The sequence below is a fragment of the Altererythrobacter xiamenensis genome, assembly GCF_900177715.1.
GTDB lineage: Bacteria > Pseudomonadota > Alphaproteobacteria > Sphingomonadales > Sphingomonadaceae > Erythrobacter > Erythrobacter xiamenensis.
The window spans coordinates 1,009,200-1,066,507 of the sequence record NZ_FXWG01000002.1 but is presented as its reverse complement, the minus strand read 5'-3'; the positions used below and the strand labels follow the sequence as shown (position 1 = coordinate 1,066,507).

The window sequence follows — 57,308 nt, the reverse complement described above, 5'->3', positions numbered from 1 at the left end:
CGGTCGGGAATTATGATCTGGTCCGCTTCTCCGGAGGCCTGGGCGGACCGCTTGCCGAAGGATTGCACGCGCGGATCGCCATGCAGGCAGAGGAGCGCGATGGCTACGCCACTCTTATCCGGCCAGACGATTCCACCCAGGACGCCGACGATGCCGGCAATATTGCAGCACGCCTGACGATAGAGGCGGATATCGGCAGCAGCGCCATGCTCACGCTGACAGGCGACTATTTCGAAGCCGACGATCGGGCCAATACCTTCTATTTCGCTAGCGCCGGTTATGGCGAGGAGGTTCCGAACTGGTATCAGAGCCGCGAAGGCCAGCAGACGCTGCCCTATTTCGCGATCAAGAATGCCGGCCGCGTCACCGCGCGCAAATCGCGCGACCTGTATGCCGATGTTCCCTATTTCAACGAGGTCGAAGTCTGGGGCGTCACCGGCCAGATGGACTGGGATATCGGCGATTATGCACTCCAGTTGCTGAGTTCCTATCGCGAAACCACGACCAGCTCGCAGAACGAGTTCGATCTGTCCGACACCTTCAATACCCGGGTCGGAAGGGCGGAAGACCACTGGCAATTCACCGCCGATGCGCAGATTACTTCGCCGGCCAGTGACGCATTTTCCTGGATCGCAGGCGTCAGCTATTTCCGCGAAGACAATCTCATCGACAATGATGTCTTTGGCGATTTCTGGGAGCCGATCCTGATTCAGGGGCTGACCGACCTGCAGGCGGCCGGGGTCCTGCCGCCCTTTCCCGTCGTGATCCCGCAGACGACGGCCTGCTGCAACATCCAGTTGAGCGGCCAGCAGGAAACCGAAGCGATCGCTGTCTTCGCCGATGCGCAGCTGGCGCTCTCGGACAGCCTGACTCTTCGCGCAGGCGGCCGATATTCCTGGGAGGAGCGCGATGGCGCGCAGCGGTTCGAACTGCTGATCGAACCCGACATCCGCTTTGCGCCCGAAGTGGCCTTCTTCCCCAACGCCGTTACCGACCAGCGCGGCCAGGCCGTGCCCGATCCGTTCGGTTTCGTGGTCGCCCCCGTCAACGGCCCCACCACCTTCGAGGCATTCACTCCGAAAATCGGCCTCGATTTCACGCCGAGCGATGACCTGCTCGTCTATGCGACGATCCAGCGCGGTTTCAAAAGCGGCGGCTACAATATCGGATCGAGCCAGCTCGACCCGTTCGAACCCGAAAAGATCTGGTCTTACGAGCTGGGTCTCAAGGGATCGTTGCTGGAGGGCGCGCTCGATTTCTCATCAGCTGTCTTCTTCTACGATTACACCAACCTTCAGGCGCAAGACAGCGTCGCCAACCAGCCGATCATCCGAAATGTCGGTGCGGCGGAAATCCTCGGGTTCGAGTTCGAGTCCGTAGCCCGGCTTGGCGCAGGATTTCGCGTGGAGGCGAACGCCACCTATCTCCACGCGACATTTACCGAAGGCGAATTGACCGAACCTTTGCGACCCGCGCCTGCAAACCAGCCGCCAGGCTCGCTCTTGCGGGATCTCGACGGGCTGCGGCTGCCGCGGGCACCCGAATGGAAGCTCGGCGGCGCCATTCAATGGGACGGCGAAACGGGCAATGGTGGCGAGCTGCTCGCGCGCCTCTCCTACGTCTGGCAGAGCGAGATCTACTTCACCATTTTCAACATCGAAGCAGCTTCGGAACCTTCCTATGGCGTGCTCGATGCGCGCCTGGGATACACCACGCCCAATGGTCGCTGGTCGTTCGCCGCCTTCGGCAAGAACCTCACCGACGAGACCTATTTCACCAACCAGATCCTGACCGGGACTGTCTACGGCGCCGAGTTCGTCGGCCCCCTCGGGCCGCCTCGCACCTATGGCGTCGAGATCGGGTTCAACTTCTGACCTACCGGACAAGGAGAAAGATCGTGACACCGAAACAGATCACCGAAGAAGTCTTCACTGCTTTTGGCGAAGGCGATGTGGACCGGATCATGCGCGCTCTGCACGAGAAGGTCCGGATCGAGTTCTACGGCCCGGAGGTCATTCCCTATGCGGGATATTATGACGGACAGGCGCAATGCCGCGGCTTCTTCGAGACAGTGCTTTCCTCGGTCGATATCCACCAGTTCGATCCGGAGGATTTCATCTGCGAGGGCGACAAGGTGGTGGTGACGGGCCATCTCAATCTCACCGCGCGCAGCACCGGACGCACAATCGATTCCGATTTCGTCCACGTCATCACCGTCGCTGACGAGAAATGGCTCCTGTTCCGGGACTTCATGAACACGTCCAATGCCGAGGCGGCTTTCCGATGATGAAGGAGGCTCCGCCTCGTTGGGCCGCCGTGTTCAGGCAGGCCAACATCGCCGACCTTGTAATTCTGGCGCCCTTCGCAGTGCCTTTCGTCGCAGACCATTATCTTGGTCTGTGGCGCATGATCAGCGAAGCGATCTCGCCAGAACGCGCCCTTGGAGCTTTTGGAACGGACGCGACCCTCTTCGTCAACCTGGCCGGAGCTTTCGCAGTACTTGCGGTGCTGTTGAGAATGAAGCTGGCTTGTGCTCAGGCGGCCTTTATGACTGGCATCCTCAAGTTCTGCGCTGCTGCGATTTTTGCTGTTGCGCTGCTGCGCGGCGCGTCGTCGGTTTTTGCGGTGCCAATGATCGCTGATCTTGCGCTTGCCATTTTGCTGATCGGCACCTCGCGCAAGCATTGACCATTGGGGGCTTGTTCTGGACCGGTAGCGATCACACTCCGAGCTGGGAGAAGCTACGCTCGATCAACTCTCTTCCATGCGTCTGACCGAAAGGGAACGAACGGAAGAACACCTCGGCATTGAGATCCGGATCGCTTTTCCTTGCGGTGGCCAGCCAGGATTGTGCGTCTTTTTCTCTTCCGGCTAGTTGTGCAGTCAGCGCTGCGATCAATACAATGTGCTTGTGCGCACCAGGCATCAGCGCGGCCCGCGCGCCCAGATCGGCCGCTTTCTCGAAGTCATCGAGCTGGACCTGGATCAGCGCGCGGCTTGAGACCATCGCATAGGCAAGCGGGTCGAGCGGGCTTAGTTCGAGTGCAAGCGCCAGATCGGCGTCGGCGTGTTCCACATTACCGACCATCGTCCCTACCAGTCCGCGATTGTAGACCCCTTGCGCAAAGTTCGGGCTGAGGCTCGTCGCCCGGTCGAACCAACCGATCGAGTCCTCGAGTTGCCCCTCCAGCCAGAGGCTTCTGCCGACATTGAAATGGGCGAATGCATCGATCCGGTCGGCTTCGACCGCACGATGAGCGAGAACCCGTGCGGCCTCGATCTCTGCCTGCTGGTCATTTCCGTGATGCAGGAAAGCGTTCTGGAAATGAGTGAAGGAGAGCCCCCCAAGCGCCCGGGAGAAATACGGATCGCACGCAAGGGACCGCTCGAACAATTGCGCAGCAGCGGCATTATCGGCCTGGTTGAAGCGATACATGTGGTCCAGCCCCAGATGGAAACTGGCCCAGGCGTCGAGCTCGCTGGCAGGACGACCGCGTGCCAACCGAACCTCATTGCGCGGGATATGAACTTCGAGTGCCGCAATTATCTTGCTTTCAATCTCGGAGCGCATCTCCTGCAATTTTCGCAGCTCACATTCGTAGGTTTCAGCCCAGATCGTTTCGCTATCGAGCGTGCCTACCAGCGCGGCACTTACCGTTACTGCGTTGTCAGCGAGTTCGACGGTCCCCGTCAGGCAATATCGCACGGACAGTTCGCGCCCCACCTGCAGGGGATCGACCTCGTCCCCTCGGAAGCGAAAACTTGAGCCTCGAGCGATGACGAACAGCCAGGGGAAACGGGAAAGATCCACGATTATGTCGGCAGGAAGTGCATCGGCCACAATGTCATGCGGCCCTCGGTTCCCGCGCAGAGTAAAAGGAAGCACCGCAATCGAAGGACGGCCATCGTGCAGGGTCTTCGGCAGCAAACCTGGCTCAGTCGCCGCTTCAAGTTGATCGATCGCGACGACCGTTGAGCTCGCTCCTCTCGTTTCTCCGACGAACCGGAACCCTTTGCCGTGGACCGTGCGGATCAGCCGCTGCTGAGCGCCGTCATCGTCGATCGCTTTGCGCGCTGCCTTGATCCGGGCAGAGATCGCGGACTCCGAGACGATCCGGCCATCCCAGATCTCGTCGATAATCTCGTCCTTGCTGACCATCCGGTCGGCATTCGAAGCGAGCAAGAGTAACAAGGAAAGCACCTGCGGTTCGACGTGGACCCGCGCGCCATCCCGCCGCAATTCAAAACGGGCAGCATCCAGTTCGAAATCCTCGAACGCCAAGACGCGCGGGCCGATTCCGGTCAAGCGGGCCCCCCTTTCTGCAAATCTTCACGCAAAGGTCAGGCATCTTCACGCCGCCGTCAAGCATCGGCAGCCAGAATCGGTATCTCCGGGTCATCGGGCACAACCGTCCCGAAACAAAACTGCAAAGGAGAATTGAAATGCCACTCGTAACGATCGACGTAATCAAGAACGTCTTCACCGAAGATCAGAAGCACGAGCTGATCGAGAACGTTACCGAAGCCATGGTCGCCGTAGAAGGCGAAGCAATGCGCCCGGTGACCTGGGTTCGTATCATGGAGGTCGAACAAGGCGACTGGGCCATCGGGGGCCAGCGACTTGGTGCGGCAGATGTGCATGCGATGTCAGGCAAGAAAGCTGCCTGACCCTCGCTCAAATCAACAAAGAGAGGGCCGTGCATCAGCGCGGCCCTCTTTCTGCCTGGACAGCCTTGGCCCTGTCTTATCCGACAACGCCTTGACCTTGATGAGCTAGATCAAGCCGGACTTCTTCTTCTCGGCGAGGTCTTCCTGATCCCAGCCGAGAATCTCACCGAACACCTCGGCATTGTGCTGGCCCGGTGTCACCGGAGCCGGTCGACGGATGCCTGACTGCGATTTCGAGAAGCGCGGGAAGGCATTCTGCATCTTGAGCTTGCCGTGCCCTTCTGTCTCGACCTCGACAATCGCCTCGCGCGCCTTGAAGTGCGGGTCTTCCAGCATGTCTTTCGCGGTGTAGACCCGCCCTGCCGGGATCGAGTGCTCGATCATCAATGCGTCGACCTCGTCAATCGTAAGCGTGCCGGTCCATGCATTGATCAACTCGTCGAGCTCGGTCTGGTTTTCACCGCGGGCAAGATGGGTTCTGTAGCGCGGGTCTTCGGCCAGTTCCGGCCTGCCCATCGCCTCGGCAAGCCGCGCAAAGATCGCGTCCTTGTTGGCTCCGATCATGAACGGGCCATCCTTGCACGAATAGACGTTGCTCGGCGCGATACCGGGAAGGATCGAACCGGAGCGCTCGCGGATGAAGCCGTTGTAGTCGTATTCGGGCACAAGTCCTTCCATCACCTGCAGCACGGATTCGTAGAGCGCAGTGTCGATGACCTGCCCCTCCCCGGTCTTCTCGCGGTGATGGAGCGCAGCGAGAACGCCCATCGTGCCGTAGGTCGCACAGAGCGTGTCACCGATCGAAATGCCCATGCGAGCCGGCGGCCTATCGGGTTCGCCGACGATATAGCGCCAGCCGCCCATCGCCTCTCCGATACCGCCGAAGCCCGCCCGCGTGGAATAGGGCCCCGTCTGGCCGTAGCCCGACATGCGCGCGATGATCAGCCCCGGATTGATCGAGTGAAGCTTATCGGGCGACAGGTTCCATTTTTCGAGCGTGCCCGGCTTGAAGTTCTCGATCAGTACGTCGGCGCTCGCGATCAGTTGGCGAGCAATCTCCTGTCCTTCCGGAACACGCAGATTGCACGTGACCGAACGCTTGTTACGGGCGATCACTTCCCATTGGACTTTCTCGTCGCCCTGCCCCCATTCACGCATCGGATCGCCCGTGCCGGGCGGTTCGATCTTGATGACGTCAGCGCCCATGTCGCCGAGCAACTGGCCGCAGAAGGGGCCGGCCAGAAGCTGACCCATTTCGACCACGCGCAACCCCTTGAGGGCGCCGGTGTTGGCAGGCTCGGTCACTCCGCAGCCTCGGCAGTCTGCTGCTCATGCCATACCGGCTGGGTCGGTGCGGGAAGCCCGGTTTCCTCTTCGCAGGCCGAGCGCAGGGCCTCGATCCCCGGACCATAATCGAACAGCGGCAAATCGCCGCGCTTTCCCTTGATGTCGGAGCGCAAGGCTTCGGTCGCGCCGGTATCGACTGTATGGTCTTCATTTATGACCACGCCATATTCGCGCGCGCCGTCGATCGTCACCAGACCCTGCCGCACTTCGAGCGCGACAAGCTCCGGATCGCGTTCGAGCGGGTCGCCCCAACCGCCGCCGCCCCAGGTTATGAAGTGCAACTGCTCGCCTGCCTTCACCTCGACATCCTCGACCTTGTTGCCGACGATTTCCGTGGTCCCGTCGAGCCGTTCGAGCACCTTGGTCGCGCGCTTGCCGGGATGACCGCCGTTGACGCCCCACGGCGGGACGAACCAACGATCATCGTGGATAGCCACGGCCCCGTCGGCGAGGAAGCGGTAGGTCATGTGAATACCGTTGCCGCCGCGATGCAGTCCGGCACCGCCGCTGTCCGGCTCGGTTTCATAGCGCTCGATCCGCAAGGGGAAGTAGCGTTCGAGAAACTCGTTGGGCACATTGGTGAAGCCGGGCCAAAGCGAGTGCCCGTCCGGCCCGTCGCCCAGCGGCCTGCCGGGTATCCCGCCGAAACCGATCTGGAAAAGCTGGAACCAGTCGTTCTTCTTTCCCTCGCGCATATCCCACCCCGAATAGAAGAGGTGGGGCGAGGATGAGAAACCGGCGGCATTGAGGAACTCGGGCGTACCCTGACCCAGCAACCCGCCGAGAATGTCGAAAATCCGTCCCAGCGCGTGGGTGCGACCCGACAGGGCGGCGGGGAACTGCGGTTTCAACAAGGAGCCTTCGGGAATGCGGACCTCGATCAGATCGTAGAACCCGTCATTGAACAGGATCTGCGGGTCGAAGACCATGATCATGTAGATGCCGAAGAACATCTTGAACATGTTCTCGTTGAGGTAGAAATTGATCGAGGCGGCGGACTGCGGGTCGGTCCCGTCGAAGTCGAGAATGACCTTGTCGCCTTCGCGCCACATCGTGCACTTGATCTTGTAGGGGCCATAGCCCTTGCCATCGTCGCAGATGTAATCCTCGAAACTCGCCTTGTCGGTCGGGATCGCCTGACCGATCAGCGCCTTCATCGCGCGGTGGTTGCGCGCCAGGAGCTCCTGCGTCGCGGAGTAGTACACATCGTCCCCGAACCGGTCCGCCATCTCGATGATGCGATTGGCCGCGACCCGGCAACTGGCGATGAGCGCGTTGAGATCGGCCTGGCACCAGTCGGGCTTGCGCGTCTGGTGCATGACCAGCTTCATCAGGTCTTCGTTATATTCGCCCTTCCTCCAGATCTTCACCGGGGGAATGCGCACGCCTTCCTGAAAGATCGAAGTCGCTTCGATCGGCATCGAGCCGGGCACCATGCCTCCGATATCGGACTGATGGCCGAACATTGCGGTATAGGCGACCAGCCGCCCGTCCTTGAACACCGGCAGCATGACAAGCCAGTCGTTCGAGTGGCTGATCGCACCTTCGCAGGAATAGGGATCGGAGAGGAAGATCATGTCTCCATCCTCGATCGTCCCGTCGAATCCCTTGAGAAAGCCGTCGATGAAGCTGCCGAACTGACCGACGATCATCTTGCCGGCGGGGTCGGCGATCAGCGGGAACGCGTCCCCCTGTTCGCGAATGCCGGGCGACATGGCGGTGCGCACAAGCGTCGCGTCCATCTCGATGCGGGCATTGCGCAAGGCGTTTTCGATGATGTCGAGCGTGACCGGATCGAGATCGAGTTTTTTGAAAGGCTGCGCGTTGGTTTCAACGATTTCTGCTGGCATCGTTCAGCCCTCCTGCTTTGGATTGATGAGAATATTCCCGACCGCGTCGATGGTCGCGGTGCAATCGTGTTCGACGAGCGTCGTCGAATCCATCTCGGTGATGATGGCCGGCCCGGCTATGACGTCGCCCTGCAGCAGTTTGGACCGGTCATAGATGACCGCCGCCTGCTCGCGTCCGTCCATCCACAAGGTGTGGTCGCGGATCTTTGCTCGGGCGGGATCGTCGTCGCCTTTTTCGAGCTCGGCAGCATCGAGCTCCAGCGCTTCCCCCAGCGCCACTGCGCGCAGGTTCACGATTTCATGCGGCGTATCCATGTTGAAGGTGAAGAGCCGGTGGTGCTCCTCGTCGAAGCGGGCGAGAATGCCTTCGATACCCCTGTCCCGCAGCGTCGCCTGGTCGATCGTCAGCGGCACTTCGAATGCCTGCCCGGCATAGCGGACATCGACCTCGAACTCGCTGGTGATGCTGTCCGCCGGAATGCCGTCAGCTTCGAGTTCGGCGCGCGTTTGCGCGGCCATTTCATCGAGCAGCGAGACCAACTCGTTCACATCGGTTTCGCTTGCAAGGCGGCTGAAACTGCGCGCAGTTTCGGTACGCATGCGGGTCGTCGCATCGCCCAGCGCACACAGGACCCCGGGCGAAACCGGGCTGACTGCGGGCCAGCTTCCCATCAGCTTGGCGACGGCGTTCACATGCAGCGGCCCGGCTCCGCCGAAACCCATCAGCGCGAAATGGCGCGGATCATAGCCCTGCTGCACGCTGATCATGCGCAGCGCGCCGAACATGTTCTCATTGACGATATCGATGATCCCGCGTGCGGCCTCCATCAGGCCGACGCCCAACGCATCGGCGATGGTCTGGACAGCTTTTTTGGCGCCGTCCCGGTCGAGCTGGAACGAGCCGCCGAGAAGGTCTTCGGGCAGATAGCCGAGCACCACATTGGCGTCGGTCACCGTCGGCAACTCGCCGCCCTTGCCATAGGCGACGGGGCCCGGAACGGCTCCGGCGCTTTCGGGCCCGACCCGCAGCGCGCCCGTCAGTTCGGGAACGTGCGCGATCGATCCGCCGCCTGCGCCAACGGTCTTCACATCGAGCGAGGATGCGCGAACCGAAAGGTGACCAACGTCAGTCGTGCGAACCCGGCGGGGTTCGAGATTTTCTATCAGGGCGACGTCGGTGGACGTCCCGCCGACATCGAGCGTCAGGATATTCTTGAGCTCCGCGTTTTTTGCGACCCAAAGGGCTCCGGTCACGCCTCCTGCAGGCCCGGACATGAGGATATTGACCGGATGTTCTTCGGCTTTCTGGCTACTCATGAGGCCGCCGTCCGAACGCAGCAGCGAGAGCTTGCCCTTGACCCCAACATCTTCGAGCTTGCTGCGCAGCTTGGAAACGTAGTTGCCGACCACCGGCCGCACCGCCGCGTTGGCGACGGTCGACAAGGTCCGCTCGTATTCCTGCATTTCCGGCAGGACTTCGTGGCTCAGCGAGACCGGGACATCGCCGAAAACTTCGTTCGCGATCTCGCCAATGCGCTTCTCATGTGCGCCGTTCACATAGGCGTTGATGAGGCTGACCGTGATCGCCTCGACGCCCTGCGCCTTGAGCTGTTCGCAAACCTCACGCACCTGCGCCTCGTCGATCGGGCGTACTTCCTCGCCGTCGGCACCCATCCGGCCCTTGACCGTCAGCGTATCTTCGAGTGCGGCGAGCGGCTGCGGCTTGGGCCAGACGATCCAGGCGGCAAGCCCGCCCGGCACGAAGCTGCGCGCGATCTGCATGATGTCGCGATAGCCCTCCGTCGTGATCAGCCCGACGCGCGCACCCTTCCCTTCGAGAACGGCATTGGTCGCGACGGTGGTGCCATGCAGGAAGAACTCGATGTCGCCGGGATCGACGCCAGCTTCCGCCGTGATTGCGTTGACGCCGTTCAGGATCCCTTCGGAACTGTCATGCGGCGTGGACGGCGTCTTGTGCCGCCAGAATGCCCCCGTATCGTTGTCGAACAACAGCAAGTCGGTGAATGTCCCGCCGACATCCACTCCCAAACGATAGCGCATCAGGCGATTTCCTCTTCTTGTTTTTCGGGGGCAGGAAACCCGCCCGATTTGGCCACCATCGCCGGCAATTCCTTGCCCATGACCGAGCTCAGCCAATGATTGGTTTCGATGAGCGACGCGAGGTCGATGCCGGTTTCGATCCCTGCCCGCTCAAGCATGTAGGCGACGTCTTCGGTCGCGACATTGCCCGCCGCCCCGGGAGCGAACGGGCATCCTCCGAGCCCGCCGATCGACGCATCGACCGTGACGGCACCAGCCCCGATCGCCGCCCAGACATTCGCGAGGCCCGTGCCGCGGGTATTGTGGAAATGGACGCGCACCGGAATCTCTCCGATCGCCTCCTTGACCCTGGTGACGAGACTGCTGACATGGGCCGGATTGCCAACGCCGATCGTGTCGGCGAGCGCGATCTCGACCGGGGCAGCTTCGGCAAGAGAGGCGGCCATTGCGATGACACGCTCCTCGGCGACTTCACCTTCGAACGGGCAACCGAAACTGGCCGCAATGGTGGCCTGTGCGGTCTTGCCCGCGCTTCTGGCCGCCTCGATAATGGCCTTGGCCGCTTCGACCGAGCCTTCCGACGTCTGACCCTGATTGGCCATGGCGAACCGATCGGTCGCGACACAGACTGCACCGAGCTGGTCGATCCGCCCCGTCGCCAGCGCACGATCTGCTCCGCGCTGGTTCATGACGAGCCCAATGTAGGTCACGTCCTCGCGGTCGGGCAGGCCGGCGCATACCTCTTCGGCATCCGCCATTTGCGGGACTGCCCGGGGATTGACGAAGCTCGTGACTTCAATCCGCCGAAAACCGGCTTCGATAGCGCGCTCGATCAGCCTGATCTTGTCCGAGGTGCTGATCTGGGTCTTCTCGTTCTGGAGGCCGTCACGCGGACTGACCTCGACCATTTCAATCATATTTGTATACATTTTATCGGTCACGCCGCGCCCCTTTCGAGAGCCCGCATGCCCTTGTGCGCATCCGAATAGGCATGGAATGCGCGCCGGATATGCCCGGCCATGATCGTCTCCGCCCAGGCTCCGTCACCCCGCTCGAAGGCCGAGAGCAAATCGGCATGCTCGCTATGCGATCGCTGGAACGCTTCGGGGCTGTAATGATGCGCGGTCCGCCACACGACCGGCTGTTCGATCAGGGCGGTCAGCAGGTTCGTGAGGCGGCGAGAGCCCGCTGCCTCGAGCACCATTGCATGGAACTCGCGGTTGCGGTCGAGAAAGGTTGCAACATCGGGCTTGGCCTTAGTAGTGGCAGCCGAAATCGCGCGGTTACAGGCGTGCATCCGACCGAGTATCTCCTCCGTCATCCTTTCCGCTGCCCGTCTCGCGGCATACCCCTCGAGCATCGCCCTCATCTCGAATGCATCTTCAACATCGTCGATCGACCAGTCCGCCACGAAGCTGCGCTGGGAGTCGGTCTTGCGAATCATCAGATCGGTCTCCAGCCGCCGCAAGGCCTCCCTGACAGGAGTACGTGAGACGCCGCATCGCTCGGCCAGGGCCTCTTCGCCAAGCGGGTCGCCGGCCGATAATTCGCCTGAGAGAATCATCCCTCTGATCGTTTCGTATGCGCGGTCCGACGCTTTCGTCATGACTGTGGCCTCTACCCATCGGAGTGAATGCATGTGGATGCTTGACTTCGCCTAATTGTATACAATACACGTTTGTGAACGCAAGGCGCTGATTCAGCGATCTTGCAAGGGGCGCTGTAATGGCCGCGGGATGTAGCAAGGCTACTGATTGCGGCCTCGAGGGAAGCAAAAATCAGATCGCCCGACGTGATCGCGCGATCGCTCAAGGGGAAATTTGATGCGTCATACTCGACTATTGGCCGCGGCATCATACATCGGACTGATCAGCGCGGCATCGCCTGCACTCGCACAGACCGCCCCTTCGGAACCGGTCGAAGCCGAAGAAAGCGATAACGCGATCATCGTGACCGCACGTCGCCAGAACGAACGGCTTCAGGATGTGCCAGCGTCGGTCTCTGTCCTCACCGCCGACGCTCTGGAAAAGACGGGCGCGGAGAATGCCGAGGATTTCGCCCAGCTCACCCCTGGCGTCACGATCGTCACCGGCACGGCCGAGGCGGGTGACACCCAGATCAACATTCGCGGCATCAATGGCGCACGTGACGCGGAAAGCTCCGTCGCTCTCGTCGTCGACGGCATTCTGAAAACGAACACCGCACAGCTCAACCAGAACCAGGGCACGCTACGGCAGGTCGAAATCCTCAAGGGTCCGCAAGGCGCGCTCTACGGTCGCAACGCGGCGGCAGGCGCAATTATCCTGCAGACCAAGAAGCCCGGCGATTTCTTCGAAGGCGCGGTCAGAGCGTCCTATGCCAATGAGAATACCGCGGAAGGGACGGCCTATGTCTCCGGTCCGCTGGGCGACAATCTCGGTTTCGTCCTCTCCGGATATTACCGGACGACCGATGGCTTCTTCCGCAACGAGTTCCTCGATCGAAAGGTCGTGGACGATCAGGAGGTCTGGTCGGTCGATGGCCGTGTCGTCGCAGACCTGGGCGATGCGACCGAGGTGGATATCAAGGCTCGTTATTCGCAGTTGCGCGGTGCCTCGATCAACTTCAACTCCTCCTTCCACATCCCTGCTTTCGGAGGGGTCAATCCCGCCTTCTTCGAGGACGTCAACGAGCATCCTTTCGGCTATTACGGGAATATCCGCCCAACAAACGAGCAGGACAGCTTCGACATCTCGGCCAAGATCGAGCATGATTTCGGCGGCCTCACGCTCACCGCATGGGCGCTCTACTCCGATGTCGATCAGGCTCTTACGGCGGACGGCACTTCGGCAGATTTCGCGCGCTTCATTGCCGCAGCCGATCCGGCAGCGAACAACGTCGTCAACAGTTGCTTCGCGACCACGGTAGGCCTCACGGGCTTCCCGTTGAATCAGCCCGGTTTCGTCGGCCAGATCCCCGTGCCGTTCATCTTCGCCCCCGCCAATGGTTCGACCTTCGGGGCCTACAGCCCGACGACTTGCGATGGTACGCAGCTGCAGATCCGCGAGCAGTCGGACATCAGCGGCGAAATCCGCCTCGCCTCGTCAGGAGGCGGTGCGCTGAGCTGGCAGATCGGTGCCTATTTCCTCAAGATTGATCGCGAAACCGGCGTGAGTATCGGCGGCGATACCGGCGCAGGCGTGAGCGAGGAGCTGTTCAATCCGCCGGGCAGTGCCAACCCGACCTCGCTGCTGCTTGCCGACAAATTCGATACCACCGTTTACGCCGCTTTCGGCAACGTCGAATACGAGATCGGCGACCTCACCGCCGGTCTTGCCCTGCGCTACGATATCGAGGACCGCTCGTCGGAATCGCAAGTCCCGGCAACGGCGCTCGACCCGTTCACCGGCGGCCCGATCAATCCGGGTCTTGCTTTCGGCGCTCTTTCGCCGGTTGATGCGACCTTCAAGCAGCTGCAGCCGAAAGTCAGCCTGAGCTACCAGCCCAATCCCGATCTCAATTTCTATGCCAACTGGGGCATCGGCTTCAAATCGGGGGGGTTCAACAACCAGGGCTCGTCGGCAATCATCGATGCGAACTTCGTCCAGTTCATCGGTGCCGACGTGTCGATCGAAGACCAGTATGACAAGGAGGTCTCGTCTGCCTTTGAGCTGGGTGTGAAAGGCGAGATCGCCAACGGCCGGGTGACATTCGATCTTGCCGGCTACTACACCGAAATCGACGATATGCAGTTCTTCGAGTTCTTCGTCGGGCCCTTCGGACTGTTGCGCGTGGTCTCCAATATCGACGAGGTCGAAGTCTATGGCGTCGAGTTCAACACCTCGGCCGAGGTGGTCGAGGGTTGGAAGTTCTTCGGCTCGGTCAATGTCACCGAATCCGAGATCAAGGCGAACAGCTCGCGTCCCTCGACCGTGGGTAACAAGTCGCCCTACACCGCCGATTACACGATCAACCTCGGAACCGAGATCGATACTCCGCTGACAGACAACGTCGATCTGATCATGCGGGCCGATTACCGTATCACCGGGCCGACCTGGTTCCATTCCTTCCAGGACCAGACTGCGCCGACGCTGTTCTCCGGCCTCCTGCCGATTTCGGCTCTCGCGCTGCCCGCATTCGTCGGCGATGCCGATTACAGCGTGGCAAGGCGTGATGCATTCGGTGTTCTCAATCTGCGCGCGGGTATCGAGGTCGGCGATTTCACTGCAGCCGTATTCGCCGAGAATGCGCTCAACCGCAAATATCTGAACGAGGTGATCCCGGCGATCGAGTTCGGCGGATCGTTCATCTCGCCCGGATCTCGCCGCCTGGTGGGCGTGGAAGTCGGCTACAGTTTCTGACGCTGGTCGCAGCCACGTTCATCTGGCAAGAACGGTCGCATGAGCGAATTGGACGCGAATTACGCGAAGGCATATGGACAAAGGGCGGGCTTCGGGAAGCGGCCCGCCCTTCTCCTCATCGATTTCGTCCAGGCCTATTTCGACCCGTCCTGTGATCTTTTTGCGGATGTCGAGGACACGCTCGCCTCGGCGTTGCGCGTGCGCGAAGCCGCACATACGGCGGGCATCCCGGTGGTGCTGACCAATGTCGTCTATCATCCCCAGGCGATCGACGGAGGCCGCTTTTTCGAAAAAGCGAAGCCGCTGAGCTGCTTCCTCGCCGGCAATCCGATGGGCGGATGGCCCGAGGGGCTTGAGCCGAAAGATGACGAGTTGGTCATCTCCAAACAATATCCGAGCGCATTCTTCGGGACATCGCTCGCCTCGACGCTGACCGCGCTTGGCATCGACAATGTGATCCTGACCGGGCTCACGACCAGCGGATGTGTCAGGGCGAGCTGCGTCGACGCCATGTCGCACGGCTTTATCACGACGGTAGTGCGCGATGCCGTCGGCGATCGCCACGAAAAGCCGCACGAGGCCAATCTGTTCGATATGGACGCGAAATACGCCGACGTGGTCAGCGAAGACGAGATCATCGAGTTCCTGGGTTCCATCTAGGAACCAGCACTTCGAAGCATCAGACTTTCGCAAGCGGTCGCGCTGGTTTTGGACGCTGCCGTAATCAAGACCAGCTCCTGTCGCGATATCCTCTGTCCGAACCGCAGCACCACAGATTCTCGCTCCAGATCCTGTAACGCGGCTCTCCCGGACCTTGCATCAATCGGTTGCAGTTCCTGTGACACCAGCGCTTCGACAAGACATGCCATAGCAACGCAAAATACGCTTCCAGCAAGACCGTCCTTGCTCGCGTCTAAAAATTGGGTATGCTCCCTACCCTGAGTGCACAACTGCACCAAAAGGGAGAGAGCGGCATGGCATGGGATTTCGAGACCGATCCCGAGTTTCAGGAGAAACTCGACTGGATGAAGGATTTCGTGCGCGAGAAGGTCGAGCCCTTGGGCATGCTCGGCATTCATCCCTATGACGTAAAGAATCCGCGCCGTAATGCGCTGGTTCGTCCCTTGCAACAGGAGGTAAAGGACAAGGGGCTGTGGGCCTGCCACCTCGGCCCCGAACTCGGCGGCCAGGGTTATGGTCAGGTCAAGCTAGGCTTGATGAACGAGATTCTCGGCGGCGCGACCTTCGCCCCGATCGTGTTCGGGTGTCAGGCGCCCGATACGGGCAACGCAGAGATAATCGCGCATTATGGCACACCCGAACAGAAAGAGCGGTATCTTGAACCGCTACTCGCCAACGAGATCGTCTCGGCCTTCTCCATGACCGAGCCGCAGGGTGGTTCGGACCCGACAAACTTCGTCACCAGGGCCGAACTCGACGGCAATCACTGGAAGATCAACGGCGAGAAATGGTTCTCGACCAACGGCAAGTGGGCCGACTTCCTGATCGTGATGGCTGTGACCGATCCGGAGGCGCAACGACACAAGCGGATGAGCATGTTCATCGTGCCGGTCGACACACCCGGGGTAGAGATCGTGCGCAACGTGGGCGTCTATGGGCAGGAAAACGGCTCGGAAAGCTACGTCCGCTACACCGACGTCCGCGTGCCAGCCGATCACCTGCTCGGCGAACAGGGTGGCGCATTCGCGATCTCGCAGACGCGGCTCGGCGGGGGGCGTGTTCACCACGCCATGCGCACGGTCGGCAGTTGCAAGCGCCTGCTCGATATGATGAGCCGCCGCGCGGTAAGCCGCAAGACCCGCACCGGGACGGTCGCGGATTACCAGACGGTCAAGATGCAGATCGCCGATAGCTATATCGAACTGGAGCAGTTCAAGCTGTTCGTGCTCAAGACCGCGTGGATGATCGACAAATACCAGGACTATCTGAAGGTCCGAAAGGACATCGCCGCGATCAAGGCGCTGATGCCCAAGGTCTATCACGACATCGCGGCGCGCTGCATTCACATCCACGGATCGCTGGGCGTATCGAACGAGATGCCCTTCGTCGGCAATCTCATCGCATCGATGGTGATGGGTATCGCCGATGGCCCGACCGAAGTTCACAAGGTCACTGTCGCGAAGCAGCACCTGCGAGATTACAAGGACGTCGACGATCCGATGTTCCCTGATTACTCGCTGATCCACCGCCGAGAGGCGGCACGTGCGATGTATGATCCAATGGATGAACTGCAGGAAGCTGTGGAGGCCGTGGAGTAACCCGCGGTGTCCATGCCTCCCGTCACACGCGGCCAGCGTCTGAGCTACGGTTTCGGTGCGGTCGCCAACGGCGTCAAGAACGCTGCTTTCTCCACCTATCTGCTGGCCACAATAGTGCTCGAGTTCGGCTCCAGCGAAGATACTCCGATGCGCCTTGCCTTCGTTACCACCGTAGAAGGTGCCATTGCGGCCACCGGGCCGATCCTTGCGGGCCTCCTGGTAGCGACCAGGGGCTTCGTTCCGCTCTTCGTGATCGTACTGGCCGCGCTGGTGACGGCTCTGGCCATTCTTGTGCTGAAAGTCCGGGAACCGCGCAATCTGTCGGCAGCCTAGCCGCAGGGGCTCACCCTTCTGCCAACAGTCCCTCTGACAGGGCCGAGATGTAGGTGCCTATTGCCGCTTCGCGATCATCGAAGCGCTCTGCCCAGCGCCGCGCCTCGTAAGCGCCATTGAGTGTGGACATGATGATCTGGCTTGCCACCATAGGATCGACAGACCTTATCGATCCGTCCGCGATGCCATCGCTCAACATCCCGGCAAAGCGGCGCGCGAGCCGATTCGACCGCGTCACTACATCGACCTTGTGCTCGCTATCGAGCGCCTGAAGCGCCGTCGTTCGCAGCAGGGGCATGTCATCGAAGAATTGCACATCCAGCAGTTCATGCAGAACGCTGCTCAGCCTCGTCCAAAAGTCGCCAGTTGAACGCTGTCCGGCCATTTGCGCCGCCGAAAGCCGGTCATAGCTTTTCTGGAAGCAGGCCAGGACAAGATCGTCCTTTGCCTCGTGGTGGTGATAGAAACTGCCCTTGGTGACGTTCAATGCCTTGGCGATGCGGTTGACGGACGCGCCGCGATAGCCGCGTTCGTTGATCATGATGGTCGCCGCGCGAAGGAAGTCTTCGTTCTGGCTCGTCTCGTCATCGCTGTCGGTCCGCCATACCCGGCCCGGCAATTCGAACGGTTGCCACTCCCCCTTCCTTGCGGGGAGACCGAAGGCCAGAATGTCGAAGATCCGTTCTTCTACCCTCGGAAAATCGAGCACCGAATAATTTAGCGACCACACCGGCCACCACATCATCGCCTCGAGCAGGATATGCGCCCGCGCAGAATAGAGCGCGCGCCTGTCGCCCGGCGTGGGTTCGCCGAAGAAGTGACGCACCTTATCGACGATGCCCAGATAGCGGCCCATCAGATGTTCCTGGTGCTCTTCCGAAAGGGTGCGGATTTCCGACAGCGAGGTGATCAATCCGCGCTCACCGCGACGGATGCGGGTGCGCAGTGCCACATGCTGAGCTACATATTCCCGCAGCCTTGCCTCTGGCGTGGGCTCGGCCAGCGCCGTACTCGCCATGCTTTCCATGAGGTCGAGCGTCGCCTCATAAACCGCAATGACGAGAGCATCCTTGCGAGGGAAATAATAGGTAACACTGGTGGCATTGAGCCCGATTGCGCGGGCTACTTCCGAAAGCGTGGTCGCCTGCACGCCGGACTGGCTGATGAGGACCGAAGCGGCATGCACGATCGCATCCCGCTTTTCGCCGAAGCGCTTGGTCCCTGCGTCTTTTCCCGCCATTGCCCCCCCCTTAGCAAGCAATCATCCGGCTTTCGAGCGGCCCTGCCCGGCAATCCCCTGTCCTAAAAAGAAGCTCGCAAGATCTTTCTTGAGGATTTTTCCGTTGGCGTTGCGCGGCAGTGTGTCTTCCGAAAAGGCTATGCGGACCGGAACCTTGAATTTCGCCAGTCTTGCAGCGACCCAGGCCCGAAGTTCTTCCTCGCTTGCCGACGTCCCGAGCATGGTTCTATGGCCAAGCCTATGAGTGAAGTTGGAGGGACGGCCAAAGTCGGCCGAAAACGCAGCACGCGTCGGAACGGAAACACCGCGCCGACCATCGCCGATGTAGCCCGCGCGGCACAGTGCTCGCCGATGACGGTCAGTCGCGTCATCAATGGCGAGCAAAACGTGCGGGAAAATACGCGCGAACAGGTTCTCGCCGCGATTGAGAAGCTGAAATACGTGCCCAACCGTGCAGCCCGATTGCTTGCCGGAGGCTTGCAACTGCGCATTGCCCTGCTGTTCGATAACCCGTCGGCTTCCTACCTGAGCGAATTTCTGATGGGTGCGCTGGAGGAGGCCAGTCGGCGCGATATCTATCTCGTCGTACAAAGCACCGAAACGCAACCGCAATATGACGAGCTGATCCGCCGCTTGATCGAGGGGGGGGATCGGTGGCTTCATCCTTCCGCCGCCCCTGTGTGATGACCAATCGGTACTCGACGAGATCGAGGAAGCGGGGGCAATCGCGGTGGCGGTCGGCCCGGGCAAGGCATCGGGATCGCATGGTGCGGTGTTGATCGACGAGTTCCAGGCCGCATTCGACATGACGAGCCACATCATCGGGCTTGGGCATGAACGGATCGGTTTCATCATCGGCAATCCCGAACAAGTCGCCAGCGGATATCGACTTCGGGGATATAGAGAAGCCTTGGAAACGGCCGGGCTGCCAATCGACGAAGGCCTGATCGTCCAGGGACAATTCACCTATCGCTCCGGCATGGTTGCTGCCGAAAAGCTCCTTGGCAAAGAGAAACCGCCGACCGCGATTTTCGCTTCGAACGACGACATGGCTGCAGCGACGGTAGCTATGGCACACCGGCGACATCTGGACGTCCCTAACGATATCACTGTCTGCGGTTTCGACGATACCGAGCTGGCCAGCTCGATCTGGCCAGAGCTGACCACGATCCGTCAACCGATCCGGGAAATGACCGCGCAGGCCGTCTCGATGATTGCGCGAGCTCACAAGAAATCCGGACGGGGCAAAGATGCCAAGGGTGAGCAACTGACCCTGCCGTATAAGCTCATCCGGCGAAACTCCGATGCCGGGCCCAGCCTTGCGTCCTCGTTCAACAAACCCGAAAGTCGGAAGTGACCATCGAAGAAGGCAAGCGAAGGTTGCGGTCGCGCGACTGGTTCGACAATTTTGAACGCATGGACATGACGGCGCTCTATCTCGAGCGTTTCATGAATTACGGGGTCACACGCAGAGGAAGCTTCAGGCCTCCTCATCACCGCTATTGCTGGCGGGGCGCTCGTGGTCGTCCAGGGCTGGCTTGCCGATCTTTACGGATTGCAGAACAGTTTCTGGCTCACCGTTGCCTGTGAGGTCTATATCATCTGGTATGCGCTGGTCGGATGGAAGCCACTCGAGGAGAAATGATCGGGCCGCAACGCGCCGGAGACGGCTTCAGCCAGTACGTTCGTCAACCGATAGATCCACTCGGATGGATTTGAACGCTGGGGTCCTGCTTCTCGGATCCACACTGGTTGACGTCAGTGCGTTGGCTTCGGGATAATACGCCAGCATATTGCCGACCGGTACATCGAAGCCAACAGCGGTGAGACCGGCCATCCGGCCATTGTCGGAAGTCAGGGTCACGGTCTGGCCTTCGGCAATGCCTAGCCGTTCGATATCCTGCGGGTTCATCAGCACCGACCAGCGGCTCTGTGTGCCGCGATAGCTGTCCCTCTCCTCGTAGATGATCGAGTTGAACTGCCCTTCGCTTCGAATGGTGGCCAGCGTGAAGCTGTTGCCCGCCGGCTTGGTAGCGCCTTCAGGCGTGGGCCGTGTCTTGAACCGCGCCAATCCGTCCCCGGTCCGGAAATCCGGCTTGTGCATGAGACGATTTCGGACGTGGAACTCTTTCTTGGCCACATCAATGTGCTGAAGGTCCTCCATGCCGGGTACAGTCGCGGCGATGGCCTCGCGAATCCGGCGATGCTTTCTGAAAGCGGCGAAGTCTATCGCGCCTTCCGGCAGGAGGCGGGCGCCGAGTTCTGCAAGGATATCGGTTTCCGGTCTGACATTCGCGTGCCGGATGATTCCGCCATCGCTGAGGCGCACGAAGTTGAACATCGATTCCTGCGTCGTGGCTTCCCATTCCTCATCCCGTGCTGCAACGGGCAGGATCAGGCATTCGCCGCGCCTCGCTCCGGCAATATGGCCTGCGTTGAGGGTTGTGGTCATGAACGCCTTGAACCCTATGCGGTCCAATGCTTCGCCCGCCCATGTGCTGTTCGGGGTGGCCGCGTAGAGGTTGCCCCCCATCATCAGGGCCGCATCTATCTCTCCGGCATGAGCTGCCTGCAGCGAACCCATCGTGTCGAAACCCTTCCGGGATGGCAGTTTCAGTCCAAATCCCTTCTCGATCTGTCTGATGACATCCTCTCCGAGAACCGGCTTGACGCCGATCGTACCGATTCCCTGCACATTGCTATGGCCGCGCAGCGGGAGCAGTCCTGCACCGGGGCGACCGACCATTCCTCGCAGCAGGGCGAGGTTCGCGATGTACTCGATGTTCTCCACCCCATGGAGATGATGGGTCATCCCCATGCCCCAGGAAAAAACGGCAGACTTCGACCGGGCGTAAAGCGCTGCCGCTTCCTCGATCTCGGCCTGCGACAGACCTGTATCGGTTTCGATGATGCTCCAGCTCGTTGACGCGATGTCCCGGCGAAATTCTTCGAACCCTGCGGTATGCTCTGCGATAAACGAGCGGTCCTCGTGCCCGCTTTCGAGGAGGGACTTGGCGAGCCCTTTGAACAGGCTGATGTCCGATCCTATCCTGGGCTGAAGATAGCAGGAGGCGATCTCGTCACCCCCGCGCAACATCGACTTGGGGCTCTTCGGGATGGCGAACTTGACCAGTCCCGGTTCCTTGGCGGGATTGATCACGATAACGTCACCGCCGCGATCTCTGACACCCTTCAGCTGATGGATGAAGCGGGGATGATTGGATGACGGATTGGCGCCAATCACGAACACGAGATCACTCTTGGACAGATCCGCGAGTTCGACCGTCGCTGTCCCCGTCCCGATCGTCGAGCCAAGCGCCTCGGACGTCGCCTGATGGCAATAGTACGAGCAATTGGTGATGTTGTTCGTGCCGTAAGCTCGGGCGAGCAATTGCAGCAGGAATCCCGCCTCATTCGACGACCTGCCGGAACTGTAGAAAAAGCTGCGATCCGGCGCGGTCCTGGCGAAATTGGCGGCCAGGATGGTCAACGCATCTTCCCAGCCGATGATCTGGAAGCGCTCGTCCCCCGCCTCCTTGAAAATGGGCTTGGTCAAGCGTCCAAGATGCTCAAGCTGGTGTGGCGTCAGCTCAGCAAGCTCGCTGATATCGTGCGCAAAGATCTCATCGGGAATGGCCGCCTGGATGTCGGTCGACTGAGCCTGTACGCTCTTATTGCAGACCGAGGGGAATTCCCCCAATTCGTTGGTCATGCCGCCCAATTGGCCGCCCATGCCAAGACCACAGGCTTTGCAGGCATTGTTCGCTTTCAGGGCCTTGGTCGAATTGGCAATGCCGATACGCCGAACCGTGTTCAGAGTGTAAAGAACCTTCTTGGCTCCACCTCCGATCGTTTTACTTTCGGTTTTTGCCGACATGCTTCTTCCCTATGTCCAAGGGGCAACTACTCCGAGATCCGCCGGCTCAGCAAGCCTCACGCTTCAGAGCCAGCTCCATGAGTTGCATCTCTGAAGTGGCTTATTCAGTCGGCACACCAGAATAATCGGCGCCATAGACAGCGGCGCGAAAATCGCGGTGTAACGTATTGTCGAACGGAATTTTCTGCGTCGCAAAAACCACTGCCATGTCCTGTCGTGGGTCAACCCAGAACAGCATGGACGGATAGCCGTCCCAGAAAAACTCGCCGACCGTTCCCCTGTTCTCTTCCGGAGAGACGGGCGGCGAGGTTCGCACAAAGAAATTCAGGCCAAAGCCTCCCGTCCCCTTGCTCGGCAACCACATGCGATTTTCCATGGGAATGCGGGGATCGAGCATGTCGGTTGTCATCAGTCGTATCGTCGCTGGCTGCAGGACACGTTGTCCCTCGAGCTCGCCCTCGTTCAGCAGCATGCGGGCGAAACGCATGTAATCGTCTACCGTGGTAACGATGCCCGAGCCGCCCATTGTCATCGGTTTTCCGGCAAAGTTCGGCTCGAGCCATTCCTTGCGGGCCATCGGTATTTCTCGGCCTTGCAGGCGGTCTGCTAACGAAGATCGGTGGCTGGTATCACGACCTAAAGAAACCTTCATCGCAACCGCCAGATTGGCTTTTCGGCCCGGCATGGACGATTATTCTCGGTCTCGCGGCCTGGGCCTTCGTCCTGAGCTGGTCCGGGACCAATGGCAGCGACGAGCGAACCTTTCTTATAGGCCTGTACCTTGTGAACGGCCTGCTGCATTTTCTCTGGTCGCCGCTCTTCTTCATGGCGCGCAGACCCGATTGGGCGCTGATCGAAGTGCCGTTACTCTGGCTGTCGGTGCTAGCGCTGTGCGTTTTCCTGAGAGATTGGTCGGTTCTCGCAAGCTGGCTGATCGTCCCATATCTTGTCTGGGTCAGCTTCGCGGCAATCCTCAATGCGAAAATCGTCCATCTCAACAGTCCGTTCAAGGGGACTGCCAGCTGATTTGTGGAGGGCATCCACAAAAGCAATTTTCCTGGGTTCGTCTGCGATCAGCATGACGAAGCCCCCATACTGGACATCACAGAACGGAGACGAGTGTCGGGAGTGATGGCGGTGCTGTGAGTCTAACGCTAACTCGTCTCCACTTGGCAGAGCTCCCCCTTCCCCAGCGCTCGTTCAGGCCATGAGGTTTTGCCACTCGGCCAAGGCGACCGAGCGGAGTCTCTTGTAGGTCTGGCTCTCGATGAGGTGGCGGTCTTGGCTGAAGTGGTTGTGGAGGTAGGCGTGAACTGAGGCGAACTTTCGCAAGCTCTTCGAATGAACTCCGGTGATGAGTTGAACTAGCGGAACGGACTGGCTGGTTTCCAGAGTCTGGGCATGGGCTCGCCCGACCCTTACGTCCTCACTCGTCAATCTGGTGCCTTTGCTTTGACGGGGCCCTACAAAAGCAGCTCGACCGAGCTTCTATTCACGAGGGCCGCATCGTCGAGCATAAATGTAGGTGCGACTGGTCTTGCGCCAATCTGGCTCATTCGGGTGCGCGACTGGCCATTCAATGGGATGATGTTCGATCGCAATCACTTTGAGAGTGACGAAATCTTCGTCGCGGTAGAGCACGACGCGTTGCCCCGCTGCGGGCACATACTCAAAATCGTATCTTCCCCAGTCTTCGACAAGATCACGCGGATCATCTGGCATTACCTTGATAGTAAGTTTCATTCCAATCTCGCTGAGAAAGTTGAAAAACTAGATTGCCGGCTGAAATCTTCTTACTGAAATCGCATCGGGGTTGGGCACTAACCTATTCTGGCGATCATCGGATGGTCGATCAATAATAAAGCCGTCCTTAATTTTGGACGAAGCCCCGTAGGCAGATCGCTAGCAAAGCGATGCCGAAGTCCACGGATCAGTCCTTCAAGCCGACAAATCTCCCATTTTCTTTCTGCATCAGCTTACGCCGTCTGCCGAGCCAGATGGTGGGGCCTGCGGAGACATATCTAGGAGCCCTAATCCGCTTTCCACTTGGCTGGAACCACTTTCATCTACCTAGCCGCTGTTCCATGAAGGGATAGGTAACTGCCGATCCGCCTGCAGACATTCGCTAAGACATGTCTCAGCCAGTATATCGAACTGCTCCGACAATGAATTGGAATTCGAAAGAGGCCTAATTGGGAATGGCCCAAGCTGCATTCTTTCAGCCCCCTTTCAAGAGGTTCATTATCCAGCACATGCCCGGTTTGGTCCGAGGCTAGGTTGACTACGCCAATCCCTTTCTAACGCGGCATCACGAATTGTACTGAGCGAATTGAGAGCGAAAACTGACATCCGCAGAATCGAATTTCTTGGCCGTTTTCTGGTCATTTTATGAGTTCTATGAATCACGCATCATATCGCTAGTTCGGCGGATTCCGCCTATGGCCAGACAAACCTCTTTCTGATGTTGGGGAGCGTTTTAGCTGACACCTCCGGGAAGGAAGAAACGGCTTCATCAAATGGCGATATCGCAGAGTGGCGCCTATTGTAGCGATATTCCGTTTCAGCAAGAAACAGCCACAAGTTCTCCTTTCCGACCTGATGATACCTCCGCAGAGCTCTCTTTAGATGAGGCCAGTAGCACTCTATTGGATTTGTGGTTTCACCTTCAAAGTTATGAAAGGCTTTGCTGTGATCTACCACTATGTGATCCCAGCCTAACTTCTCTAGGCATCGATAGCTGCCATGCCCATCAGTGACGAGCGTTGAGCCGCGCTCAACAAAGCGCTCGATCGACTGTACGATCGTCTGTCGCCGGCGATTGCGAATTATCCCGGTAACCACCTGGCCATTGCACGAGAATCCCATGGCTATCGCATTGGCTGCTTGACGCGGCGGCCCAGTCACCACTCGGGTGAGAAGTGTTTCGTCAACGTAGACAGCTTGTCCCGGACCGCCGACTTTCTCTGGTCTGGCTTGTGCCGCCAAATGCATGCGAAGCTTATTACATAAAGCATGTGCACTTCTGACGCCGATGCCTAGCTGCCGCTTGACAAATCTCGCTCGGACACCCGAACAAGAGTTGCAATTCAGCAGCAGCGCATAAAACCACGCCATTAAGGGTAGGTTCGAACGATAGAAAATAGTGCCCTCGGTGGGAGAAATCAGAGCGCGACAGGCGTGTTGATACTTCCTCGTGCCTCTGATTGGTGACCATCTACCGAGCTTGCCGCATCTTGGACAACCGGTATGTCCTAGCCAGCGACGGTCGACCAGATGCTGAAGACAAGCTTGCTCGTTAGGAAAGCGATCAAAAAAATCTATGACGCTTGTGCCCTTCATTCGCTTAGTTCTTTTGGGCTTGTCTCAATATAACTATTCCACCTACGGAGGTCGTCGATTTCTGTCTGTCCAAATGAAGGAAAATCACTCAGCATATCCCAGAACGTATTCTGCGACTGCCAACGCCGATTGAAGCGAAATTCAAATTCCTTTAGATAAAGCCAAAGATATTTTCGGTGAACACAGCGGTATTCATCTTTCAGTGAATTTCTTAGAAGAACGTGAAAGCCGTACGTTGGGTCAAAGAAATCGGGCCTATCTCTGACGTATCTAGGGATGAGATTAACGCTCGAAGTCTTCATGTTATACGAGGAAAGAACTCGAAAGGTATGGAAGCACGTGGTGAATACCGTCGAGTTCCGTACCGATTTATTCTTTATTGCAGTTCGCAAGTGGCTTGGACGACTGAACTGAAGCACCGTAGATGAACAGCACGGCCGTCGCTCATGAGAAATACGGGAACTGACTTTTTTGAGTTAGGTGGCGAAGCATAGACGCGCCGAATTGAGACCAATCGTACGAACAGCCTTTGGGTCGGGCTTTCTAACTTCTTATTCTTGTCCAAAGCTGCGAGATGGAGTCGAATACGCTCGACAACCCGGGATGTTGCCGTCTTCCCGATGCCCAGGTGTCTAGAGAGAAAGCGTCCGTTCACACCTTGGGGTGAGTTCGCAAAATGCAACATGGCGTAGAGCCAGAGACGTAAGGGAAGTTTCGTGCCATGGAAGAGCGTTCCGGCCATCGGAGATAAAGTTCGACCGCAAGGGTGCAGAAAGTGTCTCCGGCCTCGAAGCCAATACCATTTGTCTTGGCTATGGCATCTATCGCAAACAGGCTCCTCGCCGAAGCGCACTCGACAGATGTGGCGCAAGACGGATTCTTCCGTTGGAAACATCGCCTGCATTAATTGTAGGCTTGTGCCGCGATAGCTAGAGCGCGGCGACTTGCGATCATGCGGCTCAAAGCCAAGCTGGAAAAGCGCGGGATGTTCTAACTCGAGGCTCATAACATTAGAGTGCAGCCAGGAGTGGTGGGATCAAATGAGTATCGGTCTGGCGTTGGGTTCTAAGGGTGAGCGTTCTTCCAGTCAGTGACAAAACATGAGCCGGTCAGCATACCACTATGAACAACGTAAATCAGTGCGTAAAAACATCAGTCGCTATGGCGCAGTCCAACAATCTCGACTAACCAAGTCCCACGGCGAGGTGACGTAGTGAATAGACCTGAAGATCCACAACCGAGCTATTTCTGGGAGGCGCTAGTCGTTGCGGCAATAGTCTTGTTTACATACATTGCGGGTGGGGCGGCGCTGCAAACGCTAGCCTCCCCCGGTTAACGTTTCGGTTGAGACGAACGCGGTTGAGTTCTATTCAGCTGCAAAAATTACTGTCCTGCTTGAACCTACATTCACAGGTGAGCTCATTCTCGCAAAGATAGACCGGCCTTCGCGACAAAATGTCTGAGGGTCGAAAACTTTCGGAACTCCACCGAGTTCACGCACGGTAGCTTTTCCGCTCCTCAAGCGTACGTAACCGCACTTAGAAACCTCATTATGGCCGCCCTCCTCGGCTGCAGGCGGAGCTAGGATTTGTGGTCGAACGCTTACCGAAATAGCGATGCTGGTCGAGGATTGGGCCCCGAGAGTACCATTTCGAGCCTCTTGCGCCCGAGCTGAAAACGAGAAGAGCAAGGCGACCAGAAAGAATGTGCAAAGTCTTCCCGCCGCTCGTGAAAGAGAGGTGTGCATGTTTGCCATGGCTACAAGCTAGGCGATGTACTTCCAGCGTAGTAGCAACAAACAGTGCTTGTAACGTTACAAGAAGGAAATTCTCCTTTGTTTCAGTATTTTGGGCAATTCTCCACAAACCGAGAGGACGGGGACCTTCACTAATCAGAGTCGGGCTGATCCGCGAAGATTCTTGTTTCCACCCTATCGCCAAGTGCAGTTTGGAAAGTGACCGGTGTGGAATATGGCAGAATGAAATCGAATTTCTGGCCTGGGTAAAGGCGTTTGGCAGGAAGGGTGACGCATTGCTCGCCCCTTTCGTCGCATTGCGTGCCTTCGAAAAATTCCCTTGCTGAGTTTGACTCGTTCCGAAGTACTAGAATCCCCTCCTTGGAGCGATCCCAAGTGATTCCTCCAGTTTCCCTATCAGCCCGCAGCAAAACCAACGCGTCGTAACCTACAAGAACTTTCAGAGCGTCGTTTTCCGACTGCAGTTCACCAACGACCGGCCGAACCATCACTCTGAAGATTCTGTCGACTTCGGGTCGCTCTCCGATAGCCACAATCCTGATCAGACTGCGCTGATCTGGATCCAGTATCACGCGTTGAGGCGAAACGAAGAGCTTGGACACGCTTGGTTTATCGAGCGGCACGCGCTGTTCATTTTCAAGACCAGGGTTCAATATCTCAAATGGCTCGATCAGCACATACATCCTCTCCGTACCGACATTTGAGATTTCAATGTCACCTCGAGCAGGCTTATCCGATTCCAAATCAACGATTACCTGGTCTAGGACAAGGTCGGCATGTGCTGGTGGAGTGCAGAGGAAAGCCCCTATCAAGGCGAACGGCCCGAACAATCGATAAAAACGCGCTGTCATCACTCGGTCTCCGTCGCTTCCATGGCAAGTATATCGCCAAGTTCCACAAAATCGGCCTCGGGGTTAAAACTGGGGAGCAAGGCGATCTTTTCCTCCCCGCCTTTCAAAATGATGTTCAGCATCGCGCCACTTTGGGCCTCGATCTGGAAAAAACCCCGATCGTCGCTTCGAGCGATGCTGCCATGAGATGATATTCTGGCATTCGCAATCCCTTGACCGGTCTCATCGACGAGACGTCCAAAGATGGCGCTGATTACATGGACATCCCATTCAATCGTTGCAGCGTTACCGGGCAGGAGCGCTATTGATCTCCCTGGCTGGTCGATGACTAGAGGGCCGGTTGAAACCGGCTTCAACGTAACCCGGTATTGCTCGTAAGCTGTCAACTCAATGAGACGGTCTTGCGAACCACTGAGACGCAGGCGAGGCTGATTGTCGATAATCACTTCAAATTCATCATCGACCCGACCGCCATCTATTTTCAAATGGATCGCGCTATTCACAGACGGCGACCCGGTGAAATTCACGTTCGAACTGTTAACGATAAGTGCGGTCCTCCCGGCGAAAGCATACTGATTAGCCCGTCGGTCACCGAAATCTGTGGACGTGGCGCTGGCATTGACGTTGAAAGCTGATAAGTCAGCTTCGATACCACCGTCGATGCTTTGACGGTCGGGATCCTGCTCAAAGGATGATACGGCCCTAAGAAACTCTCGGCCTCCCAAACCGATGTCCGCGGTTGCCCGAATTGCATTATAAAGTCCGCTTGCGCTGTCGCCGCGGCTGCCTGTGCCATTTCGACGAATGCCGCTTTCAACTTGGAGGCCCCCGTTTCCACCTACGAAAGACAGAGTTAGACCTGCAAAAAGAGAATTCCCTGATGTCGCGTTTACAGCGTCAACATTCGCGAACAAAAGCCACCGCTCCTTGCGCAATAAATTCCAGGTAGCTCGGGCACCGAGTTCATATTCGTTGCGTCCCTCGGATGAACGATAGCTGCCCAGTGCGAAGAGTTGCACTGGCCCCGTGGAATAGGAAACGTTACCGGTGATCTGAAGAACATCGCTTGTAAACCTGTCTGGTTTCGGATCGAAGCCAAACTGGTCTGGATCGAAAATGTAACTGCCAGCTCGATCCGAATACCTTAAATCAAAGCTGTAGTTGAGCAGCCCTCGTTCAGCCGACCCGATGCGCAGTCTGGTCGCCTCACTTCCGTCAGTGCCGGCTACAATATTCGCGTCAATTCGGTGTCCAAGACCGTAAGCCGTAACCCCCAACTCGGAGTAGACCTCATCGTTGTAGAGCTCAACGGCCCCACTCAGACTTGCCCGATCGGTTATCCGTAGAGCGCCCGATGCCCTAGCAAAAGGGCTGGATGACGTTTTTTGATCAAGCGGTGCTTTAGGCGGACGAGCAAATCCTGCCAAAAATTCGTAATTTGGGCGTCCCAGAAGAGGCATCCCGCGGTCCTTACTGAACAGGATCTTCTCTACACGCGTATCATGACCACCTTCGGAAATTCGAATTTCCAGCTCATACGACCCACTAGGGAAAGATGCCGTCTCGAGGCTGTGACTACCTGCCGCGAGACGGTTTGCCAGCAAGAGGCGATCCTCCAAGAAGACCTCAACTCTCCCCCGCTGTCGCAGATAGACGTTCAGAGGGGTACCGAAAGCCTCTCGCTTATCCAGCAAGGTATCGTTCTGAGATTGAATTCCCATTCCGTAGATGCTGCGCCGCGAAAAGAGTTCATTCCCGAAGTTCTGAACGTAGCCGCCAAAAAACCGGCTCCTTCTGACTTCTTTCTCGATCACAACCTCTTCAATCTCTGCGCCCGACTGATTCCGGTAATTAGTCCAGGATTTCGCTCGCCAACTGCCCAGGCTGAGCGTCGAATGATTTTCAAAGTAGAGAACACCTGGCGCGTCCGAGCTGCCGCCCGACTTATATGCAGAGAACTGCGATATAAGGGAGGGTACAGCTTCAGGGACCGGCAGGTATCGAAGCTGCCGCGACGGCGATCGAAACAATTCTGGACTGAGGAAAAAATCTACTCGAAGCTCGCTTGGCGTGTAAATGATACCAACGATATCAGGCTCGAGAAGCCCACACCCTCTCTTTACATTTGTGGTCGGACAAACTTGAGCGAGATTTTTCGATAATTTGCGGCGCTGGATCTCTGAAACTAGCGCCTTCGGATCGACCAAATTTTCGACTTGGTCGACAATGTCTTCAGGAGCGTCGAAGATCACCTCGTCCGATTTAACGGTTGCCATAAAGCTTCCAAGCAAACGCTCTTGAAAATAGACATCGAGCAACTGCCTCTGCTCGCTAGCCAGCTCCTCGAAGCCAGCCGGCACATCTGACGTTATGGAAGCCACCGCCGAAGGGGCGACGAGCATCGAGAGGGAAAGGATATGCGCAAGCAAGCCAATCCGGACACACGCTATTCTGATCTGACCGAGTATAGCCATCGCGCGTTATTCAGATCGGGGCTAGAATGATGGTCAGCGAGCCTGAATAGGTCCCAGCCGCTGCGCTAGACAGGACCGCTTCGGAAATGCGCAAGGTGATAGTCGCTGTCGAGGAAGGGCCATTGACGCACCGTTGATGAGTTGCATCGGAGTAAAATGTGGGAGAGGGAACCCCTCTTTCTAACGCGTACCCAAAAGGCTGATTGGGTTGATCTGACCAAGACAGCTCGAAAGGCAGAGAAGAGAGAGCTGAATTGAGCTCAAACTTGCCTGCGGCGCCGCTTCCGAGAGCGGTTACTGTATAGGCAGAAGTGTTGGTGGAGCTAAAAGCGCAAATGGACTGCGATGAGATGGCATCGCCGCCGGTTCCCAAAACACCAAACTGAACGTCTTGGAGAGAGGATAGCCGGACTCTCGATTGTTTGGCTTGTGCAGTGCCCGAAAGGCAGAGTAGGCCCAAAAGGACCGCGCCCTGGATAGGTTTTGCCCATGCCCGTTTCATGAACACAGTATTACAAATGTTGGTTAACAAGTGGTTGAGACCCGTTCTTCCCGAGAAGAACGGGTCTGCTCACTTATTCTGGTGTGACGAGAAGAGTCAGAGTTCCAGTGTATGTTTGAGCCGCCTGCATTGTAGAAAGGTCGGCGCTTGCGATCTTGATGATAAGACTCGCCGATGCCGAGGGACCGGCGCTACAGACTTGCTGCGTAGCCGACGAAGTGAACCCGGTCACCGCCGCCCCAGTGGTGAGCGATGTGCCGGTTGTCTGGGCAGTCGAATCAGCCCACTCAACCGAGTATGGAACGCTCGAGCTACTACCAGCGAGTGTAAAAGCGCTTCCAGAACCACTGCCCGTGGCCGTTATCGAATAACCGCGGGTAGCGGTATTGGACCAGACGCACACGTCCTGCGCGCTCACTGCATCGATCGTCGGATCTTGATTCAGCAAGTTCACGTCAGTCAGACCAGAAATTCGAACACGGCTAGGAACGGACGCATTGATGTTTACCGAGCCGGTTGACGTCGATCCCTGCGTCCCTTGCGTAGCTGCAAATGCCGAGGGCGCTGTCGCAAGGCTGAAAGCCAAAACGAAGGCAGCGCTCAGAATGCGCGAGCGCCCGATTATTTTATAACTCATAACTTCTGCTCCTGGGTTTGACGCCTACCCTATAGTCAAGAACGGTTAACGATCCGTTGGGATCGTTAATTCGCTCGAAACTTTAGCCGATGCGCGGTTTCCGTAGCCTCCGGCATCCCATTGAGATACAACGATATTCTTATCTTGTAACGTTACAATGACGGATTAAGGCTCAACCATTGAGACGTTTCAGTAGAAGATGCTGACCTAGAGCGATGCCAGCTTCTCGCTCTGCAGACAGCCCGGGTTTTGACAACCGTAGCTCTGCTTGTTCGAACGTATGGAGGCAATCATGGATCGGAGAGAAGGAAGGCGACTGCGCACCATTTACTGGCCAGCTCTAATCGAGAACGCCGGGAGGCTTTCTTTCGCAATCATGCGCAATGTCTCGCATGAAGGAGCCAGCTTCGTTGGCGTCTCCGGTGTGCGCGCGGGCGATACAATATCCTACAAGGTAGCAAACTCCGAGAAGATTGCAGCCGAGGTAATATGGACTGACGGTGACCGAATAGGCGTTCGGAATAATTCCGCGGTAGCCGATCTAACGTTCTCGCTGGACCAACCATACAGATCGGTACGTCTTCCGATCGAAGCACCGGTATCCGTCTTCAAGCTTGGTGCCGAGCTCCATGGCCAGCTTAAAAATCTTTCTCAGCGAGGAGCTTGCATCGCGCACAATGCGATTTTCTCACCTGGAGAATATCTCACCCTGAAGATCGGAAAGATAACGATCGAGAAAGTCACGGTGGTTTGGACCGTCGGCGGCGACGCTGGTCTCCGCTTTTCTCACGCTCTGCAACCAGAAGTCCTCCGTCAGGCGCTGGATATCCTTCAGCAGAATATGTCTCACCCTTCTAGTCTGCGCTCAATCGCAGCATAGTCGGCTGCTCGCATATTCGAATTGTTACGCGGAAGAAAAATCATGAGTTCTTCACCAATCCCCAGCATCGCAGACATCAAAGCCACGCCACCCGGTATTCTGGAAGGCCTTCTCCAATACTGTGAGAATAAAATAATTTCCAAGCCGAAGGGTGATTATTGCATTAATCCTGAACTAGAAAACCTGAGATACTTAGTCGAACTTATTAAAGAGGAATTGGGTCAAACTCCAGGCTTTGGCAGAGAAACATCGCCTCGCCATGTAACCCTACTCGAGACGCACAGGCAGAACGCGCCCCACACCTCTCGTTCGACTTTTGCCAAAGCTGCCTAGGCGCTGTCACTGCGATAATACGGTTGCTCAAGTGCGATTTATAGGACTAAATCTGTGAAACTGACTGCCTCTTGTCTTTCTTCATTGTATGAGAAAACGCGCGCTCCTCCAGCGCGGATAATTCTCGTGCTTGTGACGTTGGCGGTGATTGTAAGTCTCTTGCCTCGCCCCGCGCAACTCGCGCCTTCTACGATACATTATTTGATGGCAATGCTCGTTCTGTCCGTATTCACGATAGCAGTCTTATTATTAAATTCGCTCGATCTCGCGAAAAAATGCGCACATCTTCTCGATAAACGGGAAGCGTCATTGGTGGAAGCCCGCGTAGACTGCCTGACAGGTCTGTCAAATCGAAAGGCTTTGGTGGAAACTTTGAGCGATCTATTAAGAGATTGCCAATTATCCGAGGTTCCTAGCTTCGCCGTTATCCTCGATCTAGATCGATTCAAGAGCATAAACGACGGGTTCGGCCACCAGGTGGGAGACCGTTTGCTTGCCTCGCTCGGAGAACGCTTGGCGGAAATGCAAGAAACTCACGGCTTTCGGGCATTCAGATTGGGAGGTGACGAGTTCGCGCTGGTGATTGAAGGGCGATCATTAACGGCCGTTAGAACAGTATGCCAGGCTGCGCGCGATACAATAGTCACGCCCTACACGACGGAAGATTTTCATGCCGTTGTGGGATGTAGTATAGGCATTGCCGCTATCGAACCGGGTTTAAGGACCACCGACGTTTTGCGCCGTGCGGATCTTGCGATGTACCGAGCCAAAAAATCAAGTGACGCGATTGCGGTGTTCGATGCTCCGATGCTCGAAACAGTCCAACGCAATGCTGATCTTTGCAGTCGGCTTAGGCTGGCTCTGCGGCAAAAAGTAGGACTTTCTGCCAAATTCCAAATGATCCTTTCGAGAAATAAGGAGATGGTAGCACTCGAGGCATTGTTCAGGTGGTCAGATGAGAAACATGGTGCCATTCCTGCTAATGAAGCGATTGAGATTGCTCGGGCAAATTATCTTCTTGATGATATCACTATGTTCATGGTTCGATCATCGATCGAAGCTCTCACGAGTATTCCGCGGGCCCGATTGTGCCTGAATGTCGAAGCAACACAGCTGCTGGATGACCGTTTCGCATCAGCGCTGATGGACCTCGTTCGTTCTCACAATATTGCAAGTCCGAGGATTCAGCTCGAGATCAGAGAAAATGACTTTGTCGAGTTCGGATCGCAAATGTCCGCTGCCCTGGAAGAACTCCATGCTTTTGGATTTCTTATTGCAGTTGATGACTTTGGCTCAAGCAACGCATCTTTGACCTATTTGAGAAAGCTGGGCGTCACCGAACTAAAGTTCGACCAAAGCGTTTTGAAGAATGCACGAGAAACTCTGAATTCAGCCGTAATGAAGGCTAAAGTGGAGCTAGCGAAGAGCCTTGGGCTAAATGTCACCTGCAAGGGGATTGTCGACCAAGAGGATGAAATTATCGCCCTCGCCACAGGCTGCGATTACCTGCAAGGCTTCCGGTATTGTCGTCCAGATTCCACGCAAGTCTTTACCGAGTTTTTTGCGAAGCCTGCACTCAAATTGATTGCCTGATTTTCCTGTTCTTTGTCTGACCAATTGATCGGAGCTTTAGACCCGGCTTCTTAGCCTGAGCTAATGCGGTTAACCCACTACTCACGCGGGCGCGGACATTCTCATTCCAGATCACAGCCCTTAATTCTTCCTGACTACCGAATGGGGTACCTGAGACTGCGCTGTACTTGATACGGGAAGCAATGCGCTCAATTGCATTGGAAGGCGGTGTATTGAAGGGCTTTGCTGGTAAGCTTTCTATGAGATTGCCTTGATCGTATGCAAGCAAGGCGGTCAGTTCGTATAACTCGAGAAGTGGGTGCGGCTGACTGTTGGTTGAGACGATTTCGAAAGTGCGATGCTCCCAAAACGATTTTGTCTTTTCATCAGGGGCACAAGCCGAAACCTCTGTAGCGAGCATCAGCTCCAGGGCCGGATAAATATTGCCCTGTGCAAACGTGGCATCGATGTATCTTTGCGCCGACGCGCACTGGCCGTCCCCTAGTAGGACCTTTGCGGCAAGCGCATTCAGGTATGGATTAGCAGGATATCTGTCGAGGAGTATGCCAAGCTCAGTCCACTGGGTCGATGATTCATCAAACTTATCCGACCTCATCGCCTCATTCTGAAATTCCCAGAATAGCTGCCGCGCGTGGAGAAACGGTGCATATTCGCTGTCGGGAAAATCAGCAAGGCATGAGCGTAGAAGATCGAGGCTGGAAGCTCCTCCTGCCCGACCTACTTCGACCATTAAAAAACATTCAAACCCCGAAAACCGACTGGCAGCTTTCAGTGCGAAAAAAAGGGGAAAGCTGCCTCTCAAGTGGGTGAAGGTTTCTAGTTTTTACTAGTCAGCAGTTCGTTTCCACTGGCATGATTACTTGTCTGCAAGTTCAATCATCTGGCTCTGCTACTCCCACGAGATTACGCCGTCCGCCGAACGCCAGTTTGCTGGACGGATCATCTTCTCATGGGCGATACGGACTGACTTTATCTCTGCCTCGATCTCGCGCCGCCAATGCGCGAGGAAGTCGAACAGCACCGGGAAATCCGGTGCTGCGTCATATTCCTGCCAGGCATAGATCTGCAGGAGCGAGGGGTGATCCGGCATGAAATAACAGATCTCAGCCGTGGTCAGTCCGTATCCTTCCAACTGAACCAGAAACGCACGATCTGTCATTGCAGTGCAGGCCAGCCTTCTGGACCATCGAGCGAACGCAACGCCGCAAACACGTCGTCAAGGGGAACAGGCCGGTCGTGTCCAGGGGGCTTTCGCATCGCCGGGTGATCTTCGACGGCGTTCTGGTCTGATGCCCAAGAGGCCAGGATCGCTCGTTTCACTTCGGGTTCGAGTGCGGGGTGATGCGCTACATCAAAGGGATGCAGATACCGTGAGAAAGGTTGCGACATGGAAACATCCTCCTTTCTGCCTTGCCGCTTGTCACTCACTGCGGATTGCTCCGCTCGCCGTATTTTGGGAGTCGATTTTTTGCCGTCAAGCCCCTGATAAGAAGCACGAACCAGTTGCTTTCAAAGTCGACATCCAGAGGCGTGAAAAAATTTAAACCGGGGATCTTGAAGCCGGTTTTCCCAAAACTAGATCGCGAATTGCCTCCTGCCGATCATCCGGGGGAGGCGCTGTAAGTCATTTCGCTTTGTAATGGAGGTTATGCATGCATTTCCGACCTTTGCACGATCGTGTGCTGGTTCGCCGCATCGAGGCCGAAGAAAAGACGGCTGGCGGCATCATTATCCCTGACACCGCCAAGGAAAAACCGATGGAAGGCGAAGTCGTCGCCGTCGGTCCCGGCGCGCGTGATGACACCGGTAAACTGGTGGAACTCGCGGTGACGGCTGGCGACCGCATCCTGTTCGGTAAGTGGTCCGGCACCGAAGTGCGGATCGATGGCGAGGATCTGCTCATCATGAAGGAGAGCGACATCCTCGGCATCATAGATGCTGCCGCCGAACTCAAGAAAGCGGCGTAAGCCCATCGATTACTCTTCAGTTCAACCGAAGGAAGACATGAAAGGAGCAGGCCAAAATGGCTGCAAAGGAAGTAAAATTTGCGTCGGATGCGCGTGACCGCATGCTCCGCGGCGTGGATACGCTTGCAAATGCGGTCAAGGTAACTCTCGGTCCAAAGGGCCGGAACGTGGTGATCGACAAGAGCTTTGGCGCGCCGCGCATCACCAAGGATGGCGTTACCGTCGCCAAGGAAATCGAACTCAAGGACAAGTTCGAGAACATGGGCGCGCAGATGCTGCGCGAGGTTGCCAGCAAGCAGAACGACAAGGCTGGCGATGGCACCACCACCGCTACCGTTCTGGCGCAGGCGATCGTGCGCGAAGGCGCCAAGGCGGTTGCGGCCGGCATGAACCCGATGGATCTGAAACGCGGTGTCGATCTAGCGGTCGGAACCGTGGTCAAGGATCTCGAAAGCCATGCCAGGAAGGTTTCGGCCAACAGCGAGATCGCCCAGGTCGCGACCATTTCCGCCAATGGCGATGAAACCGTGGGTCGTATACTCGCCGAAGCGATGGAGAAAGTCGGCAACGAAGGCGTCATCACGGTCGAAGAAGCCAAAAGCCTCGAAACCGAGCTCGAAACGGTCGAGGGTATGCAGTTCGACCGCGGCTACCTCTCGCCTTATTTCGTGACGAATGCAGAGAAGCTGAAAGTGGAATTGGAGGACCCCTATATCCTCATCCATGAGAAGAAGCTCTCGAACCTTCAGGCGCTGATCCCGCTGCTCGAACAGGTCGTGCAGTCCAGCCGTCCGCTTCTGATCATAGCCGAGGATGTCGAAGGCGAAGCGCTGGCCACGCTCGTGGTGAACCGCCTGCGCGGCGGACTCAAGGTCGCTGCCGTCAAGGCTCCCGGTTTCGGCGATCGCCGCAAGGCGATGTTGGAGGATATTGCTATCCTTACCGCGGGCAACGTGGTCAGCGAGGAGCTTGGAACCAAGCTTGAGAACGTAACGATCGAAATGCTTGGCCGCGCCAAGAAGGTCATCATCGACAAGGACAATACCACCATCGTCGATGGAGCCGGTAACAAGGCCGATATCGACGCCCGGGTAAGTCAGATCCGCGCCCAGATCGAGACCACGACCAGCGACTACGACCGTGAAAAGCTGCAGGAACGCGTGGCCAAGCTGGCTGGCGGCGTTGCCGTCATCCGCGTAGGTGGCGCGACCGAAATCGAGGTCAAGGAGCGGAAGGATCGCGTCGACGACGCACTGCACGCGACCCGTGCCGCTGTCGAGGAAGGTATCCTGCCTGGCGGCGGTATCGCTCTGCTGCGTGCACTGAAGTCGCTCGAAGGGCTCAAGGCGGCCAATGACGACCAGCAGTCGGGCATCGACATTGTGCGCCGCGCGCTGCGCGCACCCGCTCGCCAGATCGCCGAGAACGCGGGCGAGGATGGTGCCTATATCGTCGGCAAGCTGCTTGAAGGCGATGATTACAACTGGGGCTTCAACGCCGCGACCGGCGAATACGAAGACCTGGTGAAATCAGGCGTCATCGATCCGGCGAAGGTCGTCCGCACGGCGCTTCAGGATGCGGCTTCGGTTGCCTCGCTGCTGATCACCACCGAGGCGCTGGTGGCCGAACTGCCCAAGGAAGACACGCCCGCACCGATGCCGGCGATGGACTTCTAACAGGGTGAGGAGAGCGCGGCATCAAGCTGCGCTCTCCCAACCTCCACGCACGGCTGGCGGCAGTGCTGCCTGGCGTCTCCACACGCCCTCTTGAGCAAGGCAGTCTCCGAAAATGGCGATGTCAGAAAATCGGTCGAATGAGAGAGGAGGAGATAATGACCGACAGGTATCTGGACTATCTTTCACGCGAACATGCGCGGCTCGAGAACGAAATCCAGCGGGAAAACAAACGACCCCGGCCTGACGAAGTTCTGATTGCCCGCCTGAAGAAGCTCAAACTGGCGCTCAAGGACCAGAAGCGAAGCTGGGCTTCCGATCACGCGAGCAGCAATCGGCTGACCGCGTAAACGGACTAGGACCAAACATATTCTCAACTGGAAGAAGGCCAGGCGCGCCTCTATCGGTGTGCCTGGTTTTCTCTTGCAAGATACTGAAAACACAGAGATAAAAATCTTATCCGGTCTTGAAATCAATTGCGCGTTTCCTAATTTCGTTAATACCGGATGCCATAATGGGTCCGGTTGGACATTAGGGCGTCAGCTCTTTCGTTCGCTGACGCTTCTCGTGCCCGGATTGCTCAACAAGGAGGATTTGGAAATGAGAACTGCATTTGATTTGACCCCCTATCGCCGCTCGACGGTCGGTTTCGACCGGCTCTTCGATGCGCTCGAGAACAGCTTCCGCGGTGAGACGCAGGATAGCTACCCGCCCTTCGATATCGTCCGCACCGGCGAGGACAGCTACAGGATCACCCTGGCGGTGGCCGGCTTCCGTCCGGACGAAATCGACATCACTGCACAGCAGAACCAGCTCGTCATCTCCGGACAGAAGAGCGAGAAGGACGAAGACGGTGTCGAATTCGTTCACCGGGGTATCGCTGCCCGCGCGTTCGAGCGCCGGTTCCAGCTGGCCGACTATGTCGAAGTGCGCGATGCGAATTATGAGCACGGCATGCTGACGATCTCGCTCCAGCGGATCGTTCCTGAGTCGCTCAAGCCGCGCAAGATCGCCATCGGGAGCGGCGAGTACGTCAATGACGACACGCCGCAGCTGACCGAGGACAAGGCGGCCTAAGCCTCAATCATTGGGCTAATCCTCGTCGGGGTGGGTGCAATGGCACCTGCCCCGCTTGATGAGGCTTTGTCCAAATGAGTCGGAAAATAGGATAAATGTCGCGATCGCAATACGCGATCTCGGCAACCCAGCCATAATCGGACATTGTCGGTGCCCATAAACAGGGCGAAGCTGCCTGTCCGCTTTCAGGTATCGTTTCGGAGAGCCTGAACGTCCGGAATTGGGGCGCATTGCTGACATTGTGCCTATGCTCATCGCCTCCGTTCAAGCACCCTCAAGCCACTAAACTGATGCGCTGAACCTGAGGCTGCAAAAATCACTTGCAAGCCGGAGCGGTCTATGGCTCGTTAGTAGCACATCGACCTGAGACAGCGTTTGTCACTGAGTTTTCGGCTCAAACCCAAACGGATGTAGGCCCCTAGTTCATGGGGTCAGGTCCTGAAACTCCCGCGTGGAGGCAGGACCAACTGTGCACTCAGCTCCTCCTCCGCCGGAACCAACGGACGGAGGAAATGATGAATAGCCAGGACCATCCCAAGAAAGCCAGCCCGGCGGCCGCAAAGGTCGACGACATTAAGACAACAAGCAAAGCACCTTCCGGCGGCAGCAAGAAGCTTGCCGCCAAGGGCAAGATGTTCTCTGACAAGATGAAAGAGCAGCTGCAGGCAAAGTCTCGCTCGCGGCGCAAAGAGCATGCGGCAAGAACAAGGGTCGTTGATGCTGCATCTCGCCCTGCGCGCAACGACCTCTCCCCAGAGCTTGTGGTTACCGAAAAGCCCTTGGCTGACCTTCAACCCTCGCCAAATCGAACGCGTATCACTTCGCCCGAACAACTCGAGAAAGTGATTTCGTCGATCCGTTTATTCGGATTGGTGATGCCCGTGCTGATCGATCAGAATGATGTGGTCGTATCCGGCCACATCCTGTGCGAAGCAGCAGAACAGCTCGGTTTCAAGAGTGTTCCCTGCATCTCGGTCGAACATCTCGACAACGCTGAAATCGAAGCACTTGCGCTCGCCCTCAATCGCGTCGGTGAGACAGGCGCCTGGGACACGGACCTGCTGCGCGAACGGATGATCGCCCTCGAGTCAGACGGGATCGATCTCACAAGCACTGGCTTTACCCTGCCCGAGATCGACCAGATTACGCTCCTGTCCCAACCGGCTGATGGTGACAACGACGCTGACGAGTTCGAGGAAGATGAAGACGACAGGCCTGTCGTCTCGCGCCTCGGCGATCTGTATCAGCTCGGCGTTCATCGGCTCCACTGTGCAGATGCGCTCAAAGCAGCATCATATGAGGCGCTGCTGGAAGGGCAGCTTGCCCAATGCATCTTCAGCGATGCGCCCTATGGTTGCGGGATCGAAGGATTTGTCAGCGGGCTGGGCAAGCACAAACATGAGGACTTTCTCATGGGCGCTGGCGATCTGGACCGCGAGGAGCTCCAAGACTTCTTCGGGACCTATCTGGGCCACTGCAAGGCGTTCAGTTCACCCGGCGCGATCATATTTGCCTGCATGGATTGGAGGCAGCTAGACGCGTTGCTTCTTGCTGGGCTGGATGTCGGCCTCACCCGCAACAATATCGCGGTATGGGATAAAGGATCCGGCGGCATGGGAGGGCTCTACCGTAATGCCCATGAGTTCGTTGCGGTCTTCTGCAATGGCAAGACAGCTGCCACCAACAATATCGCGCTCGGCCGGTATGGTCGGGATCGCTGTAACATCTGGCGCTATCCTGGAGCCAACCGGCCGGGCTCTTCATCAGCCAAGGCGCTGGCTGATCATCCCACGCCCAAGCCCCTGCCGCTGGTCGAGGATGCGCTGCTCGATGTCACCAATCGCGGCGATATCGTGCTTGATCCCTTTATGGGATCGGGGAGCACCATTCTAGCCGCCGAGAACACCGGGCGCATTTGCTACGGAATCGAGCTCGATCCCAAATATGTCGACCGGGCCATCCGCCGCTGGGAGCGCGAGACGGGCGAGCCTGCCATTCACATCGAGACAGGTCTGACCTTCGACGAGCTCGCTCAGCGCCGTATTTCAGAGGGGGTGACAAGCCATGGCTAAGACCCCCAAGAAGAAGTCCTCCAAATGGGGCAAGGGCAAGACCGATCCTGCGACCTGGTGGAAGAAGGGCGGCCCCTCCCCCAACCCTAAGGGACGCCCCAAGGGCTCGAAGAACCAGAAGACGCTTTGGAAGGAAGCGGTCCAGAAGAAGATCACCGTCAACTTCGATGGCGAGACACAGAAGATGACCAAGCAGGAGCTGACCTACCACCAGCTCGCGCAGAAGGCGGCCTCTGGCGATCTCAAGGCCATCGCCATGCTCCTTAATCTCGATGAGAAGTTCGATCCTGGCGAGACCATTCCGCCCACCAAGGCGGAGTCCGCCGCCGACTTCGACACGCTCGAGGAATGGCTCAAGCTGAAGGAGAAATTCAAGGCTTTCAAACAATCAGATGAGGAGGATGATCATGGCTGATCCCTTCGAACTGCGCCGGATCGTCGATGACCTGTGCCGCAAGGACTTCTTTGCCTTCGCAATCCGTGCATTCCCGATCCTCGAGCCCGGCAAGCTCTACATGGCACCGCATATCGCTATCATCTGCTTCCTGCTGATGAAGGTTTTTCGAGGAGATGTCCGGAGAGCGCTTGTCTGCATCCCGCCGCGCTATCTGAAGACTTACCTCATCTCGATCGCCTATCCGGCATGGCTGCTTGGTAAGGATCCCAAGACACGAATCATCTGCGCGTCCTATGGGACAGACCTGGCCGAGAAGTTCAGCGCCGATACGCTCAAGCTGATGAAGTCGGCATGGTACAAGCGGATCTTTCCGAACACCCATCTCGATCCCAAGCAGCAGAACAAGACCGAGATCGGGACCACGGTCGGGGGCTATCGCTTCGCCACGTCGACAGGGGCAACGCTGACCGGCCGCGGGGCAGACGTGATCATCATCGATGATCCGGTCAAGGCCAGCGAAGGCCATTCACCCACGGCTCGAGCCAGGTGTATCGAGTGGTTCCAGTCGACCATTCACACCCGCTTCAACCATCCGAAGAAGGGCCGGCTGATCGTGGTCGCGCAGCGACTGCACCAGGAAGATCTTCCCGGGCATATCATGGAGACAGGAGGGTGGGAGGAACTGATCCTCCCGGCGATCCAGCCAACGACCAAGGTCTTCGATATCGTCGAAGGTGGCAAAAAGGCGAAGTTCGTGGCTGGCCGCATCCTCCAACCTGAGCGCCATGACCTTGAAGACCTTGAGCAGCTCAAAAAGGAGATGGGAGAGTTCGACTTCGAAGCCCAGTTCAACCAGAGCCCGCTGCCTCCGGGAGGCGCTATTATCAAGGAACAGTGGGTTAAGCGCTACGAGAAGCCTCCCAAGCCATCCCAGACCATGGCTATCGTCCAGAGCTGGGATACGGCCTATGAAGGCGATGAAGAAAGTGCCTGGAGCGTTTGCACCACGTGGGCGATATGTCCGGACGGCTTCTATCTACTCGACGTCTGGCGCGAGCGCCCCAGCTTTCCTGACCTGGTCAAGGCAGTCTACAAGCTCAAGGCGATGCACAAGGCAAAGCTCGTCATAGTCGAGAAGAAGGCCAGCGGCATCAGCCTGATCGAGACCATCAATGGTCTCGAGGGCCAAAAATGGCTGGTCAATCTCTCTCCATCAACAGGCAAGGTCGAGCGCACAGAGCAGCAAGCCGTGAAGTTTGAGCAGGGCAAGATCTGGCTACCAGAGGAAGCCCCCTGGCTTGCTGCCTATGAGGGGGAGCTGTTCACCTTCCCACACTGCAAGTTCAAGGACCAGGTAGACGCAACCGTGCAGTTTCTTGCCGCCACTGACTATCACAAGTTCAAGATGCTCCTGAAGCATCTCTGACCCTCATCTGAAAAGCCAATTGCTAACGAGCCCGGTCTGCATGTGCAGACCGGGCTTTTTCGTGTTCTGGCGCGCGCACCCTTCTACCAAGCAACTGTTCTCTCTTGTGAAAGGGAGCCGCCAGTGCTCGCATTCCGTGTTCTTCTCATGATTTTCCGTGTTTTTGGGGCGATAACACGGAAAAATCCCAATCCGGTACCACGCAAAAGGGCCGCAGAGAAAACCGGCCAAATGGGCTGAAAATCTCTTTGAAATCCGCTCTCTCTAGTACCGGATCACGGCCCAAACGCCGCAGAACTGCGGGGTTCTGCGAGGCAACTTCTCACATGTGAGGAAAGCTCGAGACTAGGTGGCGGAGAGGGTGGGATTCGAACCCACGATACGGTTGCCCGTATACCGCATTTCGAGTGCGGCGCATTCGACCTCTCTGCCACCTCTCCGCATGATCAGGTGCGCTTGTTCGGCCTCAGGGCCCGGTCGAAGCGAGCGAGGCGGTTAGCTGAAGCGCCATCGCTTGCCAAGTCCCCTTTCGCCCTAAAACTGGGGAATCTGCACTCCTCAAGTCTTGTTTTGCACCTGCGAAGAGCCATATCATCCAGACTATGGACAGAGCCGTGTTCTTTTCCGCCCAAGCGGGCCGCGAAATCGAGGCCCCCCGACATGCTTCGGCACGCTTTGGAATAGGCGACGTGGTCCGCCACCGCCTGTTCGATTTCCGTGGCGTCATATTCGACGTAGATCCGGTCTTCGCCAATAGCGAGGAGTGGTACCAGTCGATCCCCGAGGACATGCGCCCGCGCCGCGATCAGCCGTTCTATCACTTGCTCGCAGAGAATGAGGATAGTTCCTACGTTGCCTATGTCAGCCAGCAGAACCTGCTTGGCGATGCTGCGGGCGGCCCGGTCGACCATCCCAACGTCGAAGAATTGTTCGAGCAGTTCCGCAATGGCCGTTATCGGATGCGCCGCGCGCTGACCCACTAAGTCGGCACACTCAATCCTTGATTTTCCAGCCGGATTTCAGGATGCGGTAGATTATTACGCCCATCACGAGGTTTAGCGCGAGCAGACCCAGCCCGGCGATTACAACGGCCCGCTCGTCACCGATGTCGCTCTGACCGATAAAGCCGTAGCGGAAGCCCGAGATCACGTAGAAGAACGGATTTGCACGGCTGATCGCCTGAAATGCCGGTGCCAGATTGTCGATCACGTAAAACGTGCCCGAAAGCAGCGAAAGCGGCGCGACGACAAAGTTGGTGATTGCCGCATTGTGATCGAATTTTTCCGACCAGATGGATGTCACGAGCCCGAGCAAGGAGAGCATCAGTGAACCCATCAGGCCGAACCAGACCACGGCCCACAAATGCTCGATCGTAAGGGTGACGCCTGGCCAGAGGGCCATGGCGATGCCGACAGCGCCACCGACCATGACGGCGCGCGTCACTGCTGCGGCAAGAATCCCGCTCATCAATTCGCCTTCCGACAGAGGTGGCATCAGCAAGTCGATGATCGTTCCCTGGATCTTGCCCGAAAGCAGCGAGAAAGAGGAATTGGCGAAGGCATTTTGCATCATGCCCATCACGATCAGCCCCGGCGCAACGAAACTGGCGAAGGGTACGCCCAGCACTTCGCGCCCTCCCCGGCCCAGCGCGACCGAGAAAATGATGAGAAACAGCAATGTCGTGACGGCCGGACCCCAGATTGTCTGGGTGTGCACCTTGAGAAACCGGCGAACCTCCTTAATATAGAGACTCCACAATCCTATGCGGTTGATGCCGGTGATGATCGGCTCGCCCCGCGCAGGAAACCGGCTTCCCTCGCCGGCGATTTTACCATTGAGGGACGCGTCTGCAGACCCCTGGTTGCTGCCGGGGTTCGTTTCAGGACTAGCAGGTGCTTGATCGGCCATGATCGCGCGGTTAGGGCCACAGGCGAGTGCTGGCAAGCGCGGCGCGCATTAGAAACGGGATTTGATAAACCGATGAGTTGGACTGACGAGCGTATCGCAACGCTCAAGAAGATGTGGGAAGGCGGTTCTACCGCCAGCCAGATCGCCGATGAACTGGGCGGCGTCAGCCGCAATGCGGTGATCGGCAAGGCGCACCGGCTGGGCCTCAAGGCTCGCCCCTCCCCCGTCAAGGCAAACGAGAAGAAGGCTGCGGCCAAGAAGCCGGCGGCCAAGGCTGCACCCAAGAAGTCAGCGCCCAAGCCTGCACCGGCCAAGCCTGCGGCGAAGCCTGCACCGAAGGTGGATGCGCCAGCTGCCAGCCAGCAGGCGACGGATGGCATTCCTTCGCAGCCAGTGCCCAACCCGACGCCCGATCTGCCAAAGATCGTCTCGGTCGGTCCGGGCGGCTTCCTGCGGCAGGGTCCAGGCGACCAGCAGGCGCCGATCCCGCCCGCTCCGCCCCGCCGCCTTGTGCCGGCCAAGCCGAGTCCCGAGATTGCCGACAAGACGAGCCTGCTCGACCTGTCGGACAAGGTCTGCCGCTGGCCGATGGGCCACCCGGGCGAGCCCGATTTCCATTTCTGCGGGCAGGACGTGAACCCCGGGTTCCCTTATTGCGTCGAACACTGCGGACGCGCCTATCAGGCACAGCTGCCGCGTGGTGCACGCCGTCCCCCTCCGCCGCTGCCGTTCGGCGGTCCAAGGGTTCGCTAAAAAGGGCGCCGACAATTACGAGTTCAAGGGGCCCGGCCATCCATCGCGATCGCCGGGCCTTTTTACAGAGAGAGAACAATTATGGGCCTTTCGCTTTACGATGCATTCGTGCCGAGCGCGCGGCAGATCCTCCACGGGCTTCGCGGCCTCGTCGACAAGGGTGAGGCCCATGTCCGTGACAGCGGGATTGCAGATAGCGAATTGCTGGAGGCACGCCTTGCCGACGATATGTGGACCCTTCCCTGGCACGTGCGCGCCTGCTGGGTGCACACCGCCTATACCTTCGACCAGCTCAAGGATGGCGAGTTTACACCCGACTTCACCGATATCCCCGCCGATTGGGACGCGATGCGCGCGATGATCGACGATGCGCTTGGCAAGCTGGACCAACTCGACGCCGAGGCGGTGGATGCGCTGTCAGACAAGACCATCGGCTTCGTCCTGGGCGGCAAGCGGTTGATGGAACTGACCGGTCAGGATTTCCTGCTCAGCTTCAACCAGCCAAACTATTATTTCCACGCCACCACCTTCTACGACATCCTCCGTGCGAAGGGCGTCGCGCTGGGCAAGCGCGATTTCATGGGCCCCGTCCGTATCAAGACCTGAGGTCGATCGATGAGAAATGTCAGCCTTGCAGCGACCGCTGCCCTTCTTGCCATGCCGTTAGCCGCGCACGCCGAGGTGCCCGAACCGGTGCGCGCGATGATCGATGCCGCAATCGAGAGCGGCGACAAGGATGCCGTCGCCACGGTGATCGGTCTCGCGAAAAAGACCAATCCTGACAATACGGCCGAGCTCGACGCGATGCTGGCGGATTTCAATGCCGAGCAGGAAGCGCTCGCGGTGCAGGAAGCAGAGGCGAAGGAAGAAGAAATTCGTTCCGCCGGGCTGTTCGACAACTGGACCGGCAAGGGCGAGCTTGGCGGTTTCCGCGCGACCGGCAATTCTTCGAACACCGGGCTGACCGCGGGCCTCGCCCTGAAGCGTGAGGGGATCGACTGGACGCACAAGCTCAAAGGGCGGGTCGACTATCAGCGCAGCAACGGGGTGACGACGCGCGAGCAGTTCTTCGCCGCCTACGAGCCAAACTACACGATTTCCGACCGGCTGTTCGCCTATGCGCTGGCGCAATATGAACGCGACCGGTTCCAGGGCTTCTCGGCGCGCTATGCAGTCTCGGGCGGGCTTGGCTACCAGATCGTCGAAAACGAGAGCCTGCAGATATCGGCCAAGGCGGGTCCGGCCTACCGCGTGAGCGAGTTCATCGACGGACGCAGCGAGAGCCGCATAGCCGCCCTTTTCGGGGTCGATTTCGACTGGAAGATCACCGACAGCCTGACGCTGACGCATGACACCAATGCCGTGGCAGAAACGGGCGGCTCGGCGACCGTGATCGTCGATTCGAACAACACCAGCATCAACCTCGTCACCGGCCTGAATGCGAAGATCAGCGACAAGCTGAGCACGCGCTTTTCCTACGGCATCGATTACGACAGCAACCCGCCGCCGGGCGCGGTCAAGACCGACACGCTGAGCCGGGTGACGGTGATCTACGATTTTTGAACCAGCTCGGTGGTGTAAGCACTTCCGCTATCGACCCGATTGTGGACGTTCATACCGGATCAGTGCCTGTAGCGTGAGCGCTCTTCCGCCCATGTCTCGTCAGCGAGATTCTCACGCATGTTCGCGTCGAAAGCTTCAAACGAAACGTCAGCCGGATGCACTGCTTCCAAACCGCTTTGTATGTTGAGCCTAGCGAGTTCCGACAGGGCTTGATGGAAAGACCAAGCCCCTATGACGAGCCAGTCATCGTCGGCAAACTTGGGCTCCAGACTGTCGTAGCAATGCACCACGCTCCAAATAGGGTCCTCTTCGCTTGAACTTGCATCGCCCTTCAAAATGATGGAGTTCGGCCACGAGGTGCGGACGCGTTCAAACAGTTGCCGAGCTTCCATTGCAACAATCTAGAGATTTGGACTGCGTTGTTCCAGCGGCCAACGAAGAACGCCCATACTCGGACGTTCGGCAAACTAGCCCTTCTTTGCGAACCAGATCGTGTGGCGCGGGCCCTTGTTGTTCGGTCGCGCGCGCACTTCGCGCACCTCGACGTCGAAGCCTGCATCCTTCAGGCGCTTGGTGAACTTGTGATCGGGCGCAGCTGACCACACGGCGAGGATGCCGCCGGGGTTGAGCGCCTCGCGCGCCTTGGCCAATCCGGTGCGCGAATAGAGCCTCTCGTTCCCGTCGCGCACGATTCCGTCGGGACCGTTGTCGACATCGAGCAGGATCGCATCGAACTTGTGGCAAGTGCCGTCATTGGCATCGTCGATCAGCGCCGCGACATCGCACAGCACGATTTCCCCGCGTGGATCGTCGAGTGTTTCGCCGGTCAGATGCGCCAGAGGCCCCCTCGCCCAGTCGAGGATTTCCGGCACCACTTCGGCGACGACCACCTCGGCCCCCTCGGGAGCCTCCGCCAGCGCCGCGCGATAGGTGAAGCCCATGCCATATCCGCCGATCAGCATGCGCGGCGCGGCGGCGGAGAGTTCCGCCAGCGTCAGCACCGCAAGCTGTTCCTCCGAATATTGCATTCGCGTGCCCATCAGCTCGTCACGTCCGAGCATGATGATGAAGTCGCGACCGTGACTGATCAGCGTCAGCGTGTCGCCGCCCGGGATTTGCGCGGTGTCTATGGTTTCGCGTGGAAGCATGGTTTTCTCTCTATAGCGCGTCGCGCCAAACAAAAAGGGCCGCCCTGTCGAGCGGCCCTTCTTGTGTTTAGGTTCTTGAAGGATCAGTCCTTCAGGAAGTCCGGCACATGGGCTGCGCCATCGTCGCCGCCCTTGCTGCCGCCGTCACCACCATCACGGCCGCCGCGACGTCCGCCACGGTCACCGCCACGACCACCACGGTCACGGTTGCCGCGCGGTCCACGGCGGTCGCCACCACGGTCACCACGCGGTTCGCGCGGCGGGCGGGTGTCTTCCAGCTCTTCGCCGGTTTCCTGATCGACGACGCGCATCGACAGGCGGACCTTGCCGCGGTTGTCGATCTCGAGGACCTTGACCTTTACTTCCTGGCCTTCGGAAACGACGTCGGTCGGCTTCTCGACCCGCTCGTTCTTCATTTCGCTGACGTGGACGAGACCGTCCTTGCCGCCCATGAAGTTCACGAACGCACCGAAGTCGACGATGTTGACGACCTTGCCGGTGTAGATCTTGCCGACTTCGGCTTCCTCGACGATGCCTTCGATCCACTTCTTCGCGGCTTCGATTTCATCGGCATTCGAAGAACTGATCTTGATCACGCCTTCGTCATCGATGTCGACCTTGGCACCGGTTTCGGCGACGATCTCGCGGATGACCTTGCCGCCCGTGCCGATAACGTCACGGATCTTCGATTTGTCGATCTGCATCGTTTCGATACGCGGAGCGTGCTTCGAAACGCCGCTGCGTGCGGAGCCCAGCGCCTTGTTCATTTCACCCAGGATGTGCGCCCGGCCGGCTTTCGCCTGCTCCAGCGCGGTCTGCATGATTTCCTTGGTGATACCGGCAACCTTGATGTCCATCTGGAGCGAGGTGATGCCCTTCTCCGAACCGGCCACCTTGAAGTCCATGTCGCCGAGGTGGTCCTCGTCGCCCAGGATGTCCGAAAGCACGGTGAACTCGTCGCCTTCGAGGATAAGCCCCATGGCGATGCCGGAAACCGGACGTTCGATCGGAACGCCGGCGTCCATCATCGACAGACAGCCACCGCAGACGGTCGCCATCGAGCTCGAGCCGTTCGACTCGGTGATGTCCGACAGAATGCGGATCGTGTACGGGAAGTCCTCGTGATCGGGCAGAACCGGGTGCAGCGCACGCCATGCGAGCTTGCCGTGGCCGGTTTCGCGGCGGCTGGTGAAGCCGAAGCGGCCCACTTCGCCGACCGAATAGGGCGGGAAGTTATAGTGCAGCATGAAGTGGTTGTAGGAGAGACCCTCCAGACCATCGATCATCTGCTCGGCATCCTTGGTGCCAAGCGTGGTGGTGCAGATCGCCTGCGTCTCGCCGCGGGTGAACAGCGCCGAACCGTGCGTACGCGGAAGCAGGCCGACCATCGCCTCGATCGGGCGGACCTGGTCGGTCTTGCGGCCGTCGATACGCTGGCCATCCTTGAGGATCGCCTTGCGCACGATGTCGCTTTCCAGCTTCTTCACCAGCTTGAGACGGCCCATGTATTCGGCCGGATCGCTCTCGGCGAGATCGGCATAATGCTCGCGCGCCTTTTCGCGGGCGGCATTGACTGCGTCCTGACGGGCCGACTTGTCGGTGATCTTGTAAGCAGCAGCCAGATCGTCACCGATGACGCCGCGCAGCTCTTCGAGGGTCGCCGACTTGTCTTCGACCTTGTCGAGTTCCCACGGCTCCTTGGCAGCCTGTTCGGCGAGATCGATGATCGCACCGATGACCTTGCGGCTTTCCTCATGCGCGAACATGACGGCGCCGAGCATTTCTTCCTCGGTCAGTTCCTTGGCTTCGGACTCGACCATCATCACCGCGTCCTGCGTCGCGGCAACGACGAGGTCGAGACGACCTTCTTCGTCGAGCGCCTTGTCGAGGCTCGGGTTGAGTTCGTATTCGCCATTGCGGAAGCCGACGCGTGCAGCGCCGATCGGGCCCATGAAGGGCACGCCCGAGATGGTCAGCGCAGCCGAAGCGGCAATCATCGCGACGATATCGGGTTCGGTCTCACCGTCGTAGGAAAGGACCTGCGCGATGACGTTGATTTCGTTGTAGAAGCCTTCCGGGAAGAGCGGACGCACGGGGCGGTCGATCAGGCGGGAGGTCAGCGTTTCCTTCTCGGTCGCGCGGCCTTCGCGCTTGAAGAAGCCGCCCGGAATGCGGCCGGCTGCCGAGAATTTCTCCTGGTAGTGAACGGTCAGCGGGAAGAAGTCCTGCCCTTCCTTGACGCTCTTGGCGGCGGTCACGGCGCACAGCACCACGGTTTCGCCATAGGTGGCCAGAACGGCGCCGTCAGCCTGACGGGCAATCTGACCGGTTTCGAGGGTGAGGGTCTTTCCGCCCCACTCCAGCGATACAGTTTTCTTGTCGAACATTGATTTTCCTTATGAACCCGGGGGGCCTTATTGCCGCGCGGGGCCTACATATTCCGGGTATTCCGTCCCGGTCCGGTGCGGGGCTAATCGCGCCCCTTTCGTCCGCTCCCAGCCGAATTGCTTGGAAGGCAGACTTGGGTCGGATCGCGAACCCGAAAACCGGGTTCCACTTTTCGTGCGATCCTTCCAAAAACAAAGGGCGGCCTTTGAGCCGCCCCTTGCAAAACTCTTACTTACGAAGACCCAGCTTCTGGATCAGCGCGTTGTAGCGCTCCACGTCCTTCTTCTTCAGATAGGCAAGAAGGTTGCGGCGCTTGTTGACCATCATCAGCAGACCACGACGCGAGTGGTTGTCCTTGTGATGATCCTTGAAATGTTCGGTAAGGTTGCGAATGCGCTCGGTGAGGATCGCGACCTGAACTTCCGGACTGCCCGTGTCATTGTTGCCCTGGGCGTTGTCCTTGATGATTTCCGTTTTCTTTTCGGCAGTTACCGACATGTATGTTCTCACTTACTCAGCGACATCTGGAAGATTGAAACCCCTGACGACTTTGGCCGTCCCGCCACTGACTTCCATCAGCGCAACCGGGACATCGCCCAGCTTCGCAAAATAGAGCCCGTCGCTTTGGGGCATTCCCGAAAGAACCCGGCCCTGGCGGGCCGCCTGCGCACTATCGGGATCGAGTGAAAGGGCCGGGATGTCGTCCAGCCCCGCCTCGAGCGGCAGGAGTAGGTCTTGAAGTGGCGCGCCCTTACCGATTTCGTTCAATTTGTCCAGCGAAATCGCCTGTTCCTCGCGGAACGGGCCGGCCTTGATCCGCCTTAGATAAGTGACGTGGCCGTAAGTTCCAAGGGCATGCGCGATGTCCCGTGCGAGGCTGCGGATATATGTGCCCTTGGACACATGCGCGATGAGCGTGACGCTTTCCGCCAATTCGAGCGGGGCTGAGGGATCGTAAGGGTCGGGCCGGCCGCGCGTGGTGCTAAAGGCGGAGTCCACTTCCTGCCCTGCCTCATAAGTCGACGCCATGTCGAGCGAATGCACCGTTACACGCCGCGTCTTGATCTCGACATCCTCCCCCGCCCGCGCCCGGTCATAGGCGCGCTCGCCGTCGATCTTGATCGCGGAATAGGCGGGCGGAACCTGCTCGATCTCGCCGGTGAAATGATCGAGCACGGCCGCGACCGCAGCCATCGGCGGGCGACGGTCGGTTCGCTTGACCACCTCTCCCTCGGTGTCGAGCGTGTCGGTTTCCTCGCCGAACTGCACGGTGAACTCGTAGATCTTGCTCGCATCGAGCATCCGCCCGGCGAGCTTGGTCGCCTCGCCCAGCGCGATGGGCAGCACGCCTTCGGCCAGCGGGTCGAGCGTCCCGCCGTGCCCCACCTTCGCCTTGGCATAGCCGCCTTCGCGCAGGTTCCGCTTTACCGCCGCGACTGCCTGGGTCGAGCCGAGTTCGCGCGGCTTGTCGAGGATGATCCAGCCATTTGGTGCAGGTTTTTTGGTATCGGTCACGCGGTCCCTCTAGCCAAATGGAGCCGCCCGCGCCATGCCTGCCAGCGTGGAAAGCCAATACGATCTCCTCATCATCGGCGGCGGCATCAACGGCGCGGGCATCGCCCGCGATGCGGCGGGGCGCGGCGCAAAAGTGCTGCTGGTCGAGAAGGACGATCTCGCCAGCCATACCTCCAGCGCCTCGACCAAGCTGGTTCACGGCGGTCTTCGCTATCTCGAACATTTCGAGTTCCGCCTCGTTCGCGAAAGCCTGATCGAGCGCGAGCGGTTGCTCAGGATCGCCCCGCACATCATCTGGCCGCTGCGCTTCGTGCTGCCGCATGACAAGGGATTGCGGCCCAAATGGATGCTGCGGCTCGGCCTCTATCTCTATGACAATCTCGGCGGACGAAAGCTGCTGCCACCCACGCGAACGGTGAACCTGCGCGCGCCTCCGCATGGCGAAGTCTTGGAAAACCGGCTGACAAAGGGCTTCGAATATTCCGATTGCTGGGTCGAGGATTCGCGCCTCGTCGTGCTCAACTGCATGGATGCGCGCGATCGCGGCGCAGAAATCCGCACGCGCACCGAATGTGTCGCGCTGGAACGGCATGACACGCACTGGAGGGCGACACTGAGCGGTCCCGAAGGAGAGCAGACGGTCACCGCCAGCACGGTGGTCAACGCCGCCGGGCCCTGGGTCGATGCGGTGCTCGGCAAGGCCATGCCGAGCGAGGCGCATACTAACCTGCGCCTTGTTAAAGGCAGCCACCTCGTCTTCCCCAAGCTCTACGAAGGCCGTCACGCCTACATCTTCCAGAACCGCGACAACCGGATCGTCTTCGCCATCCCCTACGAGCGCGAATACACGCTGGTCGGCACGACCGACGTCCTGTTCACCGGCGACCCGAACCATGTTGAAATCTCCGAGGAGGAGCGGCGCTACATTTGCGATGCGGTGAACGAGTACCTGCGGATCGACGTCTCGCCCGATCAGGCGGTGTGGGACTATTCGGGCGTGCGCCCGCTCTACGACGATCACAAGTCCGACAATTCGACCGTAACGCGCGACTATGTCTTCGATCTGGACGAGGTCGGCGGCGCGCCGGTCCTCTCGATCTTCGGCGGAAAGATCACGACCTATCGCAAGCTTGCCGAACACGCGCTCGAGAAGCTGGGCGATTTCGGAGAGGGATCATGGACAGCCGACACGCCGCTGCCCGGTGGCGATATCGACCCGGCGCGCTTCGACAATTGCTTCGCGGAGACCTTGGCGAAATATCCCTGGTTCGGGCCGCAGGGCGTCCTGCGCCTGCTGCGCGCATATGGCACGCGGATCGAAGCGATCCTTGGGGAGGCAAGCGGGCTGGAAGACCTCGGCGAGCATATGGGCGGCGACCTATACGAAGCCGAACTGCGCTACCTGGTCGAGGAAGAGTTTGCGCGCAGCGCCTCAGACGTCCTCTGGCGGCGCAGCAAGCTCGGCCTCCATCTGGACGAAGCCGCGCAGGCACGCATCGCCGACTGGTTCGCGAAGAACGTCAACTGATAGAGTTTGCCAGCGCGAGGTAATTGCGCAGGGCCCATTCGACCGGCGGGCCGAGCGTCTTGTCGAGCACGCCCCATTCGGGCGCAAACCATGTCAGCAGGACCAGGCCGAGGAACAGCAGCATGCCGAAGGGGCGCAGCTTCTCATAAAGGTGCACGTAGCGGCGCGGCATCAGCCCCTCGACAATATGCGATCCGTCGAACGGCGGAATCGGCAACAGGTTGAAGATGCCGAGGAAGATGTTGATCAGGATGAAGTAGAACAGGCCCTGCACTGCCAGCGTCGGTTCGGCATTGATATCCGGCTGCAGCGTTGGCGCGAGCAGGCCCAGCGCAATTGCGCCAACCGCTGCCAGCACGAAATTGGTACCCGGCCCTGCCGCGGCAACCGCCATCATGCCGAAGCGCGGATTGTCGAGCCGGTCCTTGCGGACCGGCACCGGCTTGGCCCAGCCGAAAATCGGCGCACTCATGAGCGCCAGCAGACCGGGAACCAGGATCGTGCCCACGGGATCGACATGGCGCAGAGGGTTGAGCGAAAGCCGGTTTTGCTCCTTAGCCGTCGGATCGCCGAGCGCCAGCGCGGTCCAGCCATGCGCCACCTCGTGAAAGACGATGGCGACGATCAGCGCCGGGATGAGCACGATGGCAAGGGTAAGCGTGTCGGTCATGCTGGACAGATAATGCGCGCAGGTCCGCTCAACCAGTCCACTCGCTCTTTAGTAGTCCATAAAGTGCGGTATCGCGCCGATATCCGGTCCAGGTGACGATATCCTGCCGGATCGTCCCCTCGCGCACCGCCCCCAGCTTTTCGACCGCGCGCATCGAGCGGTGGTTCCGCGTGTCGACGCGGAACTCGACCTTGACGAAGCCCTGTTCGAAAGCACGTTCGATCATCAGCTTCTTCATCGCGTGATTGAATGCGCCGCCACGGACGCGAGGCGTAATATAGGTCCCGCCGATCTCGATCACGCCATAGATGGTCGGGCGGATATAGTGGCTCATCCCGACCACTTCGCCGGTCGCGCAATCGACGGCGGCGAAATTGGTCCAGTCGCTCATCGTGCGCATCATGCCGAGCGCCGTGTCGAATTGCTCGCCGCCGAAATTGGCCGGATAGATCTCCCAGATCTCCTGATCCTCGGCGCAAACAGCGCGGAGCGGTTCGACGTGACGATCGTCCAGCGGCTCTAGCCGCACCGGCGCCAGTTCGAGAGGCGCCGCAAGCTCAGCCATCGAGCGCTTCGGTAAAATGTCTGCGGCACAGCGCGACATAGCGGTCGTTTCCGCCGATTTCGGTCTGCGCGCCCTGCTTCACCGCCTTGCCGCTGGCATCGACGCGCAGGTTCATGCTCGACTTGCGTCCGCAGTGGCAGATCGCCTTCAGCTCGACGAGCGCGTCGGCAATGCCGAGCAGCCCTGCCGAACCGGGGAAGAGCTCGCCCTGAAAATCCGTGCGCAGCCCATAGCAGAGGACAGGTATGCCCGCCTCGTCCGCCACGCGCGCTAGTTGCCAGACCTGCTCTTTCGTCAGGAATTGCGCCTCATCCACCAGCACGCAGCCAAGCGGCTCGACCTTGTGTGCGCCCTGAATTTCCGCCCAAAGGTCTGTCTCCGGCGTGAACCTGTGCGCATCGGCGCCCAGCCCGATCCGGCTTTCGATGGCTTTCTCCTCACTGCGGTCGTCCAGCGCAGCGGTCCACAGCATGGTGTGCATACCGCGCTCGCGGTAGTTGAAATCGGCTTGCAGCAGCGTCGTCGATTTCCCAGCATTCATGCTGGCATAGTAGAAGTAGAGCTTGGCCATGACCGCTCGAATAAAACCCCCACCCACTATTAGCCAGTGCTGTGCATCACACCGTTCACAGGGCAGACATATGCCCGTGGCGATGCTAGCGATAGGACCACAACGCCAAGAAGAGGGTTAACGGGAATGGCAGAAGCGGCAGCCGAACAGCGCGGAATTCTGGGCTGGATCGAACGAAGCGGTAACAAGCTACCCGACCCCGTTTTCCTGTTCTTCTGGCTTATCGCGATCCTGGTGCTCGTCTCGATCGTCGCGAGCCTGCTGGGCTGGTCGGCGCTTCACCCGACCGAGATCGATGAAGCGACCGGCACAGCGAGCGTCATTACCGCATCGAGCCTGCTCTCACCGGAAAACATCCAGCGGCTGTGGGTCGACATGCCGCAGACCTTCACCCACTTCCATCCGCTGGGATACGTTCTGGTCGTGATGCTGGGCGCCGGTGTGGCCGAGCGTGCAGGACTGTTCGGCACCGCGATGAGGGCCGGCGTGCGCAACGCTCCCACGATCCTGCTGACACCGCTGGTGGTGCTTGTCGGGATGCTTGGAAACCTTGCCGCCGATGCGGCCTATGTGGTGCTGATTCCGCTCGCCGGGATCATCTTCCACGCCGCCGGACGGCATCCGGTGGCGGGCATCGCGGCCGCTTTCGCCGGGGTCTCGGGCGGCTTCTCGGCCAACCTCCTGCCCGGTCAGCTCGACGCGCTGCTCTTCGGGATTACCGAGGCGGCGGTCGAAACCGTCTTCGGTGATTTTACCCCCAACATCGTTGGCAACTGGTACTTCATCGCGGCGATGACCTTCGTCTTCCTGCCGGTGATCTGGTACGTCACCGACAAGATCATCGAGCCGCGCCTTGGCCCGTGGAACGCTTCGATGGCAGGCAATGCCGTCTCTCCCGAACAGCAAGGGGAAGTGGCCGACGGCGATCGCGCGCTGACCGATGGTGAGCGCAAGGGTCTGCGCCGTGCAGGCCTCGCCGTTCTCGGCGTGGTCGCGCTCTGGTTGCTCTTCACCTTCGGTCCGGGCACGCCGCTGATCGACGAAACCGCCACACCCGAAGCGCGTCTCAACCCGTTCTATCGCAGTCTCGTCGCAGGCTTCTTCATCCTCTTCCTCCTCGCAGGCTGGGCCTATGGCTCGGCCGCCGGTACGATCAGCAATCACCGCGATCTGGTGAAGATGATGTCCGGCGCGATGGAGGATCTCGCGTACTACCTCGTCCTCGCCTTTGCCGCCGCACACTTCGTGGCGATGTTCGCCTGGTCGAACCTTGGCCTCATCCTCGCGGTTCAGGGCGCGGACTTCCTTGGATCGTCAGGTCTGCCCGCCTGGGCTCTGCTGGCCGCGATCATCCTCGTTTCCGCCCTGCTCAACATCTTCGTCGGCTCGGCGAGCGCGAAATGGGCGCTGCTGAGCCCGGTTCTGGTGCCGATGCTCATGTTGCTTGGAATCTCGCCCGAAATGGCAACCGCCGCCTATCGCGTCGGCGACAGCGCGACCAATATCATCACACCGCTGATGGTCTATTTCCCGCTGATCCTGATCTTCTGCCAACGCTGGCAGAAGGACTTCGGCCTCGGCTCGCTCGCCGCGACCATGCTGCCCTATTCCGTGGGCCTGATGATATCGGGTCTTGCGCTGACGATCGCGTGGGTCGTGTTCGACCTTCCGCTTGGTCCGGGTGCGGAGGTGTTCATGGAAGTGCCGGCAACGGTAAGCGGCGGTGA

The 57,308-nt window shown here is 58.6% G+C and carries 49 protein-coding genes, 1 tRNA gene and 4 pseudogenes (2 of these 54 cut by a window edge); 26 read left to right on the top strand and 28 right to left on the bottom strand.

Annotated elements, in window-relative coordinates; all coding sequences use genetic code 11:
• The 3 genes in view from CCE89_RS10605 to CCE89_RS10595 are tightly spaced (at most 23 nt apart) and all read left to right on the top strand, a layout consistent with a single transcriptional unit that may run on beyond the window.
• Positions 1-1,874, top strand: partial view of a TonB-dependent receptor gene (locus CCE89_RS10605; protein ID WP_159456643.1) — the 3' portion only. Its footprint begins 526 nt before the window's first position; 1,874 of the gene's 2,400 nt are visible here — the last part of the coding sequence; the start codon falls outside the window, past its left edge; its stop codon occupies positions 1,872-1,874.
• A 23-nt stretch (positions 1,875-1,897) separates the two neighbouring features.
• Positions 1,898-2,287 carry a nuclear transport factor 2 family protein gene (locus tag CCE89_RS10600; protein ID WP_200810326.1) on the top strand — a complete coding sequence of 130 codons (390 nt, stop codon included), beginning with the start codon at positions 1,898-1,900 and terminating at the stop codon, positions 2,285-2,287.
• Complete coding sequence (locus tag CCE89_RS10595) at positions 2,284-2,688, top strand: hypothetical protein (RefSeq protein WP_086437964.1); 405 nt, start codon at positions 2,284-2,286, stop codon at positions 2,686-2,688. The genes CCE89_RS10600 and CCE89_RS10595 overlap by 4 nt, the downstream gene beginning before the upstream one ends.
• A 31-nt stretch (positions 2,689-2,719) precedes the next feature.
• On the opposite strand, the gene CCE89_RS10590 is transcribed toward CCE89_RS10595, so the two are convergent.
• A complete protein-coding gene (locus CCE89_RS10590; protein WP_086437963.1) occupies positions 2,720-4,306 on the bottom strand; it encodes a winged helix-turn-helix domain-containing tetratricopeptide repeat protein in 1,587 nt (528 codons plus the stop codon).
• A 137-nt stretch (positions 4,307-4,443) separates the two neighbouring features.
• Here CCE89_RS10590 and CCE89_RS10585 point away from each other — a divergent pair, with 137 nt between their 5' ends.
• On the top strand, positions 4,444-4,668 hold the full coding sequence (locus CCE89_RS10585) for a tautomerase family protein (RefSeq protein ID WP_086437962.1): 225 nt from the start codon (positions 4,444-4,446) through the stop codon (positions 4,666-4,668).
• A gap of 105 nt (positions 4,669-4,773) precedes the next feature.
• On the opposite strand, the gene CCE89_RS10580 is transcribed toward CCE89_RS10585, so the two are convergent.
• The 5 genes from CCE89_RS10580 to CCE89_RS10560 are packed head-to-tail and all read right to left on the bottom strand — an operon-like array spanning position 4,774 to position 11,532.
• A complete protein-coding gene (locus CCE89_RS10580) occupies positions 4,774-5,973 on the bottom strand; it encodes a CaiB/BaiF CoA transferase family protein (RefSeq protein WP_268762236.1) in 1,200 nt (399 codons plus the stop codon).
• Entirely contained in the window at positions 5,970-7,865 is a 1,896-nt protein-coding gene (locus CCE89_RS10575; RefSeq protein WP_086437961.1) for a hydantoinase B/oxoprolinase family protein, read from the bottom strand. Before CCE89_RS10575 ends, CCE89_RS10580 begins: the two co-directional genes overlap by 4 nt.
• A 3-nt stretch (positions 7,866-7,868) precedes the next feature.
• The gene (locus CCE89_RS10570) at positions 7,869-9,926 is read right to left on the bottom strand and encodes a hydantoinase/oxoprolinase family protein (RefSeq protein WP_086437960.1); all 2,058 of its coding nucleotides are present in this window, start codon (positions 9,924-9,926) and stop codon (positions 7,869-7,871) included.
• Positions 9,926-10,855, bottom strand: a complete 930-nt coding sequence (locus CCE89_RS10565; RefSeq protein ID WP_086437959.1) for a hydroxymethylglutaryl-CoA lyase — start codon at positions 10,853-10,855, stop codon at positions 9,926-9,928. Before CCE89_RS10565 ends, CCE89_RS10570 begins: the two co-directional genes overlap by 1 nt.
• Positions 10,856-10,863: 8 nt before the next feature.
• Entirely contained in the window at positions 10,864-11,532 is a 669-nt protein-coding gene (locus CCE89_RS10560) for a GntR family transcriptional regulator (protein WP_086437958.1), read from the bottom strand.
• A 217-nt stretch (positions 11,533-11,749) separates the two neighbouring features.
• Here CCE89_RS10560 and CCE89_RS10555 point away from each other — a divergent pair, with 217 nt between their 5' ends.
• From CCE89_RS10555 to CCE89_RS10535, 4 genes are all read left to right on the top strand, one after another.
• On the top strand, positions 11,750-14,266 hold the full coding sequence (locus tag CCE89_RS10555) for a TonB-dependent receptor (RefSeq protein WP_086437957.1): 2,517 nt from the start codon (positions 11,750-11,752) through the stop codon (positions 14,264-14,266).
• A 39-nt stretch (positions 14,267-14,305) separates the two neighbouring features.
• Positions 14,306-14,926 carry an isochorismatase family protein gene (locus CCE89_RS10550; RefSeq protein ID WP_086437956.1) on the top strand — a complete coding sequence of 207 codons (621 nt, stop codon included), beginning with the start codon at positions 14,306-14,308 and terminating at the stop codon, positions 14,924-14,926.
• Positions 14,927-15,240: 314 nt separating this feature from the next.
• The gene (locus CCE89_RS10540; RefSeq protein ID WP_086437954.1) at positions 15,241-16,545 is read left to right on the top strand and encodes an acyl-CoA dehydrogenase family protein; all 1,305 of its coding nucleotides are present in this window, start codon (positions 15,241-15,243) and stop codon (positions 16,543-16,545) included.
• A gap of 6 nt (positions 16,546-16,551) precedes the next feature.
• Positions 16,552-16,878, top strand: coding sequence for a hypothetical protein (locus CCE89_RS10535; RefSeq protein WP_234990033.1), 327 nt, complete (start codon positions 16,552-16,554; stop codon positions 16,876-16,878).
• Between the two features lie 10 nt (positions 16,879-16,888).
• Here CCE89_RS10535 and CCE89_RS10530 read toward each other — a convergent pair whose 3' ends face one another.
• Positions 16,889-18,118, bottom strand: coding sequence for a TetR/AcrR family transcriptional regulator (locus CCE89_RS10530; protein WP_086437952.1), 1,230 nt, complete (start codon positions 18,116-18,118; stop codon positions 16,889-16,891).
• Positions 18,119-18,139: 21 nt separating this feature from the next.
• A pseudogene (locus tag CCE89_RS10525) lies at positions 18,140-18,334 on the bottom strand (AMP-binding enzyme); the annotation flags it as partial.
• 24 nt (positions 18,335-18,358) lie between these two features.
• Here CCE89_RS10525 and CCE89_RS15595 point away from each other — a divergent pair.
• A pseudogene (locus tag CCE89_RS15595) lies at positions 18,359-19,475 on the top strand (LacI family DNA-binding transcriptional regulator).
• Positions 19,476-19,577: 102 nt separating this feature from the next.
• A pseudogene (locus tag CCE89_RS15165) lies at positions 19,578-19,763 on the top strand (glucose/galactose MFS transporter); the annotation flags it as partial.
• A 27-nt stretch (positions 19,764-19,790) separates the two neighbouring features.
• Here CCE89_RS15165 and CCE89_RS10510 read toward each other — a convergent pair.
• Both CCE89_RS10510 and CCE89_RS10505 read right to left on the bottom strand, forming a co-directional pair.
• Complete coding sequence (locus tag CCE89_RS10510) at positions 19,791-21,995, bottom strand: FdhF/YdeP family oxidoreductase (protein ID WP_086437950.1); 2,205 nt, start codon at positions 21,993-21,995, stop codon at positions 19,791-19,793.
• Positions 21,996-22,095: 100 nt separating this feature from the next.
• A complete protein-coding gene (locus CCE89_RS10505; protein WP_234990032.1) occupies positions 22,096-22,572 on the bottom strand; it encodes a serine hydrolase domain-containing protein in 477 nt (158 codons plus the stop codon).
• Here CCE89_RS10505 and CCE89_RS10500 point away from each other — a divergent pair.
• Positions 22,521-23,021 (top strand): TspO/MBR family protein, encoded by a 501-nt coding sequence (locus CCE89_RS10500; protein WP_327078642.1) that lies wholly within the window; start codon positions 22,521-22,523, stop codon positions 23,019-23,021. The genes CCE89_RS10505 and CCE89_RS10500 overlap by 52 nt on opposite strands.
• Before the next feature lie 174 nt (positions 23,022-23,195).
• Here the strand turns inward: CCE89_RS10500 and CCE89_RS15615 are convergent.
• The 5 genes and pseudogenes from CCE89_RS15615 to CCE89_RS10475 form a co-directional block, all read right to left on the bottom strand.
• Positions 23,196-23,333, bottom strand: a pseudogene (locus CCE89_RS15615) (IS6 family transposase); the annotation flags it as partial.
• A 150-nt stretch (positions 23,334-23,483) separates the two neighbouring features.
• Positions 23,484-23,738: a hypothetical protein gene (locus tag CCE89_RS10490; RefSeq protein WP_086437948.1), complete on the bottom strand. Its 255-nt coding sequence runs from the start codon at positions 23,736-23,738 to the stop codon at positions 23,484-23,486.
• Positions 23,739-24,431: 693 nt separating this feature from the next.
• Positions 24,432-25,334: an IS1595 family transposase gene (locus tag CCE89_RS15590; protein WP_086437947.1), complete on the bottom strand. Its 903-nt coding sequence runs from the start codon at positions 25,332-25,334 to the stop codon at positions 24,432-24,434.
• A 1,887-nt stretch (positions 25,335-27,221) separates the two neighbouring features.
• A complete protein-coding gene (locus CCE89_RS10480) occupies positions 27,222-27,941 on the bottom strand; it encodes a fimbrial biogenesis chaperone (RefSeq protein WP_086437946.1) in 720 nt (239 codons plus the stop codon).
• Complete coding sequence (locus CCE89_RS10475; RefSeq protein ID WP_086437945.1) at positions 27,941-30,415, bottom strand: TcfC E-set like domain-containing protein; 2,475 nt, start codon at positions 30,413-30,415, stop codon at positions 27,941-27,943. The genes CCE89_RS10480 and CCE89_RS10475 overlap by 1 nt, the downstream gene beginning before the upstream one ends.
• A 1,407-nt stretch (positions 30,416-31,822) precedes the next feature.
• Here CCE89_RS10475 and CCE89_RS10470 point away from each other — a divergent pair.
• A complete protein-coding gene (locus CCE89_RS10470) occupies positions 31,823-32,434 on the top strand; it encodes a PilZ domain-containing protein (RefSeq protein ID WP_143256019.1) in 612 nt (203 codons plus the stop codon).
• Between the two features lie 387 nt (positions 32,435-32,821).
• Positions 32,822-34,360: an EAL domain-containing protein gene (locus tag CCE89_RS10465; protein WP_143256018.1), complete on the top strand. Its 1,539-nt coding sequence runs from the start codon at positions 32,822-32,824 to the stop codon at positions 34,358-34,360.
• Here the strand turns inward: CCE89_RS10465 and CCE89_RS10460 are convergent.
• The 3 genes from CCE89_RS10460 to CCE89_RS15465 form a co-directional block, all read right to left on the bottom strand.
• Positions 34,344-35,090 (bottom strand): hypothetical protein, encoded by a 747-nt coding sequence (locus tag CCE89_RS10460; protein ID WP_086437942.1) that lies wholly within the window; start codon positions 35,088-35,090, stop codon positions 34,344-34,346. The two genes, CCE89_RS10465 and CCE89_RS10460, sit on opposite strands and share 17 nt — an antisense overlap.
• A 159-nt stretch (positions 35,091-35,249) precedes the next feature.
• Positions 35,250-35,519, bottom strand: coding sequence for an usg protein (locus CCE89_RS10455; protein ID WP_086437941.1), 270 nt, complete (start codon positions 35,517-35,519; stop codon positions 35,250-35,252).
• Positions 35,516-35,749: a hypothetical protein gene (locus CCE89_RS15465; RefSeq protein WP_086437940.1), complete on the bottom strand. Its 234-nt coding sequence runs from the start codon at positions 35,747-35,749 to the stop codon at positions 35,516-35,518. Before CCE89_RS15465 ends, CCE89_RS10455 begins: the two co-directional genes overlap by 4 nt.
• Positions 35,750-36,012: 263 nt before the next feature.
• On the opposite strand from CCE89_RS15465, the gene groES reads away from it, so the two are divergent.
• The 7 genes from groES (at position 36,013) to terL (ending at position 42,972) form a co-directional block, all read left to right on the top strand.
• Positions 36,013-36,327 carry a co-chaperone GroES gene (gene groES / locus CCE89_RS10445; RefSeq protein WP_086437939.1) on the top strand — a complete coding sequence of 105 codons (315 nt, stop codon included), beginning with the start codon at positions 36,013-36,015 and terminating at the stop codon, positions 36,325-36,327.
• Between the two features lie 56 nt (positions 36,328-36,383).
• Positions 36,384-38,003 (top strand): chaperonin GroEL, encoded by a 1,620-nt coding sequence (gene groL / locus CCE89_RS10440; protein ID WP_086437938.1) that lies wholly within the window; start codon positions 36,384-36,386, stop codon positions 38,001-38,003.
• 155 nt (positions 38,004-38,158) lie between these two features.
• A complete protein-coding gene (locus tag CCE89_RS10435) occupies positions 38,159-38,350 on the top strand; it encodes a DUF465 domain-containing protein (RefSeq protein WP_086437937.1) in 192 nt (63 codons plus the stop codon).
• A 250-nt stretch (positions 38,351-38,600) separates the two neighbouring features.
• Positions 38,601-39,077, top strand: coding sequence for an Hsp20 family protein (locus CCE89_RS10430; protein ID WP_200810325.1), 477 nt, complete (start codon positions 38,601-38,603; stop codon positions 39,075-39,077).
• Positions 39,078-39,589: 512 nt separating this feature from the next.
• Positions 39,590-41,149 (top strand): site-specific DNA-methyltransferase, encoded by a 1,560-nt coding sequence (locus CCE89_RS10425; protein WP_234990031.1) that lies wholly within the window; start codon positions 39,590-39,592, stop codon positions 41,147-41,149.
• On the top strand, positions 41,142-41,564 hold the full coding sequence (locus CCE89_RS10420) for a DUF5681 domain-containing protein (protein ID WP_086437935.1): 423 nt from the start codon (positions 41,142-41,144) through the stop codon (positions 41,562-41,564). The genes CCE89_RS10425 and CCE89_RS10420 overlap by 8 nt, the downstream gene beginning before the upstream one ends.
• Complete coding sequence (terL, locus tag CCE89_RS10415) at positions 41,557-42,972, top strand: phage terminase large subunit (RefSeq protein WP_159456640.1); 1,416 nt, start codon at positions 41,557-41,559, stop codon at positions 42,970-42,972. The genes CCE89_RS10420 and terL overlap by 8 nt, the downstream gene beginning before the upstream one ends.
• Positions 42,973-43,322: 350 nt before the next feature.
• Here the strand turns inward: terL and CCE89_RS10410 are convergent.
• Positions 43,323-43,412, bottom strand: a tRNA-Ser gene (locus CCE89_RS10410).
• A gap of 162 nt (positions 43,413-43,574) precedes the next feature.
• On the opposite strand from CCE89_RS10410, the gene hspQ reads away from it, so the two are divergent.
• Entirely contained in the window at positions 43,575-43,955 is a 381-nt protein-coding gene (gene hspQ, locus CCE89_RS10405) for a heat shock protein HspQ (protein ID WP_086437933.1), read from the top strand.
• 10 nt (positions 43,956-43,965) lie between these two features.
• Here the strand turns inward: hspQ and CCE89_RS10400 are convergent, their stop codons facing one another.
• Positions 43,966-44,880, bottom strand: coding sequence for an ABC transporter permease (locus CCE89_RS10400; RefSeq protein WP_086437932.1), 915 nt, complete (start codon positions 44,878-44,880; stop codon positions 43,966-43,968).
• Positions 44,881-44,952: 72 nt separating this feature from the next.
• On the opposite strand from CCE89_RS10400, the gene CCE89_RS10395 reads away from it, so the two are divergent.
• The 3 genes from CCE89_RS10395 to CCE89_RS10385 all read left to right on the top strand — a co-directional run bounded on the left by CCE89_RS10395 (position 44,953) and on the right by CCE89_RS10385 (position 47,196).
• Positions 44,953-45,633, top strand: coding sequence for a GcrA family cell cycle regulator (locus tag CCE89_RS10395; RefSeq protein WP_086437931.1), 681 nt, complete (start codon positions 44,953-44,955; stop codon positions 45,631-45,633).
• A gap of 81 nt (positions 45,634-45,714) precedes the next feature.
• Entirely contained in the window at positions 45,715-46,239 is a 525-nt protein-coding gene (locus CCE89_RS10390) for a DUF1993 domain-containing protein (protein ID WP_086437930.1), read from the top strand.
• Between the two features lie 9 nt (positions 46,240-46,248).
• A complete protein-coding gene (locus CCE89_RS10385; RefSeq protein WP_086437929.1) occupies positions 46,249-47,196 on the top strand; it encodes a DUF481 domain-containing protein in 948 nt (315 codons plus the stop codon).
• A 59-nt stretch (positions 47,197-47,255) separates the two neighbouring features.
• Here CCE89_RS10385 and CCE89_RS10380 read toward each other — a convergent pair whose 3' ends face one another.
• From CCE89_RS10380 to truB, 5 genes are all read right to left on the bottom strand, one after another.
• Entirely contained in the window at positions 47,256-47,588 is a 333-nt protein-coding gene (locus CCE89_RS10380; RefSeq protein ID WP_086437928.1) for a hypothetical protein, read from the bottom strand.
• 75 nt (positions 47,589-47,663) lie between these two features.
• Positions 47,664-48,344, bottom strand: a complete 681-nt coding sequence (locus tag CCE89_RS10375; RefSeq protein WP_086437927.1) for a polyamine aminopropyltransferase — start codon at positions 48,342-48,344, stop codon at positions 47,664-47,666.
• Between the two features lie 83 nt (positions 48,345-48,427).
• Positions 48,428-50,731 (bottom strand): polyribonucleotide nucleotidyltransferase, encoded by a 2,304-nt coding sequence (pnp, locus tag CCE89_RS10370; RefSeq protein WP_086437926.1) that lies wholly within the window; start codon positions 50,729-50,731, stop codon positions 48,428-48,430.
• A 229-nt stretch (positions 50,732-50,960) separates the two neighbouring features.
• Entirely contained in the window at positions 50,961-51,230 is a 270-nt protein-coding gene (gene rpsO / locus CCE89_RS10365; protein ID WP_086437925.1) for a 30S ribosomal protein S15, read from the bottom strand.
• 12 nt (positions 51,231-51,242) lie between these two features.
• Positions 51,243-52,247, bottom strand: coding sequence for a tRNA pseudouridine(55) synthase TruB (gene truB / locus CCE89_RS10360; RefSeq protein ID WP_086437924.1), 1,005 nt, complete (start codon positions 52,245-52,247; stop codon positions 51,243-51,245).
• 34 nt (positions 52,248-52,281) lie between these two features.
• Here truB and glpD point away from each other — a divergent pair, with 34 nt between their 5' ends.
• Positions 52,282-53,775, top strand: coding sequence for a glycerol-3-phosphate dehydrogenase (gene glpD / locus CCE89_RS10355; protein WP_200810324.1), 1,494 nt, complete (start codon positions 52,282-52,284; stop codon positions 53,773-53,775).
• Here glpD and CCE89_RS10350 read toward each other — a convergent pair.
• From CCE89_RS10350 to CCE89_RS10340, 3 genes are read right to left on the bottom strand one after another with little or no spacing between them, the layout of a single operon-like run.
• On the bottom strand, positions 53,768-54,445 hold the full coding sequence (locus CCE89_RS10350; protein WP_086437923.1) for a site-2 protease family protein: 678 nt from the start codon (positions 54,443-54,445) through the stop codon (positions 53,768-53,770). The genes glpD and CCE89_RS10350 overlap by 8 nt on opposite strands.
• A gap of 28 nt (positions 54,446-54,473) precedes the next feature.
• A complete protein-coding gene (locus CCE89_RS10345; RefSeq protein ID WP_086437922.1) occupies positions 54,474-55,010 on the bottom strand; it encodes a GNAT family N-acetyltransferase in 537 nt (178 codons plus the stop codon).
• Entirely contained in the window at positions 55,003-55,581 is a 579-nt protein-coding gene (locus CCE89_RS10340; RefSeq protein ID WP_086437921.1) for a thymidine kinase, read from the bottom strand. The genes CCE89_RS10345 and CCE89_RS10340 overlap by 8 nt, the downstream gene beginning before the upstream one ends.
• A 126-nt stretch (positions 55,582-55,707) precedes the next feature.
• Between CCE89_RS10340 and CCE89_RS10335 the strand changes: the two genes are divergently transcribed.
• Positions 55,708-57,308, top strand: the 5' portion of a protein-coding gene (locus CCE89_RS10335) for an AbgT family transporter (protein WP_086437920.1). Its footprint extends 19 nt past the window's final position; only the first 1,601 of its 1,620 coding nucleotides appear in the window; its start codon is at positions 55,708-55,710; its stop codon lies off the right edge, out of view.

Bases quoted from the DNA above. Each gene is read 5' to 3' on its own strand.
- CCE89_RS10595 (WP_086437964.1), top strand. From the start codon at position 2,284: ATGATGAAGGAGGCTCCGCCTCGTTGGGCCGCCGTGTTCAGGCAGGCC.
- CCE89_RS10585 (WP_086437962.1), top strand. From the start codon at position 4,444: ATGCCACTCGTAACGATCGACGTAATCAAGAACGTCTTCACCGAAGAT.
- CCE89_RS10575 (WP_086437961.1), bottom strand. From the start codon at position 7,865: ATGCCAGCAGAAATCGTTGAAACCAACGCGCAGCCTTTCAAAAAACTC.
- CCE89_RS10570 (WP_086437960.1), bottom strand. From the start codon at position 9,926: ATGCGCTATCGTTTGGGAGTGGATGTCGGCGGGACATTCACCGACTTG.
- CCE89_RS10565 (WP_086437959.1), bottom strand. From the start codon at position 10,855: ATGTATACAAATATGATTGAAATGGTCGAGGTCAGTCCGCGTGACGGC.
- CCE89_RS10560 (WP_086437958.1), bottom strand. From the start codon at position 11,532: ATGACGAAAGCGTCGGACCGCGCATACGAAACGATCAGAGGGATGATT.
- CCE89_RS10555 (WP_086437957.1), top strand. From the start codon at position 11,750: ATGCGTCATACTCGACTATTGGCCGCGGCATCATACATCGGACTGATC.
- CCE89_RS10550 (WP_086437956.1), top strand. From the start codon at position 14,306: ATGAGCGAATTGGACGCGAATTACGCGAAGGCATATGGACAAAGGGCG.
- CCE89_RS10540 (WP_086437954.1), top strand. From the start codon at position 15,241: ATGGCATGGGATTTCGAGACCGATCCCGAGTTTCAGGAGAAACTCGAC.
- CCE89_RS10530 (WP_086437952.1), bottom strand. From the start codon at position 18,118: ATGGCGGGAAAAGACGCAGGGACCAAGCGCTTCGGCGAAAAGCGGGAT.
- CCE89_RS10510 (WP_086437950.1), bottom strand. From the start codon at position 21,995: ATGTCGGCAAAAACCGAAAGTAAAACGATCGGAGGTGGAGCCAAGAAG.
- CCE89_RS10505 (WP_234990032.1), bottom strand. From the start codon at position 22,572: ATGGCCCGCAAGGAATGGCTCGAGCCGAACTTTGCCGGAAAACCGATG.
- CCE89_RS10490 (WP_086437948.1), bottom strand. From the start codon at position 23,738: ATGAAACTTACTATCAAGGTAATGCCAGATGATCCGCGTGATCTTGTC.
- CCE89_RS15590 (WP_086437947.1), bottom strand. From the start codon at position 25,334: ATGAAGGGCACAAGCGTCATAGATTTTTTTGATCGCTTTCCTAACGAG.
- CCE89_RS10480 (WP_086437946.1), bottom strand. From the start codon at position 27,941: ATGACAGCGCGTTTTTATCGATTGTTCGGGCCGTTCGCCTTGATAGGG.
- CCE89_RS10475 (WP_086437945.1), bottom strand. From the start codon at position 30,415: ATGGCTATACTCGGTCAGATCAGAATAGCGTGTGTCCGGATTGGCTTG.
- CCE89_RS10460 (WP_086437942.1), bottom strand. From the start codon at position 35,090: ATGGTCGAAGTAGGTCGGGCAGGAGGAGCTTCCAGCCTCGATCTTCTA.
- CCE89_RS10455 (WP_086437941.1), bottom strand. From the start codon at position 35,519: ATGACAGATCGTGCGTTTCTGGTTCAGTTGGAAGGATACGGACTGACC.
- CCE89_RS15465 (WP_086437940.1), bottom strand. From the start codon at position 35,749: ATGTCGCAACCTTTCTCACGGTATCTGCATCCCTTTGATGTAGCGCAT.
- groES (WP_086437939.1), top strand. From the start codon at position 36,013: ATGCATTTCCGACCTTTGCACGATCGTGTGCTGGTTCGCCGCATCGAG.
- groL (WP_086437938.1), top strand. From the start codon at position 36,384: ATGGCTGCAAAGGAAGTAAAATTTGCGTCGGATGCGCGTGACCGCATG.
- CCE89_RS10435 (WP_086437937.1), top strand. From the start codon at position 38,159: ATGACCGACAGGTATCTGGACTATCTTTCACGCGAACATGCGCGGCTC.
- CCE89_RS10430 (WP_200810325.1), top strand. From the start codon at position 38,601: ATGAGAACTGCATTTGATTTGACCCCCTATCGCCGCTCGACGGTCGGT.
- CCE89_RS10425 (WP_234990031.1), top strand. From the start codon at position 39,590: ATGATGAATAGCCAGGACCATCCCAAGAAAGCCAGCCCGGCGGCCGCA.
- CCE89_RS10420 (WP_086437935.1), top strand. From the start codon at position 41,142: ATGGCTAAGACCCCCAAGAAGAAGTCCTCCAAATGGGGCAAGGGCAAG.
- terL (WP_159456640.1), top strand. From the start codon at position 41,557: ATGGCTGATCCCTTCGAACTGCGCCGGATCGTCGATGACCTGTGCCGC.
- hspQ (WP_086437933.1), top strand. From the start codon at position 43,575: ATGGACAGAGCCGTGTTCTTTTCCGCCCAAGCGGGCCGCGAAATCGAG.
- CCE89_RS10400 (WP_086437932.1), bottom strand. From the start codon at position 44,880: ATGGCCGATCAAGCACCTGCTAGTCCTGAAACGAACCCCGGCAGCAAC.
- CCE89_RS10395 (WP_086437931.1), top strand. From the start codon at position 44,953: ATGAGTTGGACTGACGAGCGTATCGCAACGCTCAAGAAGATGTGGGAA.
- CCE89_RS10390 (WP_086437930.1), top strand. From the start codon at position 45,715: ATGGGCCTTTCGCTTTACGATGCATTCGTGCCGAGCGCGCGGCAGATC.
- CCE89_RS10385 (WP_086437929.1), top strand. From the start codon at position 46,249: ATGAGAAATGTCAGCCTTGCAGCGACCGCTGCCCTTCTTGCCATGCCG.
- CCE89_RS10380 (WP_086437928.1), bottom strand. From the start codon at position 47,588: ATGGAAGCTCGGCAACTGTTTGAACGCGTCCGCACCTCGTGGCCGAAC.
- CCE89_RS10375 (WP_086437927.1), bottom strand. From the start codon at position 48,344: ATGCTTCCACGCGAAACCATAGACACCGCGCAAATCCCGGGCGGCGAC.
- pnp (WP_086437926.1), bottom strand. From the start codon at position 50,731: ATGTTCGACAAGAAAACTGTATCGCTGGAGTGGGGCGGAAAGACCCTC.
- rpsO (WP_086437925.1), bottom strand. From the start codon at position 51,230: ATGTCGGTAACTGCCGAAAAGAAAACGGAAATCATCAAGGACAACGCC.
- glpD (WP_200810324.1), top strand. From the start codon at position 52,282: ATGCCTGCCAGCGTGGAAAGCCAATACGATCTCCTCATCATCGGCGGC.
- CCE89_RS10350 (WP_086437923.1), bottom strand. From the start codon at position 54,445: ATGACCGACACGCTTACCCTTGCCATCGTGCTCATCCCGGCGCTGATC.
- CCE89_RS10345 (WP_086437922.1), bottom strand. From the start codon at position 55,010: ATGGCTGAGCTTGCGGCGCCTCTCGAACTGGCGCCGGTGCGGCTAGAG.
- CCE89_RS10340 (WP_086437921.1), bottom strand. From the start codon at position 55,581: ATGGCCAAGCTCTACTTCTACTATGCCAGCATGAATGCTGGGAAATCG.